This is a genomic window from Acinetobacter sp. YH12156, from assembly GCF_013418235.1.
Taxonomy (GTDB): Bacteria; Pseudomonadota; Gammaproteobacteria; order Pseudomonadales; family Moraxellaceae; genus Acinetobacter; species Acinetobacter pseudolwoffii.
Genome location: NZ_VPCL01000014.1, coordinates 1 through 57,671 on the forward strand (window position 1 = coordinate 1; position 57,671 = coordinate 57,671).

Below are 57,671 nucleotides of genomic sequence, written 5' to 3' on the forward strand. Positions count from 1 at the left end.
TCATGAGAAAGCCCATATAAATGGGTAATGTACAAGTTGCTGTAGAAGCATGTTTAATTCGTCTGATCACAGATACTTTATAAAGTATTTTAATACTTTTTTGAATCCGTCAATGCGTAAGTCCTAAAATTAATACATTACAAAATACTCAGTTTATGCATAATGGAATGGTCTTAAGTTACATAGGTTAAATTTAATGGATCCCTCGCCGTGCGTTGATCTTCCATCTCTATTTCTAGCTTACTCGAACGGGGTAGTTCTCTAATGGAATTTTTATTAGATCCCGGAATTTGGGTAGGTTTAATTACTCTTATTATTCTTGAAATCGTTTTAGGTATTGATAACCTAGTCTTTATTGCCATTCTGGCTGAAAAACTTCCTCCTGAACAACGTGATAAAGCTCGTGTCATCGGTCTTTCACTCGCATTATTGATGCGTCTGGGCCTGTTGTTTGCCATTGCTTGGCTGGTCACTTTGACTCAGCCGCTGATCACCCTGTTTGACTGGACCTTCTCTGGTCGGGACTTGATCTTGTTATTTGGTGGCTTGTTCTTGGTGTATAAAGCCGTCACAGAGTTACATGAAAAGATAGAAGGTAAGCCTGAAGTCAAATTGACCACTAAGGTGGTTTATGCAAGTTTCACTGCTGTTGTTGCCCAAATTGTGGTTTTAGATGCTGTATTTTCTTTAGATTCAGTGATTACTGCAATTGGTATGGTCGACAATATTTACGTCATGATGGCTGCAATGATTGTTGCGATGGGTGTAATGCTACTGGCATCGAAACCATTGACCAGTTTTGTAAACCGTCATCCAACCGTGGTGATTCTGTGTCTAAGCTTCCTGCTTTTGATTGGTATCAGTCTGATTGCAGAAGGTTTTGGTTTCCACATTCCAAAAGGCTATATCTATTCGGGTATTGGTGTCGCGATCTTGATCGAAGCGTTCAACCAGTTCGGCCAGCGTAATGCAGCAAAGCATGAATCTAAGATTCCTTTGCGTCATCGTACGGCTGATTCCATTTTGAAGTTAATGGGCGGCAAGCTGGAAACCACTGATACTGACAAAAATGAAGCTCAAGAAGCCTTTGCAGATGAAGAACGTTACATGATTGGCGGGGTATTGACCCTTGCAGAGCGTTCAGTCGCTTCGATCATGACACCGCGCAGTCAGATTTCATGGGTCGATCTAGAGGATAGCCCGGAACAGATCCGTGAAAGAATTCTATCTGTTCCCCACAGCCTGTTTCCGGTATGTCGTGGCAGCCTGGATAAGGTGATTAGCATCGTACGCGCCAAGGAATTACTGGATGTGCTGGAAGAACCGGAAGAGTTAAAAGCCCTGATCAAACGCCATCGTCCAATTTATATCTTTGAAAAGATGAAAGTTATTGATGCGATCAATACTTTGCGTACCTCTAAAGGCTCTTTGGTCTTGGTGAGCGACGAGTTTGGTAATGTACAGGGTCTGATCTCACCACTAGATGTATTTGAAGCCATTGCCGGTGAGTTCCCGGATGCAGACGAACAACTTGATTTGGTCAGAATTGACGATTCCCACTGGATCGCTTCAGGTATGCTGGATCTGTATCAGCTTGAGCTTGAACTCGGCATGATTGATCTGATTGATGAAGATGCTGGTTATATCAGTGTTGCGGGTCTGATTCTGGATAAAACCAACAGTGTGGTCGAAGTCGGTACTGAATTGGATTATCAAGGTGTACAGTTCAAAGTCACTGAAATTGAAAGCAATCGTATCAAATCAGTCAGTATTCATTACGCGGCTTAAACACTTGCTTTGTTCAAATCTTGAAGGTCAGTTGCTCTAGTGGCAGCTGACTTTTTTTAATGCATCTTTTCTCAATTGTCCTTATTAAAACAAAGTGAGGTCATTGTTCAGACAGATTTTTTATCATTCGATGCAGACTATCCTTCAAGTTGGATATTGAGCTGAATGGCTTGATATTGCACTAGAGTTTTAAGTCTAAAAGCCAGATTCGTAATGTAGCATAAGCAGAATCACATACTGGATATTGATCAATAGAGCCTGTTAATTAAAGCTTAAAAGTAACATTCAAATCCTGCTGGATAATTAAATTATAATTCACATGATTTCAGTTGGATCATGCAAAAACAGATCAAACAAAATTTTGATCTCTTTGGCGGAAATCGGTAGATAAATTACATTAAGTTATATGAAGCCTGTTCAGTTAACCACCGATTATGCTCAAAATAGTTTCAGCGTAGGATTCAGAAACAACCTATCTCTTCAGAAATTAGTAGAAAATGTGAGCGATGTACAGCTAAAAGTGGGGTGTCAGGTCTATGCAAACCTGCAAACATCCCTTAAAGCTGTTAGCAAACTAAACTGCTCCCGGCAAAATTTGAAAGTTGGCGTATTGTCGGATGCTTTCAGTATTAAGTTGATGGACTTCATCCAAAAAAGCCACATTAAAACTGCCAAGCTGTGGCGCACGTTCAAAAGCCCGTTGACCTGCAATTGCAAAATGCACATGTGCAGCGAGTGCTGCGATTGCGGGAGAACTTACAGCACTATAGGCTGCAATCAGTGCACCAAGTGCACAACCGGTGGCCGTGACTCGCGGTTGTAAATATGATCCGCCTGATACCTGTATTACCGGATAATCTCTGGAAATGATGTAATCAGATTCACCGGAAATCGCGACACAGTCACAATGCGCCAATAAGCTTTGTGCCTGTAAATAAACATCGGCACTATTGATGGTGCTGTCCACACCTTTGGATTCGATCCGCTTTCCGGCCAAAGCACCAATTTCAGAGGCATTGCCCCGTAAAATTGTCGGATGGGAATTGAGCAACTGATCTACCGTATTCGAGCGCCAATGCAGTACCGTTCCATAACCAACCGGATCCAGTACCCATGGTTTTTTCAGACGATGTGCCGTTTCTGCAGCAATATGCATGGCCTGTACTTGTTCGGTGGTCGGCGTACCCAGGTTGAGATTGATCGCAGCTGCAATTTTGGCAAAGCTTTCGGCCTCAAAAGGATTATCGATCATGGCGGGGGAAGCATTGGCAGCCAGCACCACATTGGCCACATAATTACTGGCCACGGCATTGGTCATGATATGCACCAATGGCTGATGTTGCTGTAACTTTAACCATGCCTCGCAGATTTGATCCAGAAGCGTGTGCTGTAGTGCTTGCGTAGAAGTATTCATAATGATCATCTGTCAAAAAGGAATCTAAGTCGTATCTTCGCTCAGCGGGTAAAATAATGGTCCTGATGCTTACAGCTACGGCAGAACAGGCTGACATAGTCACTGGCATCATAATCCACCGAAAGTTCCTGTGAACCGCAGTGCATACAACGTTTCTGCGAATAAAATTTCAGGCGCGGTTCAATTTTATGCCATGAGCGCCAGACCGGCTGAAAGAAAATATTCTCATCATAACCCAGGAAGCGATAAAACAGGATTTCACTCATCTTGCTGAAGGCCAGTTGTGGCGGGCGTGGCAGGGTAGAGGTTTCCCATTTTTCCGTGACAGAACGTTCCCGATACTGTTGTAAGGTTTTTTTCAGCAGATTGGTATTAATAAAATTTTCATTGCGTGGCTTAAGCGCTTTTTGCTTATATAGATATTCCAGTGCGGTCTGTACCAGATAATAAATCTGTCCCACTGCCAAGACATCTAAAAGGCGATAGCAAAAGGTCTGAAAGCTCTGATTTCCGGCAATCTGCACATTCCAGCTACGACAGTAAAATTGCGCAAACTGAATGATCTCCTCATATAGCAGACAATACAGGGCATCTTTGACTTCATCTGCACTTTTAAAAGGCACACCTTGACTCAGGTTCTGATAAAACCAGTTGCGTAGTTGCTGGGTAATGCTGAACAGGCTCGGTTCAGAATAGCCATCCAGACGTACATTAATATAATAGTGCTGATTTTCCTGTTGCACATCTTTGGGAATTAAAATCTGTTCTCTGAGCATATTTTTGACCAGACCATGTTGAAACAGATAGTTCGGACTGATGGAAAAATAGCGAATTTGATGCCAGTCGATATATTCGCGGTGCTGGCTATATTCCTGTACTTGTTCATCTAAAATCGAAAGTAGAAACAGTTTATTGATAAAACTGAGCTGATTGAGCTCAGGAACCGGCCGGTCCTGTTTTTTATGATAGAGACGATTTTCCTGTAAACGGACTTCCTTGAGCATGCGTTTACGCTGCGCCAGACATCGTTCACAATAACAATTGTGCTTTTGATCAGAATAAAGCTGATGCTGGCAATGGCTGCATTCATGATAGCTCAGTTCCTGATCATATTGCTCTGCCTCAATCCAATACATCGATGCCTTACACAGCGGGCAGTGGGTACTTTCATCAAGCTGTTTTTGCAGAACACTGAATACCATGGTCGCGGGCAACTCTAGAATGGACGGGCATTTGATTATACACGGCTGATGAGATGCAAACGTAGTGGACGGGTGCAATTTTTCTAAATCAAAAATAGTCATCCAAACAGGAGAAGAGCTACCGAAGTAGCTCTGATTTTAAAACATGAAATGATGCTTTTTAAACCGGGCAGGGTAATGTGTCGTCCTCCTCGCCGCGATGTTTAGCATGAATTAAGGCCTGAACCTTTTTAGAGGGCACTTTTTTGGCACCGAGTGCATCGTAGGTGTTGAGAATGGCAGTTACTTCATGGGCCTGAAGTGGAATTCCTTCACAGCTCATCAACAGTGCAATCACTTTATGGTCAATATTGGCCTGATCCAGGGTCTGCAAAGTTTTGATATTTTCGATCCGTACAACATGCTGTTTTAAATACATGGCTCACCTCATCATCGTTATCATTATTCTTTCATTGGAAGTGTGGAAAAACACAGTTTAACTGTAGCAAGAAGTGTGCTCATTTTTTAATCAGCATTTATGCGGTACTCTGCAAATAAAATTATATATTTTTAAATCAGTAATTTATTAAAATGTAAGAAATTATGATCCTGACTATTTTTATGGCATAGATATTTCTTATGTAGAGCCGGGTGCTGCTCAATTAGGCAGAATGCATTGAAAGTGGTGCACGAAATGCCCATATTAGATCTAACAATACAAATGCACAGACAGCGTTTCAAACTTGGCGTATGATTTTGACATGAACAATGTCGAACACGATAAAAGATTAGGACAGGACATGAATATTGCGGCAAACCCGGTGATCGAAGCGGATCAAACCATTTATTTAAAAGACTATCAAAAACCTTCCTTTGTTGTTGATTCCATCGACCTGAATATTCAAGTCTACAGTGACCACAGTCTGGTCAGCAGCAAGCTGGAGATGCAGCGTCAAACTGCCGGTGATCTGGTCTTGCTCGGACGAGATCTGGAACTGCAATCGATTCAGTTAAATGGTCAAATACTCAATGCCAGTGACTACAGTCTGGATGCTGAGCAACTGCTGATTGCCAATGCACCTGATCAGGTATTGCTTGAAATCGTGGTGAAAATTCATCCGGAAAGCAATACTATGCTGGAAGGTCTGTATCAGGCCAGTTCAGATCTGTTTGTAACCCAAAATGAGCCAGAAGGTTTCCGTAAAATTACCTTCTATCCAGATCGTCCGGATGTGTTGTCGGTCTTTACCACGCGTGTCGAAGCAGACAAGAAATATCCTGTTTTACTTGCCAATGGTAACCTGCTGGAAACCGGGGAAGTCGATGCCAACCGTCATTACGCCATCTGGCAGGACCCGACCAAAAAGCCAAGTTATCTCTTTGCCTGTGTCATTGGTGACTTGGCGGTGATGAAAGATTCCTATGTTACGTCAGAAGGCCGTAATGTGGCACTGGAAATCTATGCAGAAGAAAAAGATATTCCAAAATGCAAGATTGCCATGGAAGCGCTTAAACATTCCATGCGTTGGGATGAAGAGCATTATGGCCTGCCATATGACCTCGACAATTACATGATCGTGGCGACCAGTGCATTTAATATGGGTGCCATGGAAAACAAAGGTCTGAATATCTTCAATACCTCATGTGTGCTCGCCGATGAAGAATTTACCACTGATGCTGCGATCATGCGGGTACAGTCGGTGATTGCCCATGAATATTTTCATAACTGGACTGGTAACCGGATTACCTGTCGTGACTGGTTCCAGTTATGTCTTAAAGAAGGTCTGACGGTATTCCGTGACCAGTCTTTCTCGGAAGATTTACAGTCGGCTGCGGTACAGCGTATTGATGATGTGGCGGTTCTGAAAGCACATCAGTTCCCGGAAGATTCAGGGCCGCTGTCGCATCCACCACGTCCGGATCATTTTGTAGAAATTAACAACTTCTATACTGCCACTGTTTATGAAAAAGGTGCGGAAATTAACCGCATGATGGCGACCTTGCTGGGCAAGGAAAAATTCCGTCAGGGAACTGATGAATATTTCCGCCGTCATGATGGTCAGGCGGTAACAGTTGAGGATTGGGTGGCCGCGCTTACAGCAGGTTCAGGTGTGGATCTCTCTAATTTCCTGATCTGGTATAACCAGCCGGGTACGCCTAAACTTCAAGCAAAAGCTGAATATGATGTAGAGACACAAATCTATCGCCTCAGTTTTAAACAAAGCCTGAAAACCCATGCTAAATATCTAAATCTGAAAGCAGTACCTATTCCAGTGGCTTTGGCATTGTTTGATGCTGAAACCGGTAAGCAGTTAACACTGAACTCTGAGGCACTCTTTGAAAATGGCGTGAAAGATGGAGTGTATCTGTTTGATCAGGATGAAGCCACGATCGAATTTAGCGGTGTGACAGCAAAACCGGTGGTGTCCTTGTTGCGTAATTTCTCTGCACCAGTGAATCTGGACTTTGACTATTCAGAAAAAGAACTGGCTTTCCTGTTGCAATATGAAACGAATGGTTTTAACCAGTGGCAAGCAACTCAGACCTTACTCGAGCGTATCTTGCTGGATGACCAGCCTGCAGAAATTTATATCGCGGCGATGTTGAATACCTTGCCGGGTGTGATTGAAAAAGATCCGCTGTTGGCATCACGTCTGTTTGATGTACCGTCTGAAGGCTATTTGGGTAGCCGTATTGATCAGGATTATAATCCGGTCATGATTCAGGAAAAGCGTGAGGCTTTGCTGCATACACTGGCCCGTGCCTTTGGTGAAACAGCCAAAGAGACGTATCTTGATCTGGATCCTGATCTGCAATCTGAATTCTCGCAAGCGATGGGTGTACGTGCTTTAAGAAACATCATGCTGACGATGATCGCCCGTCAGGGAGATGCATCTGCCTTTGATTTGGCCTATGAACAGTACCATACAGGTAATATGTCTGAACGTTTGGGCGCCCTGAAAGTTCTGGTCTGGAACGATGCACCACAAGCAAAAGAAGCTTTGGCAGACTTTTATCGCCGCTTTGAAGACGAAGCCCTGTCTTTAGATCAGTGGTTTATGGTGCAGGCAGCGCATCCAAAAGCAACCGATGCAACCATTGCCTATCTGACCCAGCATCCTGATTATGATCTGGCTGTACCAAACCGGATCCGTGCTGTGAGCGGCGGTCTGAATGCCAATCCGGTGAATACCTGGAGCTTTGGTGTGCAGCATTTTATTGGTCTGGCGAAATATCTGGACGAGAAAAACCCGATTGTAGGCTCACGTTTGCTACAGGTATTGTCACGCTGGTATACCTTGGCAGAACCGCAACGCAGTGAAGTGAAAGCACAGCTTGAAACCTTAAAACCACTGGTTAAATCTAAAAACGTGTCTGAGACACTCAATAGTATGCTCAGCGTATAACATCAATATTCATAAAAAACCGGATCGACCTGATCCGGTTTTTTATTTCCTGTTTATTTCAAACGCTGGCTTTAAATACAGTTGAATTTCTCTAAAGGCTTAGTAAGTACCAAAGGGTGTTACAGTATGATTATACGGAAAAGAGTATTTATTAAGCTGTAAGCTAGGTAAAGGGATCTACAGATTCGCTTACTAGAGGTTGTCCAAGATATGTTAGTGAAAATTGAAGATGGTTTTTATTTAAATAGCCAGCATATTATTGCCGTGCATGTCAGCAAGAATCCTGAAAATGGCTTACTTGAAATCTCGATTCAATATACGCCTCATTCTGTTCAGCAGGTCGGGGAATACAAGAAAGTATTTCAAAGCCAGCTTGATGCAGAAATCTTCTTGAGTGAGCTGAATCAAAAGCTTCGCTAAAAGCCTGCTCAGCTCAGGCTTTCATCAATACCTGTTATTGTCTGACCACCAGTACTGGAATATCAGAAAGTGCCAGCACATTTTGCGCCACACTACCCAGCATGAGTTTTTGCAAACCTTTACGGCCATGTGAACCCATAATAATGACATCAGTCGGTGATTCATTTGCAGCCTGTAAGATTCCTTCTGAAGGTGCCATACCATGCAGGATTTTTGTCGTGACCTGTATGCCTTCACGAACAAAGCTCTGTTTCAGGTCATTTAAGCGATCAAGCGCATTTTGTTCTGCATGCATAAAGTAATCTGTGACTGCTGGAGCAACTTTATAAAAATCTACGCCCTTAAAAGGGTCAACCGCAATGACACTGAGTAAGGTGACATGGCTATGAAATACTTTGGCCAGTTCGAGGGCATGTTCTGCGGCAGCATAGGAAATCGAGGACTCATCGAGTGCTACGAGAAGATGATCATAATTATTCATGGTGCTTCCTGATATTTATTATTGCAGTAAGGAAAATAGGATTTGGGTGGGTGAATCTCCATAACGTACGGTTTGGTTTGAAATCAAATATAGAAAACCGGGTAATGCGCACCTTGAAGATGCGCAAAGCTTTGATTATTTTTTCACGATCAGAACCGGAATTTCACTGGCACCTAAAACATCCTGTGCAAAGCTGCCCAGAATCATTTTCTGGAAGCCTTTACGGCCATGAGAACCCATAACAATCAGGTCTGCTTTTACTTCATCAGCAGTTTTGGCAATGTGCTCGGCATTGACCAGACCCGTGACGATCCGTGACTGAGCTTCAATACCTTCAGTCGCTGCAATCGCAGTGGCTTCTTTCAGGGCATTTTTGGCATTGGCATGCGCCTGTACAAAATATTCCTTCATGATAGATGAGCTGTAATAGAAATCAGCTTCAGTAAAAGGATCTTCTGCAATCAGGCTGATCAGGGAAAGCTGGCCACCAAATGCTTTGGCAATTTTTGCAGCATGTCGTACTGCGGAAAAAGAAATTTCTGAGCCGTCTACCGGAACTAAAATATGCTGATAGGCCATGATTTTTTTACTCCAAATGTTTATTGTTCGCTTCTGATTCATTGATAGCACAGTGACTCTACAGGTGCAATTGCAAAACCTAAAAAAATGAAAAAACTCATTAAATTACAACTATTATTCACATAAAACTGTAAAGAAATGGGCAAATAAATCCGAGCAAAAAACTGGGGATTTTCACCTCTGCTGCCAGAACGAACTGGATTAAGTTTTTGGTTTTTGAGCATTTCAGTTAAACTGCCTGCGCTTGATTTTTATCAATATAGGGAAATTGAAATTGTGAGATATATCGCGGTAAATCTTGTGCTGGTCAGCTCGATGATGTTAGCGGGCTGTCAGAATACCGTACAAAATAGCAGGCTAATTGCCAGTGCCTTCAATATGACTACGGGCCTACAACAAAAAGTGATGGATCGTTATGCCCCTAAAACTGTTCGGGTACAAAACAATATTGTGTACCAGCCGCTACAAGATTTAAGCTTCGATCTGTATCAACCGCAAAATATTCAGAATCTAGGCCCGAGACCGACTATTGTCTGGATTCATGGCGGTGGCTGGATTTCAGGTTCCAAGGCACATGCCCGCGGCTATTTTAAGCTATTGGCGGCGCAAGGCTATAACGTGATTTCTGTACAATATCAGTTTGCGCCTCAGGTGACTTATCCGAGTCAACTTCAGCAAATCAATCAGGCGTTGGCATTTATCAACACGTATGCCGAGAACTACTACATTGATGCAGCACAACTGTATTTAGCCGGAGATTCTGCCGGTGCCAATCTGGCCAGTCATTATGCCGCATTGTTGACCAATCCAGAGTTTTCACAACAATCCAATTTCAGTCCAAATATTCAACCAATGCAGCTCAAAGGCTTGATTTTGCATTGTGGTATTTATGATCTACAGGCCTTTGTGCAAAAAGCACCGGCTGAAATCAAAATGGTCGAATGGGGCGTTTATAATCTGGTACAGGCCTATACGGGCGACCAGAAAGATGATGTCGAATTTTTAAAGCAGATTTCCCCGATCCAGCATATTTCAAATGCTTATCCGCCGGTGTTCATCAGTGGCGGTAATAAAGACTTTCTGACCGATACTCAATCCTTACCTTTTGTAGAGACACTCAAGGCCCGGAATATTGCAGTGACCGAGGTATTTTATCCGGAATCTAAAGCCTGGCTGATTCATGAATACCAGTTTTTTATGGGCAAAAAAGAGAGTCAGCAAACCTTTATTCGCACCCTTGATTTTCTGCACCAGCATTCACTGTAAAATAAGCATTATTTAAAGTTTAATTTTCTATTTTAATTGGCTTGTTATTCAAAGCATGAACACTGAAATTTTGGAGATGGAAAAATGAATCCTGTATCGTGGGCCTACCTGTTACTGGCACTGGCGATTGTCGCCGAAGTCACAGGCTCTACATTTTTAGTAAAATCTGAAGGCTTTAGCAAATTATGGCCGTCTTTGGCAGTCGTGGTTTTATTCTGTATTGCATTTTATTTATTGTCCAAAGTGATTAAAGTCATTCCATTGGGAATCGCTTATGCCATCTGGGCCGGTGTGGGAATTGTTCTGACTGCAATTGTGGGCTATGTACTTTTCAAGCAGACGCTCGATGTGCCTGCACTTATTGGCATTGCACTGATTATTTCCGGTGTACTCGTCATCAACCTTTTTTCCCAGACCGCAGGACATTCATAAAAGGCAGACATGATCGCTGCCCTTATTTGTCATTTTATTCTAATGATCAGTCATCAATTTTAAGTGACTTGAGGCTTGAGCTTAAATAGAAAATAAACCATTAATCCCAGTAGTAAGCCCCAAAAGGCTGAACCAATCCCGAAAAACTGAATATTGGATGCACTGAATAAAAAGGTCATCAGAGCCGCTTCACGTTCATGGCTTTGCTGAAAAGCCAGCGCGATGTTATGCCCAATGGTGCCGAATAAGGCAATTCCGGCCAGAATGGTAATCAGGATTGCTGGAAATGCCATCAGGACACTGGTCAAGGTCGCTGCAAATAGTCCCATCAAAATATAAAACAGCCCACAACTCATGCCTGCAATATAGCGTTTCTGTGGGTCGGGATGAGCTTGAGTATCCAGACTCACTGCCGCACTGATCGCAGCAAGATTGACACTAAAGCAGCCAAAAGGTGCCAGTATCGCCTGACTTATACCGGTCCAGCCTAAAATACCGTTTACCTTGGGTGGATAGCCATAGCTTTTAATTACTGCCAGTCCGGGTAGATATTGCGAAGCCAGATTGATCACCAACAGTGGTAAAGCCAGCCCTAGAACAGCTTGTAGACTAAATTCAGGTTGGATCCAGACCGGCTGGGCCATACTCCAGTTTAAACTCGGGATTGTAAAATCGATAAAGAAAGGGCAGAGCGCAATTGCGGTAAATACGGTAATCACGATGCTATAGCGTGTGCTGATTTTTTTTGAGATCAGATAAATGGCCAGGACACTGAGTACAAATTTCCAGGACTGTTGCAGGCTACCAAATACTGAAATACCAAATTTTAGCAATACTCCAGCCAGCATGGCACTGGTTAAACTTTGTGGAATAAAATGAAAAATACGCTCAAAAATTCCTAAGAATCCCAGCGCAGCAGTCAACAGTCCACAAATCAGAAACGCACCAATCGCTTCACCGAGGCTGTAATGACCCGCAGACGCAATGATCAAAGCTAGTCCCGCCGTTGACCAGGCAGTAGAAACAGGATACTGATATTTCCAGGACAGCCACACACCAGAGATACCTATGCCGATTCCCAGTGCCCATAACCAGGAACTGATTTGTGCCGCATTGGCGCCTAAGCTTTGTGCAGCTTCAATCACCAGTACAGCAGAAACACTAATGCCAATCAGGCAGGTAATCAGGCCGGCAATGACCGCAGTAAGAGACAGATCTTGTAATAGTTTTGGCATCGTCCATGACACAATTTTAAAAAGCGTTTAAATCATACGCTTTTCACGTATTTAGACAATATCTGTTTCAAGCTTTTATAAGGTAGAGCTGGCTAGCTTCATCCCAAAACCACAGAATAAAATGCCGACTATGGCCACACAACTGGCTGTCAGTTTGTAATGCTGGTTGAAATAGGAGGCCAGTTTTACCCCTGAGAAAATCAGAATGGACAGATAGGTCATGCTAATCAATTGCAAGATCAAAGCCAATAGAATGAAAGTCAATGCCGGATAAGGATAGCGAGGATCAACAAATTGCACAAAAAATGACAGATAAAACAGAATCGCTTTTGGATTTAAAATACTGATGGTCAATGCAGTACGAAATGGCTGAATAGACGAAGCTTTAGCATCAGCCGCATTCATCTGCGGAATCGTCACTTTTTCTGTTGGACGAATGGTTTTATAGGCGGCAATTAATAACTTCATCCCCAGATAACTCAGGTAGATGGCGCCGATAATCTTCAAAGTAATAAACAGGATTGGAAAAGCATGCAATAAAGATGCAGCCCCCAAAGCAGTACATAAAATCAGAATCATGTCACCGGTATACACTCCCAGAGCACCTAAATAACCTGTCTTGATACCAAAACGTGAGGCAATGGACATGACATAAAGGGAATTGGGGCCGGGCAAGAGCACAATTAAGGTGGTACCAATGATAAAGGTACTGAGATCTGTAATACCAAACACGAAGAATTCGCACAAGAAAAAGCCGATGCGGCATTATAGCAACATCGGCTGGTAAAATTTCTAAGATTTTAGCTTAGCTTTCAACGGGATTGAGAAAGGTTTGACCTAATAGCGCAGCCAGTTGCTCACGCGCTTTGATGAAACCCTGAATACCGCCTTGTAATAGTTCACTGGCCATTTGATCCTGCTTCAGCTGTTCCAGAAATGCTGCCTGACTGATCGGACTCAGTTCACCCTGCACAGTAATAGCTGTCGCTGAAAGTTGCGGCTGAACTTTACGTTGATCATGGTTCAGTTCTGCCAGTAGATTTGGTGCAACGGTAAGAAGGTCACAACCGCTCAAGCCCAAGACCTGATCGATACTGCGGAAGCTGGCGCCCATAATTTCGGTTTGAATGCCATGGGCTTTATAAAACTCATAAATACTTTTAACCGATAACACGCCAGGATCTTTTTCGATTGGATAAGCATCCACACCTTCAGCCTTCTTGTACCAGTCCAGAATCCGGCCAACAAAAGGTGAAATTAAAGTAACTTTGGCATCAGCGCAGGCATGGGCCTGATGCTGGCCAAATAACAGGGTCAGGTTGGTATGAATGCCTTCTTCTTCTAAGGTTCTTGCGGCCTGAATGCCTTCCCAGGTTGATGCAATCTTGATCAGGATGCGATCGGAGTCAATCCCATACTGCGCATATAGTGCCAGTAACTCTTTGGCTTTTGCGATGGTGGCAGCAGTATCAAAAGACAGGGACGCATCGACTTCAGTCGAAACACGCCCTTCAATTAATTTCAAGATTTCAACGCCGAATTTGACGGTCAAAATATCAATGGTACGTTCAATTAGGGCATCATCCGCATAGCCTTCCTGCTGCGCCTGCTGATAGGCCGCTTCAATCAGGGCCTTGTTCTCAACTTGACTGGCCGCTGCTGTAATCAGTGATGGATTGGTGGTTGCATCCAGAGGACGAAATTTTTCAATTGCGCTCAAGTCACTGCTATCCGCCACAATTGTGGTCAAGTTTTTTAATTGGTCTAATGCGGTTAATGTCATTACGATCTAGTTCTATGGTTATTGCTTATGCATACTTTTATATCATAAACCCTGTATTTACCAAGTAGACTGAAGTGGTGTTTCTGTGATTATTTGCTACTTTTACGCTGATTTCGCAGATGATTAATCAAAAAATGAGCAGCTGTGCCCAAGTTGCTTTCCCGACTCCAGACCAGATCGATAAAATATTCAAACTTTGGGGTGAAATCGAGCAGATTCAGCACTTGCAGATTTTTCTGTAAATTCGGCTGTTTTTTTAGCATTTCCTGCGGGAGAACACCCCAACCCAAACCCTGTTGAATCATGCTACAGGCAGAATGATGATTGTCAGTGCGCCAGTAATGACGGGAATATAATAATTCAGGTTTAATATTACGGTCACGGCTCGCCACCACAATTTGACGGCTATTTAGAATCTGTTCAAAGCTGACCTGATCGTATTGACTCAGTACATGCTGCTTGGCTGCGACAGGAATCAAGACTTCACGCTTTAATTCCACAAACTGTTCACGTGCATCGAGTTGTTCCCGCTCAAACATTAATGCCAGTTGTGCGCTACCATCCAAGAGCATCTGTTGCGCATCTTCCTGAGGTGCACCAAAGACATTAATCTGAAGCTCGGGAAATTGCTGTTCCACCAGAACGACATAATCAGTCCAGCGCGTATGCAGTAATTCAGAAACGATGACGATATTCAGTTCAGACTCCAGGCCTGAACTTAGGGCAAGCGCATGCTGTTTCCACTGATTCATTTCGATTAACAGCTGTTCTGTTCTTTCATACAGTGTCTGTGCCTGCTCCGTTGGCACAGGTTCACGCCCAATACGCTGGAACAGTTGCAGATTCAGATCAATTTCTAAATTCGCAATTGACATGCTAATGGCAGAGGGAACTTTGCCCAATTTTCGTGCAGCTGCAGAGAATGAACCGGTTTCCATCACAGTTTTAAATACAGTGAGTTGTTCCTGATTAATATTCATGCAATCTTATCTATCAATTTTATTGAAATATTCTAACTCGATTAATCAGTTTAAAGAACATAATATGCGCGATTATTGATAAAAAACCGAGTAATGAAAATGTTGATTTCCAAAAGACGACTTGTGCATGCGCTTAGCTATGAAGTCATCCTGTTGGTGATCATTGCGATAGCTTTGAGTCTTATTTTTAATATGCCGCTAGAAGTCACAGGTGTACTGGGAATTGTGATGGCCGTGACCTCTGTCATCTGGAATATGCTGTTTAATCATTATTTCGAAAAATTTGAAGCGAAACGTCAACTGAAACGAACGATTCGAGTGCGTATTTTACATGCGATTGGCTTTGAAGGTGGTTTAATGCTCGCCACCATTCCAATGGTGGCCTATGCGATGAACATGGGGCTATGGCAGGCGATTGTGCTCGATTTTAGCCTGACCCTGTGTATTCTGGTATATACCTTCATTTTTCAGTGGTGTTATGATTCGATAGAAGAAATGCTTGGATATCAGCCTGAGCATCGAAAAATATAATAAGAAAAGCATAGAAAAAAATAAAGCACAGCTAATGTTACTTGTGCTTTATGTGGGGAATTTAGTAAACAGCAGTATTTCTTTGACACATAGCACACTTATTCGACTTGGTATTCATCTTAAACCCCTTTATAAGAGCAGAAGTTTTTATGCATTTGCATCTAAGGGGAATTATGAAGTTAAAATACAGCTTGTTGAGTTTAAGCATTGCCTTACTCATGACTGCTTGTGGCGGCGGTGGTGGTGAGAATGACAGCCATGCATCTAAGCCTGGGTCAGGTACGGTTGGCTCTAATCCATCAACAGGAAATAATGCTCAATTTACCAAAATTTCAGAATTTAAAGTCTTGGATGTGGGTTCGGAACTTACTGCTCAAGATTTCGGTTTAAGTACATGGAATCCTACAGCCCTGGTACGAACTGGTGATATATTGTATATCGCCAACAGCCAATCAGAATCAAAAATTTTACGTTATGATTTAAAACAAAAACGTGCGCTGAGTGCAATTGATCCATTAAAAATTGAAGGCTTAGCAAAAAAATGGGACAGTCTTGCAGATATCGAAATCCATGCAGAACGCTTATATGTGGCCAGTTATGGTTCTAACCGTGTCGATATTCTAGATATTTCACAGCCTCAACCGAGCTTTGTGATGGCGCTAGGAACTGGCGTTTGGTGGGGCGATACAGTGAACCATGCTTTAGTTCACAGTAATGCTGTTACCGCAGATGACCGCTATATCTATGTCCCCGATATCGAAGGTCGTATTAATGTCTGGCGTCAAAGCGATGCTATTGCACAAAACCATTTAAAAGCGAAAAAGTTTGCTCGGCTCAGTCTTCCTGATTGTGGTCGTAACTGTAATGCACGTATGGAAGTCATGCGAGATCATCTGTATACCAGCCTTCCAAACGGTAAAACTTATGTGCATGACATTAACCAAATTCGTGAAAATGACACTCACATTGCACCTATTTTGACAGAGTCAAATCTTGCGACCCTTTTACACCGTCATGATGACGGTACTGTGTATACCGCAAGGAATGATGGTTCGATAGCAACATATCCTACTCAGGAATTTGGCTTAAAATCAATTCTGCCAAAGCACAATATCGACCAATTCAAAAAATATATCCTGAAAGGGCAAGCTGAAAGCAGTCATATCGAAAGAGCAGGTGATGTTGCGGTGTATGGCCAACAGTTGATTCATTTGTCTAATCAAAGGGTTAAGCTCTTGCCAATGGTCACATTACAGCAAAATAAGACCAAACAGCTGAGTTCTGCATTATTGTTGACTGAATCTAAAGCACAAAATCAAACACTTGTATTGCAAGATGGTGAATCTTGGGAGGCGCTGACCAATAGTGCTGAACGTCATGTGTATATGAATCGGATTTTATCGGCAGAGCTGAGTAGCAACGCTTTAACGCTTAAAAGTTATAGCGCTGTTCCTGTTCGAAATTTACAAATTCGCGCCAAAATCCGTCATTCAGATGATTGGGTTATACTTGCAGATTTAGATGAGCTTACGCCATTTTCCACTGCAAAATTTAATATTAAATTGAATGATCAATCCCGCTTCCCGCTTGCAGATGGCAGTGGTTCAATTCAGTTGGCAGGTTTAAGTCAGACCACGCTGATACCAAGTGATATTTTCGATTTACATGTGACTTCTGAAACAGACGAGCATGTGAAAAAGCTCAATAAAATTCAGGCAAAATGGAAAATCTATTTTGGTAAATATGACGAACCAGGCAAATGGTGTCGAGTAACGCCTGTCTATGCGCGTGAATGGGTCATCATGATGACGAACTTAGCATACATGCTCAGTACCCCTGAATTTGAAAACCTCTGGTTTAATCATAAAGCAGTGATGGGCCATGATTTCTTTGGTAATGCAGGTCAAGTCGATGGGCCAAACGGTATTTATATGCCTGAAGACTATGTTCGTATCTACAAAGAGATTTTAAATCGTAACGAGATTAATCTTGGTATTACCAATATGGGTGGTGGTCTTGGTGGCGGTACCGTGCTGGGTGTCGATACTTGGCTATTCTATGGTCACTATCGTTTATCAGGTTTTCGTATTATTGCGCATGAATTCGGACATCATTGGGGGGGACATAATAGCGCATGGGCGATGTCATCACATGGCTTCGAGCCGATGGTGGATTGGTTGAACTTCTACTTCCAGCGCCGTCCTGGTTCACTGCCTTATATGGATCCAAATGTTAACGCATTCCACCTCACTCCCGATGCAGCGCTGTGCCAGGGGGTTAATCAAAACATTGTGAGGGGTGTAGCATCAACAGCACCTTGGAATAAAGTTGACGAATACTTTAAAAATAATCCAATGCCAATACAGTAGGTAAAAGGTATAAAAAAGCTCCTCAATCGAGGAGCTTTTTTGAATCAAGGTAGCAGCTTATTTTTCGATAATCGCTGTAACACCCTGACCACCGGCAGCACAGATCGATACCAGTACACGACCTGAACCTTTTTGAGCAATCAGTTTGGCTGCCGTCGCAATAATACGACCACCAGTTGCTGCAAAGGGATGACCGGCTGCAAGGGATGAGCCTTTCACGTTCAGTTTTGCACGGTCAATTGAACCGAGTGGCGCATCCAGACCTAAACGCTCTTTACAGAATGCTGGATCTTCCCATGCCTTTAAAGTAGACAGCACTTGAGAAGCAAATGCTTCATGAATTTCATAATAGTCGAAGTCCTGAAGTTTTAGGCCCGCACGTTCCAGCATGCGAGGAACAGCATAAGCAGGTGCCATCAATAAACCTTCTTTCTTCTCGACGAAATCAACTGCTGCAGTTTCCTGAAAAGTCAGATAAGCCAAAACTTCATGACCATTGGCTTTTGCCCATTCTTCAGACGCTAGCAGAACGCAAGAAGCACCATCTGTCAGTGGGGTAGAGTTACCCGCAGTCATGGTACGCGCATCGCCCTTACCAAACGCAGGTTTAAGCTTCGCCAGTTTCTCGACTGAAGAATCAGCACGCAGGTTATTGTCACGCTCTAAACCCAGGAATGGCGTGATCAGATCATCAAAGAAACCTTCTTCATAAGCTGCTGCCATTTTCTGGTGTGAAGATGCAGCAAGTTCATCTTGCGCTTCACGGGAAATACCCCATTCCAGTGTGGTAATCGCCTGATGATCACCCATAGACAAGCCAGTACGTGGCTCACCATTTTTAGGTGCGTCCATCAATTCTTTGACATTAATTTTGGTCAAGGCTTTTAAACGGTCTTTGGCAGTTTTGGCAATGTTCAATTCAAGCAGCGCTTTACGCAAGCCGTCACCCAATGCAATGGGCGCATCAGAGGTGGTATCTACACCACCGGCGATTCCTACTTCAATTTGGCCCAGTGCAATCTTGTTTGCCACTAAAAATGCAGCTTGTAAACCCGTACCACACGCCTGCTGGATATCATAAGCTGGGGTTTCTGGTGCCAGTGCCGTATCCAGAACACATTCACGAGTCAGGTTAAAGTCACGGCTATGCTTCAGGACAGCACCTGCAACCACTTCACCGACACGTTGACCTTGCAGATTAAAGCGCTCTACCAGACCATTTAATGCTGCGGTCAGCATGTCCGAGTTAGAGGCAGTAAAATAGGCACCATTCGAACGTGCAAATGGAATACGGTTGCCACCAAGAATAGCAACGCGGCGAACTGTGTTTTGGCTCATATTATTATCCTGTTGAACAGAAGGCTGTGTTTTTGAAACTGAATCTGTTTGAGTTGATGTCGTCTGACTGCTACTGCTCGCTGTACGACGGGTACGCGGAGTTTTAGCCGGACTTTTAGCTGCAGCAGCGGCTGTATCCGTGTTTTTAGTGCTACGCTTAGCACGCGTTGATGATTTTGACACAGCTGGAGATGCGGGATTCTCGACTGCTGGATTTTCTTGAGTTGTTTTGCTCATAAGGCTTTTCCAAGCAAATTGATCGTCTTCTTGTGGCTTACATTAGCATAGATGAGTATATGCTGTATTGACTACAATGACATTGCAGACTGCGCTCAGGTCAAGTCATCTGCCAGATATCTCAAGTATGATTGGGTAGAATCTGGTAGATCTATTGCAATATAAGTATCTGGCATTATATTGAAGTTAAAGGATAACTTTAGATCGATCAAAAATTAATTTGTATGAGAGATAATAAACATGACTGATCAGTACCAAACTTTCGCAAAATCTCCTATTGGTAAATTTGTCATTAAAAATCTGGGCTTGCCATCCCCAATTTCCCTAGACCGTTTCGAGTCTGCAACGCCAGTGGTAAAAGGCGCTGTGTTATTCGGTGCTGCACCTGCGAGTGTATTGACCGGTTCTATTGCCCAGGTACTGGCCAATATTCATGCCAATAGCTATGCAGGCAATAATGCGGAACTGCAACAGGCAGCGGCGAAATCGGGTCTGAACCTGAATGCATTTAATACTGGCGACAAAGAATCCAGGTTTAAAGTGGTTATTTTTGATGCTTCTGGTATTGAAAATTCAGAGCAACTAAAATCACTTTATGAATTCTTTAATCCGATTGCGCGTCAGATTCAAAGTTCTGGTCGTGTGGTCGTGATCGGCACAACACCTGAATCTGCAAAATCTGTGAGTCAGGCCATTGCACAACGTGCGCTCGAAGGTTTTGTCAAATCTGTGGGCAAAGAATTTAAAAAGGGTATTGCAGCCAACCTGATTTATGTCGATGCAGGTGCCGAAGCCAATCTTGAGTCTGTGCTACGTTTTGCAATTTCTCCACGCTCTGCCTATGTGTCGGGTCAGGTTGTTCGTGTATCGGCAGCAGCACAAGTAGACTTGGACTGGAGTAAGCCACTGGCAGGAAAAACGGCAGTAGTAACTGGAGCAAGCCGTGGTATTGGTGAGGCGATTGCTCATGTGCTGGCACGTGATGGCGCACATGTGATTTGTCTGGATGTCCCACAACAGCAGGCGGATCTGGATCGTGTCGCTGGTGAAATTGGCGGCTCTACACTGGCGATTGACATTACTGCAGCCGATGCGGGTGAGAAAATCAAACAGGCGGCAGCGGCGCAGGGTGGTCTGGATATTATCGTGCATAATGCAGGGATTACCCGCGACAAGACTTTGGCCAATATGAAGCCTGAGCTTTGGGATCTGGTCATTAACATCAACCTGTCAGCAATTGAACGTGTCAATGATTACTTGCTCTGCAACGATGGTCTAAATGCAAATGGTCGCATTATCTGTGTATCTTCTATTTCAGGTATTGCAGGTAATCTGGGTCAAACCAACTATGCAGCCTCTAAAGCAGGTGTAATTGGTGTGGTGAAATTCACAGCACCGACATTAAAAAATGGTATAACCATTAATGCTGTGGCACCGGGTTTTATTGAAACGCAAATGACAGCAGCAATTCCATTTGCCATCCGTGAAGCTGGACGCCGTATGAACTCCATGAGTCAGGGTGGTCATCCTGCTGATGTGGCAGAAGCGATTGCGATGTTTGCCTCGACTGCCTCTTCAGGTTTGAATGGCAATGTGGTGCGTGTGTGTGGTCAGAGCCTGTTAGGGGCTTAATTTAGAATCCCCCTAAATCCCTCTTTGCAAAAGAGGGGACTACTCCTCCCTTTGTTAAAGGGAGGTTGGGAGGGATTTATTTAAAAAGATATTCTTCCTTCTTTTAAAAAGAAGGACGTCATAAAGATAAATATTCCAAAGGTTCAGTATGAATACTCACCATTTTAGTCAACTTCCAAAACCTTATTTAGCCTATCCAAAAGTGATTCAGGGCTTGATTTTTAAAAAGCCAAAAGCTGAAAAAGTTCTACCGCAAGTTGAATATGTGGTGGATTCATTCAAGGTCGATCAAAAGCATCTGAAAGCCTATAATGAAGTTTGTGGTTTTAAAAATAATGGCTATATTCCAGCCATTTATCTAACAGTTCTTTCACAAAGCCTGCAAATGCATATGATGACGGCTGAAGCTTTTCCTTTTCCGGTTCTCGGTCTGGTGCATATCCGCAATCAGGTCAAACAGTATCGTAAAATCGGAGTCAATGAATCTCTCACATTGTCTTGCAAGTTTGGTGAATTGCAGCCGCATGATAAAGGTGTACAGTTTGATTTCATCACCACAGTAAAAGTCGGTGATGAAGTGGTGGTGGAAGCCTTGACCACTTATCTGTCCCGTCAAAAGAGTAAAGGCAAAGCTGCAGCCAAAATCGTCGAAAACAAGACACCCGATTATGAGCTGAATGCTGAATGGGAAATTCTAGAAAATACGGGTCGCCGTTATGCCATGACATCCGGCGACTTTAACCTGATTCATATTCATGCCCTAATGGCTAAGGCATTCGGATTTAAACAGGCGATTGCGCATGGTATGTGGACCAAGGCTAAAGCTTTGTCCAGCCTGGCATTGCCCGATGCCTATGAAGCAGATGTCTGGTTTAAACTGCCCTTATATCTGCCTTCCAAAGTGCAATTCTTAACCGCGAAAGCAGCTAATGATACGGAAATCCTGATTCGTAATAGCAAAAATCAGAAGCCGCATGTCACAGGAACTGTGACCGCAATTTAAAGTACGATAAAAGCCTGAACCTGATTTAGGCTTTTTTGTTTTTAAGAAATCAATATTCTATGGATAGAATGATGCAGCCACTCAAAGATTATTTATTTGCGGATACAGCCCATTACCAAGGAACGGTAAATGAAAATTTCCGTGACCTTGCCCGTCAGTTTAGTCGCCTACAGCATGCTCGCACAGAGCAGGGTGGTGCGGCACTTGTTGTCTATTTTCAGGGACAAAAAGTCGTCGATATTTATACCGGGAAAAAATCGGAATCTGAGGCTTGGCAAACCGATACCATGTCGCTGTGTTATTCGACGGGCAAAGGTGTGCTGGCGACACTGGCACATATTCTGGCCAGTCAGGGCCTGGTTGATTATGACCAGCCTGTTGCAGAATATTGGCCTGAATTTGCGCAAAACGGTAAAGAAAATATTACTCTGGCGCATATGCTGAGTCATCAAAGCGGATTGTTTGATATCCGTAATATCATTGCCGACGCCACTGAAATGGCCGACTGGCCGCAGATGCTAGACCGAATTGCCGCGGCTGAACCACGTTTTCAAGTTGCAACAGATGCGGCCTATCAACCGCTGACCTTTGGCTGGCAGGTCGGTGGTGCATTAGAAAAAGCGACAGCTAAAACTTTAACTGAACTGATGCAGGCATATCTGGTTCAGCCTTTGATGTTGAATGGTGCTTATTTCAGTGTGCCGACCAATGAATTAGCTCGGGTAGCACTGCCGATTTTTAAAGCTAAAGCAGCCAAGTCTCAATCGCAGCCTGCGAAAAAAACAGGATCAAGAAAACCGAATCTGATGGAGCGGGCTTTGATTTGGAGTGGACAAGATCCGCAGGATTTTCAGGATGCGATGATTCCCAAAGGAATGAGGAATTTCAGTTTCTTTAGTGAGCAAGGCCTGCAAGCAATCATTCCATCCGCCAATGGAGTATTTACCGCAGAGAGTCTGGCAAAAATTTATGCCATGCTGGCCAACCGCGGCGAATGGCAAGGACAGCAATTGATCTCGCCTGAAGTTTTTCAGCGTCTCAGTCAGATTCAATGCAAAAAACGCGATCGAGTCATGCCTTTGCCGATGCACTGGCGATTGGGTTATCATCGGGTGCTTACTTTAGGTAAAGCTTCGCAAGGTTTTGGTCATATGGGCTTTAATGGTTCGGGAGCCTGGTGTGACCCTGAGCGTAATTTAAGTTTTGCCTATACCCATAATTTCCCGACAGGTTCATTGACCGGAGATTATCGTCTGTGGGGTTTGACACAGGAAACCTTACGCTGTGCTGATGCCGTCCTGACTGGACGTAAAGGTTGGCGCTAAATATCCCTGATTGGGGAGTTTAGTAAAGTCCTTAAAATATGTTATTTTGGCGTGACTCCCAGTCTGTGGTATGAAGTGATGAAAAAAGTGCTGATGATTCCTCTGGTCGCAAGCAGTGCCTTGTTTGGCTGCCAGGATCAAAACCAATCGACGGCAAATACTGCTATTGAGGCTAAAGCTCAGATTCCTGCCTGGGTCGGGAATTATCAGGGCACCACACCCTGTATGGGATGTTTTTCAAGTTGTGACGATTGTCCGGGTATGGCTGTTGCTTTGAGCTTGCATGATGATCGGACTTTTACGTTATCACGTGAAAGCTTGAGTGGGCATAACCCGATTGAAACCATTACTGGGCCGATTCGTTTTCAGGATGATACGCAACAAAAGATTGAACTGCTGAATGTCGATACCCGCAATCTGGTTTATGTGGATCTGAAAAAGCAGGTTCTGGAAATTCGTGAAGATCAAACAGGCAAACGCTACCAGATGCAAAGTGACTTTATCCTGTTTGAATCGGTCTGATTTTAAGAAAATATATGTTTTATATCCCTTTTTCAATGATTTTGATCAAGGGATTTTTATTGTTTATAAACCGGCATTCATTTCACTATTTACTAAAAAAACAGTATGCTTAGACCTGTAAAAAGGAGCATACATGTATCAAGTACTTGCGCGAAAATACCGTCCTCGTAATTTTAATGAATTGGTGGGGCAAAACCATGTTTCACGTGCTTTAACCAGCGCGCTCGAACGTGGCCGTTTGCACCATGCCTATTTGTTTACAGGAACGCGTGGTGTCGGAAAAACCACGATTGCACGTATTTTGGCGAAGTGCTTGAACTGTGAGACCGGTATCACCTCGACACCGTGTGAAGTCTGTGCGACTTGTAGCGCCGTCAACGAAGGACGCTTTATCGATTTGATCGAAATCGATGCGGCCTCACGCACCAAGGTTGAAGATACTCGCGAGCTGCTCGACAATGTGCCTTATGCACCGACTCAAGGTCGTTTTAAAGTTTACCTGATTGATGAAGTGCACATGCTGTCCACGCATTCTTTCAATGCTTTATTAAAGACTCTGGAAGAGCCACCTGCGCACGTCAAGTTCCTGTTTGCTACGACCGACCCACAAAAGCTGCCAATTACCGTAATTTCACGCTGTTTGCAGTTTACTTTGCGCCCATTGGCTGTTGATGAAATTACCGAGCATCTGGCCCAGATTTTAGGCCAAGAAAGTATTCAGTCGGATCAGGATGCCATCTGGCAAATTGCCGAATCTGCTCAAGGTTCTTTGCGTGATGCCTTGTCTCTGACCGATCAGGCGATTGCCTATGGTCAGGGTGCGATTCAGCATCAGGATGTCAAAGACATGCTGGGCTTGATTGACCGGACCATTATTTATGATCTGATTCTGGCGATTCACCAGAACCAGAAAGCACAGGTCAGTCAGTTGTTGCTGCAATTCCGTCAGCAGGCTTTGGATGTGTCACTGGTTTTAGATCAGTTAATTTCGACTTTGCATGAACTGGCTTTATTACAATATCTGCCTGATTTAAGTCTGAAATATAGTGCTGAAATCAATCAAAAGATCATGCAATTATCCGGTCTGATTTCGGCTCAGGATTTACAACTGTATTATCAAGTTGCTTGTAAGGGACGCGCTGATTTACAGTTGGCTGTGACTCAGGAACAAGGTTTTGAGATGACGGTGCTACGCTTATTGGCATTCCGTCCCTTACAGCCAAGCGAGGTTCCAGTCGTTCATGAAGCCGCAACTCAACCAATAGCAGCTTCTCCTACACGTCTACAACAGCCCATTCAGACACAATTGCAGTCTGAAACAGTCACAGCAAAAACATTTGAAGCGGAACCGACCTTCGATGATTTCTCTCTGGACGATGAGACGGATGAGGAAGCTTATACGCCATCAATGCCTGAACCATCTTCAGATGATTTTCTCCATGAAGAAAAGTCCACTAATGATCATGCACCTGAGCCTGTTCAACAGGGAGTAATTCAGACAGCGATTGAGGAAGTACAGTCTAGTGATCAGATCGTTTTTGATCCAAATGACGACAAAGGCCTGTTTGGTTTTGATGAAATCGAGAGTAGCGTAGAAGCACCGGCGACAAGCAGCAGCTCGGATGATTTCCTGCTTGAAGAGTTTATTCCTGTAGATGCTGTTACTCATGTCGAAGCAGCACAAGAAATATCTGCTGATGAGGAATTTAGTCTTGCCTCACCGGAATTGGAACTTTCACAGGAAACGATTGCTCAGCCTGTGATTGAAGAAGTCGCTCCGATTCAGACTGCGCTACCGGATGACATTTCCCAAGATTTAAATACGCAGAATCTGATGCCACAGGATATTTTAAAAATCCCTGAGCAAATGTTAGAGGGTGAGTGGAGCGTCGAAAAATGGGAATACTGGTTCCGTAACAGCCAGCTTTCTCCAGCAGTGCAGGAACTGGCACAGTATGGTGTCATGAGCGGACAGATTAATGGCCAATCCGTTTTTCATATCCCTGAGCAATACCAGCAACTTTTGACACAACTGCAACATACTCTGGAAGCTGCTTTACAACAGCAGTGGCCGCAAACTCATTTCCAGGTGAAATTTGAAAGTGTGGACCAGCTAACACCCTATACCATGCAGCATCAGCGGAAGGCTCGTGCCTTTAAACGCGCTGAAGAGCTGTTACAGGCTGAACCTGCGGTACGTGACCTGTTGCAGCAGTTCGATGGTGAATTGCAAAATATTCAGCTGAAATAGACTGGATTTTAAGGCACAACAAATCGAGATAAGGCATCCCGCATTGCGGCTGAAATCGGGGTGCTTTTTCGTGTCTCACGATCGACAAATACATGAACAAAATTACCCTGAGCTGCAGCTGTATCCGAATTGCGTTTAAAAATGGCCAGATCGTAGCTCAGTGATGAATTTCCCATGCTTTCAATGGCCACGCCCACTTCAATAATTTCCGGATAAGACAGTTCCTGATTAAACTGGCAGTTGGAGCTGACCACCAGCCCAATCATCGGAGAGTATTTCGGATCAAAGGCCGCTTCCTGAATCAGCAGGGCATTGGCTGCGGTGTCAAAATAACTGTAATAAGTCACATTGTTGACGTGGCCATACAGGTCATTGTCTGCCCAGCGGGTCTGAATGGGCAAGAAAAAGGCATAGTGTTCGCGTTGTTTGATCGTGGCTTTCATCAGGATTCGCTCTCAGCTAGACAAGGCTTAGTGTGGAAATAGATTTAGGCATAAATCGCCTGGTAAATCTGGTAAGCGTCATCCAACTTGAGTTCGCGTGGATTGTTCTGCAACAGCCGGCTTTGTTGCATGGCATCTTCTGCCATAACCATCAACATCTGTTCTGGTACATTTAACTGCTTTAATTTTAAGGTTAAGCCGCTCTGTATCAGATGATTATTAAAATGATCAATAAACAGATCGGTCAGTCCATCATGACAACCTTTACTGTGGGGATCTAACCAGGTCATCAATTCGGCATAGAGCTGTTTGGCTACAGGTGCATTAAATTTTAAGACTTCGGTCAGCACCAAAGCATTGCTATGTCCATGCGACAGATGAAAATGCCCACCGAGTGGATAAGCCAGCGCATGCACGGCGGCAACCGGTGCGTTGGCAAAGGCTTGTCCGGCCAGCATGGAACCGACCAGCATATTTTGACGGGCATCTAGATCATGACCATCTTGCAGAACACGTTGCAAATTGGCATTCAATAATCTTAAAGCCTGTTTGGCCAGCATATCCGAATAAGGATTTTTCTTGTGTTTTGAGGTATAGGCTTCAATGGCATGTACCATGGCATCGATTCCGGTGGCAGCGGTAATCTGTGCCGGCAAATTCCGAGTGAAAGTCGCATCCAGAATAGCAATATCGGCATAGAGAATAGGCGCGACAATGCCGCTTTTGGTGGTTTCACCTGTAGTAACAATCGAAATTGGTGTGACTTCGGAGCCCGTTCCGGCTGTGGTGGGAACCAGAATTAGAGCTAAACGTGGCCCGGTGGCATTATCGACGCCATACAGATCGGAAAGCGTTTGATGCTGCTCAGGATGCGCCAAAATCGCAATCAGCTTGGCCACATCCATAGAGCTGCCACCACCAAAGCCTAGCACCACATCAATCTTTTCCTGCTTTGCAAAAGCTGCTGCTTCAAGCACTACGTTATCGGGCGGGTCAGCCTGAACATCTGAGTAAATCACATAATCCAGACCGGCAGATTCAATAATATCCAGAATCGGCAGATGTAATTGCTGCTTCAGCATACCCGGGTCAGTCACCAGTAGAAGACGTTGATAACGGCCATTTTTTAGAATTTTAAATAATTCCTGAATCGTGCCTAGTCCGGCAATGATATTGGGGACGGTTTGAAACTGAAAACGATTCATGGCGATATCCTTGATTTTTTTATTGCAAATACGAGATTATTCTATGGTTGTGAGATAGGAATCAGTATATAAATAACTTAACATAAGAATCCTTAAAATAAAGTAGCTCTGAGGTTGTTTATGTCATCCAGAACGCCATACAAGGTGTTATGTGTTTGTTTGGGAAATATTTGCCGCTCTCCCACGGCAGAGGTGGTACTCAGACATTATTGTGATGAACAGCAACTGAATATTGTGGTCGATTCTGCTGGAACCAGTAATTATCATCCGGGCAAGGCCCCAGACCTGCGTAGCCAGCAGCATGCACTGAAACGTGGCTATGATCTGTCAACGCTTCGCGCACGTCAGCTGACCACGCATGATTTTATTGATTATGATCTGATTCTGGCAATGGATCTGGAAAACCTATCTAATATCCAGAATATACAGCGTCTGGCCGAAACTGAGTTCGGTCATTTACGTGCACGCGTTGCATTGATGAGTGAGCATGATCAGGATTATCCACAACAGGCCTTGCCCGATCCTTATTATGGCGAAGCGGATGGTTTTGAACGGGTGCTCGATCAGTGTGAGTCCAGCAGTCAGGCATGGGTTGAAATTTTCAAACAGAATGTACACAAGGTTTAAGCAATGCAGATTCAAACTCAGGTTCAACTTAAACCCTTTAATACCCTAAATTTAGAAGCCATTGCTTCACACTATGCCCATATTCAATCGACCGATGATCTGCTGGCGGCTCTGGATTTTGCTGAACAGCAACAGTTAAATGTGCTGATTCTGTCAGGTGGCAGCAATATGTTGTTGCCTGAACAGATTCACGCACTGGTTTTGCATATCGATATTCAGAGCATTGAGATGCTGGATGGCGATGATCAGTCGCAACGTTTACGCGTGGGCGGCGGGCAGGGCTGGCATGACTTCGTGCTCTGGACTACAGCACAAGGTCTGTATGGTTTACAAAATCTGGCCCTGATTCCTGGGCGTGTTGGTGCATCGCCGGTACAGAATATTGGCGCCTATGGCGTCGAAGTTGGCGAGTTTATCGATTCGGTTGCAGTCTATGATCGTCAGCTCAAACAGTTTGGCTCGATTAGCGCAGCAGATTGCCAGTTTGCCTATCGACATAGTATTTTTAAAGATGAGCCAAACCGCTATGTGATTACCCATGTGACTTTTAAATTACTGAAACAGCCAGATTTGAAACTGAATTACGGTGACTTAAAGACAGCCGTCGGTGATACGCTTACAGCAGAAAACCTGCAACAGCAAGTGATTCAGATCCGTCAAAGCAAATTACCTGATCCGCAAGAATTTCCCAATGTGGGGAGTTTTTTTAAAAATCCGCTGGTAGATCAGCCGGTCTTTGACCAGATTGCGGCATCTTTCCCGAATTTACCCCATTACCAGCAAGCCAATACTCAAGTTAAACTGGCGGCAGGCTGGCTGATTGATCAGGCTGGCTGGAAGGGCAAACAGTTGGGGTCTGTCGGCATGTTTCATAAACAGGCGCTGGTCTTGGTGAATTATGGTCAGGCCTCTCTTACCGATGTGCGTAAAACTTATCGTGCAGTACAGCAGTCGGTCTGGGAAAAATTCAAGCTGCTGCTGGAACCAGAACCTGTATTGTTTGACCAAAATGGATTGATCCGTTCTCATCAGGATGAAAAATGATATGAATAAAACCCATTGGATGGTACGTTTGCTACAAGTGGTCACTGGACTGTTTGTACTATTCGGCTGTCTACTGGTGTTGGTTTATACCCCTTTTTACTCGCAAATGATCGTCAAGGGCTTAAACCAGTTTGTATCTTTAGAACTTAATGAAGTAGCAGCGCAAAGCCAGAAAATGGCAGCATTGAGCGAGCATGAAAATCTGGAACCTGGCTCCGATTTATGGATTGCCCGTCAGGCATATTTAAAGGTCATGGAAAAGGATATCCAACAAAACAATTCTGCCAACCTGATTCTGATTCAGGCACGTTATAAAGCGCTGCAACAGGTCATTGAAGAACATCAGCGTGAGCAGCAAAGTCAAAAGGCAGAGCAAAGTCCGCCTGCTCAAGTTCCATTATTATATTCACAAGTACCGACAGAGCCGGTTGATCCGACTGCAAATGTTCGGAAGTTGCTGGACTGGGACAGCAATGAAAACAAAGAACGTATTGAACAATATATTGAGTTCCTGAGTACGCATCCTATAGAACAAGAAGAGGCTAGCTCGGTACAAGAAACCGCTGAAGAGGAAATTCAGCAGGACCTGGCTTTACTACAAGATCAGCAACAAGTGAAACCGGCGAATAGCTCCCAGCCTTATGCCATTGTGGTGTTGGGTGGCGGTTTAACGCTAGATGAAAAGGGTGAAGAGATTGTGGTCAATCACTATACGCGTTTACGTCTGGAAACTACGCTGGCGGTAGAAAAACATTATCAGTTACCGATTGTGCTGAGTGGTGTAGAAGCGCCGTATATGCAGCGCTGGTTGAAAAACCACGATGTTGATGCCAAATTGCTGGAAGATCGCAGCATGAATACCTGTGAAAATACCCGTTTCAGTTCATTATTATTACAAAAGAAAGGTGGAGCACCGACTGTGATTCTGATTACGGATCGTTATCATATGCCACGGACCCGCCGTTTATTTGCTTTAAATGGCATACAAACCATTCCGGTAGAGGCACCGATGCCGAAGCCTTTGACACGATGGCGTCCAAGTGCGCAAAATTATGATCATAGTCGTCGTGCCAATTATGAAATGTTGGCGACCATGCGCGATATGTGGTTTGGATCTAGTGACTGTCGGGAGGTGCCATAATGTCTGATATCCCATTTTTAAATCCCACGATCCTGAAGCAACTTGATTTACCCATCCCAAGCCGGGATATAACGCCACAACTCTTGCCGCCGTTAAACCTGAATCGTAGTGATGAGCCGCCAATTGATCTGCAATCCTATCGCAAGCTGTATGGCTTTGATTTATTGGACTGCAAACACTGGCAAGGCTACGTACAGATGCCATTGTTTAAATTACATGTACAGGTATTTGAACCAAACCTGGAAAATACCCGCTTTGACAAGATTCAGGGCACTGCTTTCTTGCTGCATGGTTATCTGGAACATAGCGGGATTTATCAGCCGATTGTCAAAGAGCTGCTGGAGCAAGGTTTTAGTGTATTGACCTATGACCTGCCCGGACATGGTCTGAGTGATGGTTCACCTGCCAGCATTCAGAATTTTGATCATTATCAGCAGGTTTTGCATGCCGTACATCGCTATGTACAACTTGCCTCGCAATTGCCCAAACCTTGGGTGGGAATTGGACAGAGTACCGGTGGTGCAATCTGGATGCATCACTTACTCGAATTTGCACAGCGCCGCGAAAATCCTTTTGTAGAACGGGTTTTGCTGTTATCGCCGCTGATTCGTCCTGCGAAAACAGCCTGGTGGCATAACTCGGTCGGGCTGGGCATTATTAGCCGGATCAAGCGTGAAGTTCCCCGGCATTTCAGACGCAATAACCATAATCCGGAGTTTCTGCGTTTTATCCGGCTTAAAGATCCGTTACAGCCGCGGATGATGGGTATGGACTGGATTCTGGCGATGTCGCGCTGGATGCTGGAAATGGAAGCGCGTCCGGCCTGTCGTATTCCGGTCTGGCTGGCACAGGGTGCACAGGATCAGACCGTAGACTGGCGCTATAATATCGAATTTATCCGACGTAAATTCCGTCTCCAGACCTTACTGATGCTGGAAGAAGGTTCGCATCAACTGATCAATGAACGCGCGGATATTCGTGCTGCATTGACCGGCTTGATTCCTGCCTTTCTACATGCACAGGGCAGTAAAACCTATTATTGATCTACAATTCAATGTGAAAAAAGGCGTTTGATTAAACGCCTTTTCTAATTTAACTGTATTGAGTTAAAATTTATCCAGTTTAGCCAGGTTCCACATCCGGAAGTAGAAGTTCTCCTCATCCTTATTTTCACAGGATAATAATTCTCCCTCTTTCAACCAAAAATGAATCTGCGCAAAGTTCTTTATTTCGTGATTATTCACACGTTGTGCCAAGTGATGTGCCTTAATCGCCGAAGGGTGTTTCAGGCCTGCAGAAGCAATCAGTTCAGACAAGGCGTGTAAGGTGTTTTTATGATAATGAAATACGCGCTCTGCTTTGGTGGGCACATGTAAGGCCTTTTGACGATCTTTATCCTGTGTGGTGACACCGACAGGACACTGGTTGGTATGACAGCTTTGAGCCTGAATACAGCCGACGGCAAACATAAAACCACGTGCCGAATTCACCCAATCTGCCCCAATCGCGAGCGTGCTGGCAATATCAAATGCACTAATAATTTTACCACTTGCACCAATTTTGATTTTATCTCTTAAACCTGCACCAACAAGGGTATTATGCACAAATAGTAAACCTTCTCTTAGGGGTGCACCGACAAAGTCGATTAACTCAATGGGTGCAGCGCCCGTTCCACCTTCAGAGCCATCGACGACGATGAAATCGGGATAAATCTGGGTGTGCAGCATGGCTTTGACCATACTCATAAACTGCCAGGGCTGCCCCAGACATAGCTTGAATCCGACCGGTTTTCCGTTGGAAAGTTCACGTAATCGTTGGATGAAATTCATCATTTCAATCGGGGTGCTAAAGGCGGGATGACTAGAGGGTGATACGCAATCATGTTCACGGCTGATGCCCCGGATTTGGGCAATTTCTTCCGAGATCTTGCTTTTAGGTAAAATACCGCCATGTCCGGGTTTAGCCCCTTGTGATAACTTGATTTCAATCATTTTTACTTGCGGTAATTTGGCTTGTGCCGCAAAGCGTTCCGGATCAAACTGTCCATCTAAGGTACGGCAGCCAAAATAACCACTGCCAATTTCCCAGACCAGATCGCCCCCATATTCAAGATGATAGGGGCTGATACTGCCTTCACCGGTATCATGGAAAAAATCACCTTTTTGAGCGCCGAGATTCAGCGCACGGATTGCATTGGCACTCATACTGCCAAAGCTCATGGCTGAAATATTTAAAATGGAAGCAGAGAAGGGCTGTGTACATTGCTCATTGCCGATCAGGATACGGAAAGTTTGTGGATCGGCCACCTTACATGGCGTCAAAGAGTGACTGACAAATCTATAATTGTCTTCATAGACATTGAGAATTGAACCGAAAGGTTTATCTGAATTTTCATTTTTCGCCCGCTGATACACCAGACTACGTTGCATACGGGAAAAGGGCAGTGCATCGCGGTCGGCTTCAATAAAATATTGACGAATCTCCGGACGAAATTCTTCGAAGATAAAGCGGAAATGTCCCATGATGGGGTAGTTTTTAAGAATAGAATGCTTGTTTTGCAGTACATCATACAAACCCAACAGGCTCAGGAGTATACTCAGAATCCACAGGGTATTCACCAAAGTTTGCGGCATAAAATAATAGATATAACGCGGCGAATAACCGATATGGAATGTGGTAAAAATCACTGCAATCAGAATGCAGGCAAACCAGACTGAATGGCGAGAAAAGAAAGTATTGAGCAGCTTGTGCCGTACTAATTGAGCAGGGTTAGCCATTGTAAAATTAAGTCCCTATTTCTACTTCTATAGGGCTTTATGATGTGCAGAGCCAGGTATCTTATGCAAGCATAGAATTGTTATTCAATTTTATAAACTTGCCAAAAATCATACCCAGACAGGCAATCAATCAGTAGCAATTGCAGATAAATTTTGCGGAAAAATTCCTATAGAAAAAATATGCAAAGCACATATATTCTATTTATTTCACAGGCAGAGTGAATGCTTTTATAGTCGATTTATCACCCATACAGGAGTTATAAACCATGACAAAAAAATCCATTCGCTTTAATAATGCCGAACTGGCTTGCTCATGTCTCAGTTCTTTTTAAATATTGAGGTTTCATCCAATCTGCATTTCGGGGTATTAGAGAAAAGCAGGTTGGTACAGCGGTAGACCACCAGAACAATCATAAAAATACAAGCATAATTCTCCAATCCCCAATCTGGGGATTTTTTTATTCTGGAATTATTAAAGCTGAATGAAATCCATTTGGTTAAGGGTTTTCCTCATCCATCTGGCTAACTGCATTGGACACCATACTGGGTTCAATATGTTTAATCTTTTTACCAAAGCTGCGCAGCCACCACACCAGTTGTGAAGTAAAAGGAACCGTTGCACTAATCAGCGACATACCATTGTCCAGTTTTTCAATCTTCTGATCTTTACTGAGCTGACTTTCCTCAAAATAATGTGCATCCGATTCCGACATGCTCAGTTTTAGCATGACATTTTCAGTAGGGTGATTGAAATCCACCCGGAAGCCCAATGCACCAGAATCAATATATTCATCAATATCAAAATTCACCGGATGCAGGGCACGTGAATTGAGAACTACTGCCGATTTAAAACGGTGCAGGGCAAAGGTCTGAATATCAGATTTGTCATGACGGGTACAGACCAGATAAATGATGGAGCCTTTTTGCACCAAAGCCAGTGGATTGAGGATATAAGTCTTTTCTTCGCTGTTGTGACCGCGGCCCTGATAGACACATTCCAGCTGTTTGTCCTGCAACAAGCCTTCATATACCGCCTGCTGTGCAGTCTTATCCACGAAAGGTGGAATGAGCGGTTGGGTGGCTGGCACAATCCGTACCCGATTAATCCATTGGCGGACATTGTTTTGCGAGGACAGACTGCGGCGTGCCAGATCAAACCAGGGATTCATTTCTTCGATCAGGCTCGGTGGCAGCAAATGTTTTAAATGTTCTTCGACCATCATAAAGGTGACCGCCTGTGAGCTGGTCATATGCGGCAAGCTTTGCAGCGGTGCATCTGAGCGCCAACGCCAGCCTTGTGGTGTGGTCTTGCTGCTTTCGATTGGAAAGCGCTGCGCAATCTGGTTCAGGTCACGCTGAATGGTACGCAGGCTGATATCAATTCCTTCGCGATTCAAGATTTCCTGTAATTCACGTGTTCCCATCCATTTGCCGGTAGAAAGACGCGACAAGATTTGCCATTGGCGATACAGGCTATTCGAGGTTTCTTTTTCTTGTGCTGACATAATTTATTTTGCTGGCGATAAAGAGGATGGGATTTAGGCTTAGACTAACACAATAAAAAAACTCTCATTTTTTCGCAAGTCTTTCTGCGCAACAATTGTCCTACAAACTAAAAACAACTTGGTAAGAAATGGCATTGAGTTCAGGGCGCATTTATTAGATTAATGGTAGTCGCAATATAGGTTCAATGGCATGGATATTGCTTTGATTTAATTATAATAGATGATAAGACGAGGTTTGTATGCTTAAAGGAAATCGGGATACAAATGTAATTGAAAAAATTGATAATTTTAGTTCCCAAAATCTTGGGAAAAATTTTATAGAGGCTAAAACAGCAACGGTATCGACTACAGCAAATCCACAACTTTTATTTCAACAGTTGTCTTCAAAATTCTTTAATGAAATGCAGGATGAGCAAGTCATGTCCAGTCAGGCAAGTCAAAGACTGGAAGAATGGTTATCCCAACACACGCTGGATGAATTGAATGCTCTGAATCAGGTGGCAAAAGAACATTTTTTACATCATGGCATTGCTTTACGGTTTACGAAGATAAAGAGGGGGTAGAGCGAAGCATTCCTTTCGATATCATTCCACGAGTGATTGACCGCAAACAGTGGAATATGGTGGCTCTGGGGTCGGCACAACGCGTGCGCGCACTGAATCAGTTTTTACATGACATTTATCATCAACAGGATATTTTAAAAGCCAATATCATTCCTGAACTCCAGATTTTGACGCATGAGGCTTATCAGCCGCATATGTATCAACATAGCCTGAAAGGCAGGATTTATAGCCAGATTAGTGGCATTGATGTAATACGTGATTCCAAGGGCAAATTTTATGTCTTGGAGGACAATCTTAGAACGCCATCGGGTGTCTCTTATATGCTGGAATGCCGTAAGATTAGCCAAAAGCTGATGCCGAAAATATTTGAACAGTCCAAGATTGCTGGAATTGAGCAATACCCCCAGCTTTTAAAAGAAATCCTGATCGAAAATGCCCATGTCGACAAACCCTTTGTCGTAGTGCTGACGCCAGGGCGTTTTAATAGTGCTTACTATGAGCACGCCTTTCTCGCAAGAGAAATGAATGTACCGTTGGTAACATCACGTGATCTTTTTGTTGATGACTCGAAGGTTTATGTAAAAACTATACGTGGTCGCCAAAGAGTCGATGTTATTTATAGACGGGTCGATGATGCTTATCTCGATCCATTATGCTTTAAACCGGAGAGTACCCTGGGTGTACCTGGCTTAATGTCAGCTTATTTACAAAATAATGTCCTGATTGCCAACGCACCGGGTACAGGTGTCGCAGATGACAAATCGATTTATCCATATGTCGATAAAATGATTCATTTTTATTTGGGTGAACAGCCAATACTAAAAAATGTTCCGACGTATCAATGTCGTAATCAGCAAGATTTAAGCTATGTTTTGGCCCATCTGGACCAGCTGGTGGTAAAAGAAGCTCAGGGTTCGGGTGGTTATGGCATGCTGATTGGGCCACAGGCTTCGAAACAGCAAATTGAATTTTTCAGGGAGAAAATTTTAGCTGCGCCGCATTTGTATATTGCGCAGCCAACTTTGGACTTATCGGTTAGTCCGACTTTGACCAATTTTGGTATTGCTGAACGTCATATTGACTTGCGCCCATTTGTCTTAAGCTCGCCTTACCGTACTGAAATTGTGCAGGGTGGCTTGACACGTGTAGCGATGCAGCCCGGTTCACTGGTGGTGAATTCATCACAGGGTGGCGGTATTAAAGATACCTGGGTAGTCGACAATTTACATTCATAATATTCCAAAGAAGGAAAATGTCATGGTTTTGCTGAATAGCAATGCACAACATATTTTTTGGTTAGGGCGTTATTTATCTCGCACTCATTTTTTATGTGCGCGCTTTCCATTTTTAGAAGACGAAGCAGCTGTGGCCTATGCCCATGCTTTTTGTTTACCCGCTTTTGATGCCAGTTCCTTAAATGAATTGGTACTAGATTCAACTCAGACCGCATCTTTTAGCCAGCAGTTTAAAGTGGCTAAAGATAATATTCAGGAACTACGCGGAGTATTGTCTGCATCAGGCTATGCAGAACTAATGAAACTGATCAAAACTGCAGACAAAAATGCTGGTTATATTTGTGAAGTGGTGACTGAATGTGAAGATATTCTGGAAGCTGAATCTGCCGATATTTTTCTGTTCTTTAGCCTGGGACAATGTGTCGAACAGCTCGATCATCAGTTACGACTCGGTGAAGAAACCAGTACGACACTGTGCAAGATCGATGATGTAGTCAGAATTCTAGTGAAAATGGGCTGGGGTGACCTGGAGCAATACTGGGAACAGTTGCGTACAGAACCGAACCGGATTCAGTTCTATCAGTTTAGCGACCATATCCATCAACTGTTTGAGGCAGATGTATGAAATTGATGGTGAATCACCAAACGCATTATATGTATACAGCTGAGGTGAGGAACAGTATTCAGTACATCAAAATGATGCCTTCGAGCAATGCGCATCAACGGGTGCATTCCTGGGATATTAGTGTACCGGGGAATAAAGAAATCCGAAAAGATGCCTTTCATAATCTGTGGATGACCTGTAACCAGCGTGAACCTTATTATTCCTTAACGATCATGGCGCAAGGGATTGTCGAGCTGAATCCCGCGCATCAGACTGGACTGAATGATTCAATCAATCCCAATATTTTTTTACAGCCAACCGAATCAACGCAATGTAATGCAGCAATGAAAGATTTTGCACAAGCTCATGTCCCTGCATTAAGCCGTCAACGTCTGATTGAACTGGCACAGGCCTTGCTGGAACATGTCCCTTATATTTCCAATAGCACCTCAGTGCAAGGCTCTGCCATAGATGCCTTTGAAGCACGTCAGGGGGTCTGTCAGGATCATAGTCATATTTTCATTGCCATGTGTAAATATCTGGGCTTAGCTGCCCGTTATGTTTCTGGCTATTTATATGCACAAAATGCTTCACATCTGGCCAGTCATGCCTGGGCAGAGGTGTTTGTAGAGCAGACATGGTATTGTTTTGATGTGAGTAATCTGCTGTTTAGTCCAAGCTCGCATATTTATGTAGCCATTGGGCGGGATTATTGGGATGTAGCACCGGTACGCGGTGTGAGGGAGAAGGGCGGAGTGGAATCCATGCATTCCATTGTTCAGGTACTAGGATGTTAATAAGGACAAAAGAATGACGTATTGTTGTGCGCTACGTTTAGAGCAAGGTATGCTTTTTATTAGTGATACACGGACCAATGCCGGAGTAGATCATATTTCTGTCTTTCGCAAACTGTATACCTTTGGTATTCCTGGGGAGCGTATGATCGTCATACAGGCCTCCGGAAATCTGGCCACAACACAAGCCGTAATTGGGCGTATCAAAAATCAGCTGGAGTTGAAGCAGGAACCCAATATACTCAGTCTGCATACCATGTTTGATGTGGCTGAACTGATCGGGAGCACGCTTAAGAGAGTCATCGCCAATGTCACCAGCGACATTTTGGAACAGAGTAATTATTATTGTAATTTACTGGTGGGTGGTCAGCTCAAAGATCAAGAAATGCAGCTCTATCATGTGTATCCGCAAGGAAATTTTATCTGTGCCACGCGGGATACGCCGTATTTCCAGATTGGCGAGAGTAAATATGGCAAGCCGATCCTGGATCGCGCCTTGACTTATGATATGCCGCTGGATGAAGCTCTGCGTTGTTCGCTCATTTCATTTGCATCGACCTTACGTTCCAATGTATCGGTCGGTATGCCACTCGATGTGCTGGTGTATAAAAAAGACAGTTTAATGATGCCGAGGGGTAAACGTATTGCCGAAGATGATGAATATTTCACGTCGATCAGCCGGCAATGGTCAGACACCTTGAAAAAAGGACTGGCAGCGCTACCTGTTCCATCGAATGAATATTTTCTGTAAAAGGTATTCTGGTTCAGTTTTTTCGCGTACAGTATGAACTTCTGTGCACCAGCATAATAAAAATAGATAAGTTAGCGCATGTACCAATTTTGTTACGCCAGTAAAAGTACGTCTTCTAAAGTTGATTTGCTTGAAGATCTGACCAATATCCTGAAAGAAGCACGTGATTTTAATCATCGCTATCAAGTCACAGGCGTGCTGTATTTTGCCGATGGTTATTTTTTTCAATGTCTGGAAGGTGAGTGTTTAACCTTAAAAAGTCTGCTGCTCGAGAGACTCAATAAAGATCCTCGCCATCATGATATTAAATTGTTCGAGACCAAGGAAATCGAATATCCGAGTTTCCCCGACTGGTCGATGAAGTATATTTCTAAACGCAGTCAAATCCAGCAATTCTGTCAGGACATGGGATTTAATGACTTTAATCCTTTTGCCTTTCAGCAACATCATGTCGATGCTTTATTAGAGAAATTGAGTTTAGAGCAGGCTGAAGAACAAAAATCAGCTTAAATAAAAAGCCCAACTTCTGTTGGACTTTTTTGGCTCTGAGGATCAACTCAAATAACTTTACGTAGCGGACGATGACTGAGTCTGCATAACAGTTCATAACCAATGGTGCCATTGGCTTCAGCAACCTCATCGACCAAACGGGTATTCCCCCAAAGTTCGACTTGAGTGCCAGGTTTTACCTGCATCGCAGTTACATCAATCGCGATCATATCCATTGCTACACGACCAATGACACGCGTTTGCTGGCCATTAATCGCCACATAGTTCTGTTTCGGGAAAGCACGAGGGTAGCCATCACCATAGCCAATTGAAACAATCGCAAGTGTCATGTCTTGTTCAGCTGTAAATGTTGAACCATAACCGACATGCTCACCTGCCTTGATATGGTTGAGCGCAATCACTTCGGCAGTAAAGGTCATGACTGGTTTTAAATCTAGATCATGCACATCACGATCTGCAAATGGAGTCGCGCCATAAAGCATGATCCCGGGACGGACAAAATCAAAATGCAATTCTGGATATTTATAAATGGCTGCTGAGTTACAACATGAACCCATCAATGGTGCACAGTCATTTTTAATTTCTAAGAATTGACGGATTTGTTCATCATTCAGCGGGTGATCAGCATCGGCATTGGCAAAATGCATCGCCAAAACACAAGTAAAACCTTCAGCTTTGAGTTGATTGATCACGTCTTTAATTACATCAATTTTAAAGCCAAGACGGTTCATCCCGCTATTCAGCTTGACCCAGACTTTCAGGTCTTTGGCGATATAAGCATCTTTATGTGCCAAGAGCCAATCGACCTGTGCCTGCTGATGCACAATCACTTCAATATTCTGATCAATCACGATTGGCATTTCGTCTGCAACAAAAACACCTTCGATGAGCGTGATCGGCTGTTGATAACCCAATTCACGAATTTCCAGGGCTTCTTGTAAGCATGCGACACCAAAAGCATCGCTTGCACTTAAGGCTGCTAGGCAGTCTTTAACTCCATGTCCGTAAGCATTGGCTTTGACCATACTGACGATTTTAGCGGTTGGGGCAAGTTGTTTGACACGGTTTAAATTATATTGCAGTGCTGCACTGTCAATATAAACTGTAGCTTGGCGCACCCTAAATTACTCCTGGAGGGACGATGGAAATCTGATGATTGAGCTTGTTTACTCTTCATCATCATACTGAGCATAAAACTCAGGTGAGAGATTACTAAAACGGGTATATTGACCTTCGAAAGCCAGACGTACCGTACCAATCGGGCCGTTACGCTGCTTACCAATAATAATTTCAGCAGTGCCGGCTTCCTTTGATTCCTTGTTATAAACCTCGTCGCGGTAAATGAACATGATCAAATCGGCATCCTGCTCGATTGCACCGGATTCACGTAAATCGGACATCACCGGGCGTTTATTGGGGCGGTTTTCCAGGGCGCGGTTTAACTGGGAAAGTGCAATCACAGGGCACTGCATTTCTTTGGCTAAGGCTTTTAAACTTCGTGAAATTTCCGAGATCTCGCCGACACGGTTGTCGCCCATACCGGGTACTTTCATCAACTGAAGATAATCGACCATGATACAGCCGAGTTTGCCACCATGCATTTTGGCAATACGACGGGCACGGGAACGTAATTCAGTTGGTGGCAGGGCAGAGGAATCATCGATATACAGGTTTTTTTCCTGTAAATGCACAATGGTACTGGTCACTTTTGACCACTCATCGCTGTCCATTTTGCCTGAACGCAAATGCCCCTGATGCACACGGCCAAACGACGAAATCAAACGCATGGCAATCGAATCCGCTGGCATCTCCATAGAATAGACCAGCGCCGGCAGGTTGTTATTAAATAAAACGCTTTCGACCAGATTCATGGCAAAAGTGGTTTTACCCATGGACGGACGCGCTGCGACAATAATCAGGTCGCCGGATTGCATGCCTGAGGTTTTATTATCCAGTTCCACAAAACCTGTGGTTAAACCGGTAATGCTACCTTCCATTTGTGATAATTCATTCAATTTATCAAAAACATCGGCAACGACAGAGTTAATCGGTTTAGGCCCTTGCGCCTTGGCATTGTTATTATGTTGTTCTGCAATCGAGAAAATATTGGTTTCAGCCAAGTCCAGAATTTCACTGACGGTACGGCCTTTGGTGTCATAGGCATTTTGTAAAATTTCAGAGCTGACTTTAATCATGCTGCGCAGGGTGGAGAATTCTTTAATTTTGCCTGCATAGGTTTCCAGGTTGTAGAAACTCGATGGCGAGTCTGCCATGAGCTGCATCAGATATTCTTCACCACCAATGGCATCCAGCAAGTTCTGCTTGATCAGCCAGTCATGCACCAGTACCGCATCATAAGGTGAGTTTTCTTTAGAGAGTTGATCAATGGCGCGGAAAATATATTTATGTCGGGTCGCATAAAAATCATTTTCAGTCAGCACATCACCGACCTGTTCAAAAGATTCGGCAACGGTCATTAATGCAGCAAGTACGGCTTGTTCAATCGCTAAATTGTGCGGTGGAGTACGAAATTCCTTGAGATTGCTGTTCTCAGTACTGATTTCGATATTAGCGCTGGTCGGCTTTTTGCTGGCATTCGCCTGTGACATATAAATCCCTGATTTTAAATACAATGGTTAAACATTATCGGAGATGAATAGCTTTTATTCACTACGACATGAAATCATACGCGTTCTGAAATCAAATGCGAAGGATAAATTTTCATTTGTATGGGTAATAAAATAATTTTTAAGCAGGAGATACCTGTCATTTTTTTATAGATAAAAAAAGAGCATGCTTTCGCATGCTCTTTTTGAGGCGAGAAATTACTCAGCTACGATAGTAACCAGAACTTCTGCAGTAACATCATGGTGCAATTGGATTGCGATGTTAAATTCGCCAGTGTGACGAAGTGCGCCATTTGGAAGACGTACTTCTGCACGGTCTACTTCTAGACCAGCATTTGTCAACGCGTCAGCGATGTCACGAGTACCGATAGAACCGAATAGTTTACCTTCGTCACCAGCTTTCGCAGTGATTACGATATTTACTTCGTTCAATTGGTCAGCACGTGCTTGAGCAGCAGCTAAAACATCAGCTTCAGCTTTCTCAAGTTCAGCACGACGAGCTTCAAAAGCAGCAGTGTTTGATTCTGTTGCAGCAACTGCCATACCTTGTGGGATAAGGAAGTTACGGCCATAACCAGCTTTAACTGATACTTTATCGCCTAGTTTACCTAGGTTTTTAATGCGTTGTAATAAGATAATATCCACAGCTCAACCTCACTTATGATTGTCAGTGTAAGGGATCAAAGACAAGAAGCGAGCTTGTTTAATAGCTAGCGCCAATTGACGTTGGTAACGAGCTTTAGTACCTGTAATACGGCTAGGAACAATCTTACCGTTTTCAGTGATGTACTGTTTTAAAGTGTCGATATCTTTGTAGTCGATGTACGTAACGTTCTCAGCTGTAAAGCGGCAGAACTTGCGACGACGGTAAAAACGTGCCATGTTATGTTCTCCTTAAGCTTCAGCAGAGTCTTGAGCGTGTTGTGCTTCTTCACGTTGAGCTTTACGCGCACGTTTTTCTTCAGCACTTTTCGCCAATAGTGACTCTTCAGTGATTGCGTTTTCACGACGGATGATAAGGCTACGAATGATTGCATCGTTATAACGGAACAATTCTTCAAGCTCATCAAGAGTAGTCTGACCACACTCAACATTCATAAGAATGTAGTGAGCTTTGTGGATCTTGTTGATTGGGTAAGCCAATTGACGACGGCCCCAGTCTTCAAGACGGTGGATTTGACCTTCAGCTTCTTTGATGTGAGTTAGGTAGCGTTCTACCATACCAACGACTTGATCGCTTTGATCAGGGTGTACTAAAAGTACGATTTCGTAATGACGCATTGTCAGCTCCTTACGGTTTGGACAGCCCCAATTTAAGTAAATTGAAGCAAGGAGTCACAACCAAGGTTGTGTCGCAGTGTTTGCGAAGGGTGAATTGTAGAGATTTTCGAGGATAATTTCAACCAGATAAGCCATTTTTGTGAAATTATATCTATTGCCAGATTCTCTTATCAAAAAATCGTTATATTTTTAATCAGGCTTAAACTGCTTAAATTTATTAAATATACTGTTGATCATATCAACCGACTCTTTCTAGGCAGGAATTGGCCTAAACCTATGAATGTGACTCTAAAACAAAAATGAGTGAATTTCACAGAAGATAAGAAAGGAGGGGACGAGCGCTTAAAGCTGAAATTTTGATTCTGCAAACAGATGCTCGGAGTGGGGGGATAAAATCAAAATAAAAAAAGATAGAGACGAACTCTCTATCTTTTTAAAAAAATACTATCTGTGTAGATGGCGCAGTTGAAGTAAAACTAAATACAATACTGATCACGGTAATCAGGATGACAGAGAACAGAAAATATTTCTTTGCCCAAAGCTGATCATTTTCAGCTTTAAATCCAATGACACCGATATACAACCAGTAAATGCACAATAGATTTAAAATGACTGCATACAACCAATTGGCATAGCCATATACAAATAATGCATTCATGGTCAGGGTGAATAACACCACATACAAAAGTGATTCGATCTTGGTACGATGAATCGAGCGCGCCACAGGCAAAATGGGAATGCCTGCATTTTTGTAATCATCAAAGCGGTAAACCGCAATTGCCCATGAGTGAGGCATTTGCCACAACGCATAACCTAAAAAGATCAGTAATGCACCCAGGTCAAATTGATTGGCCACAGCGGTATAGCCAATGACAGGCGGAGCTGCACCAGAAATACTGCCGACTACAGTTTGATGAATTGTGGTTCGTTTTGTCCATAGGCTGTAGAAACCAACATATACAACAAAACCAATCACCGCGAAAAGAAAAGCGTACGCATTTACCCAGAACCATAAAATGCTAAAACCAATGAGGCCTAAGACCAGAGCAAAAGCCAGGGCAACAGGTTCAGAGATGGTTTTGATGACCAGAGCACGATTTTGTGTGCGCTGCATTTTTTGGTCGATGTCCTGGTCAATCACGTTGTTGACCACACATCCTGATGCTACGACAAGCGTAGTACCGAGAAGGGTAATAAGCAGGAGAAGGAAATCTACAGAACCTTGAGTGGCTACGAAGTAGCCACCCAAAGTGGTAACAAAGTTACCGAAGAGAATTCCTGGCTTAGTCAGGAATAAATACTTTTTCAACATGACGACCAGTTTAGATCATCATGTTGTAGTGTAGGTAATTCATGATCCATACAGAACCTACTAAAAGAATAGCGATGGTTAAGATGGTATACACGAACGCAATCACGTTCCAGCGTTGCTCTGAAGAAGAGTTCATATGCAGGAAGTAAATTAACTGCACAAGAATCTGAGCAACCGCAGTAATCGCAATTACTGCAATCAAGATACCGCGTTCAAAACCGCCTGCCATCACCATACCGAATGGAATTACGGTAAGGATGACAGAAAGTACGAAGCCAATTGTATATTGCTTAACGTTACCGTGTGATGCACCAGCTGAGTTGTGATCGTGACTCATTACAGAACTCCCATCAAGTAAACTACGCTGAATACACAGATCCAAACGATGTCAAGGAAGTGCCAGAACAAGCTTAGGCAAGCTAGACGACGCGTGTTTGCAAGAGTCAAACCATATTTCTTGATTTGAACCATTAACACGATCATCCAGACCAGACCAGAAGTTACGTGAATACCGTGCGTACCTACCAAGGTAAAGAACGCAGATAAGAACGCACTTGTGCTTGGACCGTGACCCGCATGAACTAAGTGATTGAACTCATATAGTTCCATGCCGATGAAGATAGCACCGAATACCCAAGTAATCGCTAACCAAGTCAGTACTTTTGCAACGTCTTTTTTGTATGCAGCAAGAACTGCAAAACCAAAGGTTACAGAAGAGATCAAGAGAGCGAAGGTTTCAGTCAGAACGAAACCTAAAGAGTCGCCAAACAGGTCTCTCGCACTTGGAGTACCCACAGGAATGTGGCTACTTAAAACAGCGAACGCAATGAAGAGTGTACCGAACAGGACAAGGTCACTCATCAAGTAAGTCCAGAAACCAAAGACGGTGATGTCAGTATCATCGTGATGATGCTCATCGTGTCCGTGGTTATCGTGATGAAGTACTTCAGCCATTGTCTTAGTCCTTCTTCAAGTGTTTTTCAAGAATCGCATAGCGTTCGTTTTCAATACGCTCAACTTCAGCAGCAGGAACATAGTAATCCACTTTCTTGGTGAAAGAAGACACGATGAAGCTAATGATAGAAGCAATGAACGTAACAACTACTAACCACCAGATGTGCCAGATTAAACCGAAGCCCATTACAGTGATGAACATCGCGATAACGAAACCAGCAGCACGATTCGTTGGCATATGGATATCTTCATACTTCGTTGGTTTTGCATATGCAACACCATTTTCTTTCTCAACCCAGAAAGTATCAATACCATTGATCTTTGGAAGATGAGCAAAGTTATAGAACGGAGCAGGAGAAGATGTCGACCATTCAAGCGTACGGCCATCCCATGGGTCGCCAGTCAAATCTAGACGTTGGTCACGTTGTAAGAAACCAACCACGATTTGCATAACGAAACATACGATACCAAGTGCAACAAGAACTGAACCGAACATCGCGATATTTACATATGGGTCCCAATCTGGGTTGTCAAATGTATTCAGACGACGAGTCATACCCATGAAACCAAGGATATAAAGTGGCATGAATGCAAAGTAGAAACCGAAGAACCAGAACCAGAATGCTGCTTTACCCCAAGTTTCATTCAGTCTCCAACCGAACATTTTCGGCCAGTAGAAGATGATACCTGCGAACATCGCAAATACTACACCACCAATAATTACGTTATGGAAGTGAGCGATCAGGAATAAAGAGTTGTGTACCAGGAAGTCCGCTGGTGGAACCGCCATCAATACACCTGTTAAACCACCGATACCGAAAGTCACAAGGAAGCCAAGTGTCCATAGCATTGGGGTAGTGTAAACAATACGACCCTTGTACATGGTGAACAACCAAGAGAAGATCTTCACACCTGTAGGAATCGCAATAATCATGGTCATGATACCGAAGAACGCGTTAACGTTGGCACCTGCACCCATGGTAAAGAAGTGGTGAACCCATACAACGAATGACAATACTGTGATTGCTACTGTTGCATACACCATTGATTTGTAACCGAACAATGCTTTGCGTGAGTAAGTCGCAACAACTTCTGAGTAAATACCAAAGGCTGGTAATACCAAGATATACACTTCTGGGTGACCCCAAGTCCAAATCAGGTTTACATACAACATTGGGCTACCACCCAGGTCATTTGTAAAGAAGTGGAAATCGAAGTAACGGTCAAGCGTTAGCATTGCAATTGTTGCAGTCAACACCGGGAAAGCCGCAATAATCAATACTGCTGTACATAAAGATGTCCAGGTAAAGATTGGCATTTCCATGAGTTTCATGCCAGGCGCACGCATTTTGATGATGGTAACAAAGAAGTTAACACCCGTTAATAGCGTACCTAGACCTGAAATTTGCAGTGCCCAGATGTAGTAGTCCATACCTACGCCTGGAGAATATTCGATACCTGACAGTGGAGGGTATGCCATCCAGCCTGTTGCAGCGAATTCACCTAACGCAAGTGAAACCATCATCAGACCCGCAGCGCCGGCAAATAACCAGAAGCTGAGTGAGTTCAATAATGGGAATGCAACGTCACGTGCACCGATTTGAAGCGGCACAGAGATGTTCATTAAACCAACTACAAGACCCATTGCCACGAAGAAGATCATGATCACGCCATGCGCGGTAAAGATCTGGTCGTAATGCTCAGGGTGTAAATAACCTTCGCCGCCACCTTTTGCAAGGAACTGCTGAAGACGCATCATGATCGCATCGGCGAAACCACGCACCAGCATGATCACAGATACGAAGATATACATGATACCAATTTTTTTATGGTCTACAGATGTGAACCATTCGTTCCACAAGTAGCCCCATTTTTTGAAGTAGGTAATACCAGCAACAACTGCGATAGCACCCAAGATCATCATTGCAACAGTTGCCAATACGATTGGATCGTAAGGAATTGCATCTGGACCTAACTTACCTAAGAAGCTCATGTCTTATTCTCCTTGAGAAGCAGTCGCATGTTCACCTGCTACATGAGCTTCAGAAGCAGATGCTTCCTGAGCAACAGCATCAGTCGCTGCAGCTTCTACAGGAGCTGTATGATCAGCACCGTGGTAGTTACTCATATAGTTGTGAATCACAGATTCAAACAAACCAGACTCGACAGAAGAATAATAAGTCACAGGATGTGGCTGAGTCTTATATGGGCCTTCTGCTTGTGCAGTTTCAGCAAGTCGTTTCTCTAAATCTGTTCTTGCATTACGAACCATTGCATCAATTTGTTTTTGTGAACGGTTGCCGTCACGTAAGGTCGCAAATTCAGCTTGGTCTAAAACAGTTTTTTGAACTGCAACAGGATTTACTGAAGTACCATTACCTGATTGAACTGCAGCAACCCATTCAGCGAATTGAGCATCAGTCACAGAATGTGCACGGAAGCGCATTTGTGAGAAGCCATAGCCTGAATAGTTTGAAGAGAAACCACGATAACCTTCAGCTGGACTCGTTTCATCAGCTAAGAAGTTAAGGTGAGTTTGCATGCCTGCCATTGCATAAATCTGACCACTTAACGCCGGGATGAAGAAAGAGTTCATCGTGAAGTTAGACGTGATACGAAGGCTTACCGGAGTTTTCTCTGGGAAACGCAATTCGTTAATTGTTGCAATGTTTTGCTCAGGATAGATGAAGATCCATTTAAATTGTTCAGCAATAACTTGAACAGTTAATGGCGCTTTATCTGCTTCAATTGGACGGTATGGGTCATACTTGTGGGAACCCCACCAAGTTAACCAAGCTAAAATACCAATAATAATGACAGGAATACCCCATACCACAATTTCAATCGCAGTAGAGTGTGTCCATGTAGGTTTATAGTCTGCGTCTTTATTCGATGCACGATATTTCCAACCGAACCATAATGCCATGATGATTGATGGAATAACCACCAACAGCATTAAGTAAATCGCAGTCATCATCAGGTTACTTTGACCTGCTGCAACTGGACCTTTAGAGTTCAGAAGTACCATATCACCACCACACCCGGTCAAGAGTGCAGTCATCGCAGATAAAGACAATACAGCTAAAATCGTTTGTCTCATTTTACAACCTCGGTGAAGAGTCCCATTCCCTAATTTAATATGGGATAGCGATTAAAGTGCACATGACGAAAAAGGCTGATTTTTACAAAACATCCTATTAATCATAATACACCGCTACGTTGTAGGGCATTATGCCTGAGATTGACGAACTAAGCTATATCTAAAGCCGCTTTAAATGCCTGTAATAAAAACCGATTTTGTTGCTCGGGATTTAGGGATATTTATAGGAATTTTATTTCAATTTCAAAGTTATGTAAGAAAGAATGGGATGAATATCATCCCATTTTAAGTGATTCAAAATTATTGTTTTACCACTTGAGTTTTTGCCAGTTTATCGTGCAGGGTCTGACGTTTTTTACCCAATCCGAAGGCCCAGTCAATCATTAAACTCAAGGGCATGAAGATGATATTCAGAAATATAAAGAATACGCTACGAATGGTGAAGGCACGTAATAAGCTAACTTTCTCACCAGATTCAGCATCTACAATTTTGATTTTCGTCATTTTTTTGCCAATACTTTGCCCAGATTTGGCAATAAGGTAGGCTTGAATCACCAGCATGATCAGTAAATAGACCGCAGTTGCAATCCAGGCTTGTTGAGAAAACATCTCAAACATCTGGGTTTGCAGTTGCTGCGCCATGGTAGGATCAGCATCACTGTTGAGTATCACATTCATGAACTCTTGGTTCAATTCTGCAAAGCGGACTTCCTGTTCAGGGGTGAAGAATCCAGTCAGAATAAAAGTCGCTGGTAACCAGAGTAACACGTCTACAATTTTGGCCAGAATACGGCTGGGAATACTGGCAAGTGTATTTTTTTGCGTAGTTGCTTGGGTGCGTGGTTGCGTACCAGACACTGTTATAGGCGGGTTGTTCTGGAAAGGCGTGTCAGGTGTTGCGGTTGGTACGACATAACCCTCAGGTTGATATACCGATTTTCCCTGGGTAAGCTCACCTAAAGCTTTCCACTCTGCCATGCCTTGATGCCATGCCAAATCAGTTAGCATGACTTGCTGATTGGCAAGCATTTGATTTAATTGCTCGAGCGTATATGGACCAGCTTGTTGATTGTTTCGTGCCAAGTAAATCTGCATATAGACTGAATCTCAATATATAAATTTGAACTGATAATAGGTTGAATTAAGATTGTATTGAATTCTATTTTGAAAACAAACACCATCTTATCGTTAAGATTATAGATAAATTGAGTATTTTCAATCCTATTTATGAAGAAAATGCTTCAAATCAAAAACAGTGTAACAAGGATCGGGTGGTTTGAGTGCATCATTCAACATATCCGATTCGCTTTAATTATTGCCCTTTAAAAATGATTTTACTGTTGGTATTTGTTTGTCATTACAATTTGAATGTGGAGAAACAAAATACAAAAACTTATATTTTTAAAACTTTCAGAAGAGCGTTTTGAAATATAAAAGAATATTCATCCCATAAAAAAAAGACCCTGCGAAAGGGTCTTTTTTTATTTAAAATCTATTATGCAGTTGCCACTTTTTCTTTAGCCAGGAAGAACCAGGTATCCAGGACTGAATCCGGGTTTAAAGATACAGACTCAATGCCTTGTTCCATGAGCCATTTCGCAAGATCAGGATGGTCTGAAGGACCTTGACCACAAATACCCACGTATTTGCCTGCACGGTGACATGCCTGGATTGCAAGAGCAAGAAGCGCTTTTACAGCAGGGTCACGTTCGTCGAACAAGTGCGATACGATACCAGAGTCACGGTCTAGACCAAGCGTTAGCTGGGTCAGGTCGTTTGAACCGATAGAGAAACCATCGAAGTGTTCAAGGAATTGATCGGCCAACAATGCGTTGGTTGGTAATTCACACATCATGATCACTTTAAGACCATTTTCACCACGTTTAAGACCGTTCAATTCCAATAACTCGATCACACGTTTTGCTTCAGCCACAGTACGCACAAATGGAATCATGATCTGTACATTGGTTAAGCCCATTTCATCACGAACTTTTTTCAATGCACGGCATTCAAGCTCGAAGCAGTCACGGAAGTTGTCAGACACGTAGCGGCTTGCACCACGGAAGCCCAGCATCGGGTTCTCTTCTTCTGGCTCGTACAACTTACCGCCGATCAAGTTTGCGTATTCATTTGACTTAAAGTCAGACATACGCACGATCACTGGTTTATCTGCAAATGCAGCAGCAAGAGTAGAGATACCTTCAACCAGTTTTTCTACATAGAACTCGATTGGAGAAGCATAACCAGCAGTACGCGCCATCACAGCAGCACGTGTTTCACGTGGCAAGCTGTCAATATTCAACAATGCTTTAGGATGCACACCGATCATACGGTTGATGATGAATTCTAAACGTGCAAGACCAATCCCTTCGTTTGGAATTTGCGCGAAGTCGAATGCACGATCCGGATTACCGACGTTCATCATGACTTTGAACGGAAGAGCAGGCATTGATTCGATCGAGTTGGTTTGGATTTCGAAATCCAGCGCACCTTCATAGATGAAGCCCGTATCACCTTCAGCGCAAGACACAGTCACTTCCTGACCGTCAACCAGTACTTCAGTGGCATTACCACAGCCTACAATCGCAGGAACACCAAGTTCACGTGCAATGATTGCAGCATGACAGGTACGACCACCACGGTTGGTAATAATCGCAGCAGCACGTTTCATCACTGGTTCCCAATCCGGGTCAGTCATGTCAGATACCAGCACGTCACCGTCTTGTACTTTGTCCATTTCTTTGATTGAAGTCACGATACGGACTTTACCAGAACCGATACGTTGACCGATTGAGCGACCTTCACAGATCACAGTACCACGTTGTTTGAGGAGATAGCGCTCCATGGTGCCGACATTTTCACGGCTTTTTACTGTTTCAGGGCGTGCCTGAACGATGTAGATTTTTCCATCATCGCCATCTTTTGCCCACTCGATGTCCATTGGAGAACCGTAGTGGTTTTCAATGATCAGCGCTTGTTTGGCAAGTTCTTGGAGTTCTTGGTCGTTTAGAGCGAACTGTTGACGCTCAGCTTTTTCTACATCTACGACAACCACTGATTTACCTGCAGAAGCTTCTTCACCATAAATCATCTTCTGGTGTTTAGAACCCAAGTTGCGGCGTAAAATCGCGTGTCGGCCTGCATTTAACAGCGGTTTAGAAATATAGAATTCGTCAGGGTTGACTGCACCTTGAACGACCATTTCACCCAAACCATAAGACGCGGTAATAAACACTGCATCACGGAAGCCTGATTCAGTGTCCAGGGTAAACATCACACCTGCAGCACCCGTTTCAGAGCGAACCATACGTTGGATCCCTGCTGAAAGGGCAACCACGTCATGCGCGAAGTTTTGATGGACACGATAAGAAATTGCGCGGTCATTATATAAAGATGCAAAAACTTCTTTGATCGCGATAAGCACGTTATCAATACCGCGAATATTCAAGAAAGTTTCTTGCTGTCCAGCAAAAGAAGCATCTGGTAAATCTTCTGCTGTCGCTGATGAACGAACGGCAACCGCGATATCAGGGTTGCCGTTAGAAAGTTCTGCAAATGCTGTACGAACTTCTTGTTCTAATTCAGAGGTAAGTGGAGTATCCACAATCCATTGGCGGATTTTTGCACCGGTTTCAGCAAGAGCATTCACATCATCCACATTTAGTGCTGCAAGCTCTGCATTAATTTTAGCGTTTAGGCCACTTTGCTCGAGAAATTCACGATATGCTTCAGCTGTAGTTGCAAAGCCACCTGGCACCGATACACCAGCATTGGATAAGTGGCTGATCATTTCGCCCAAGGATGAGTTTTTCCCACCCACGAGTTCAACGTCGTGCTTCCCTAATTTTTCCAGACCAATTACGCGCGCTTCCAAAGTTGTTACTCCACTTTTGCAGTATTAATCACTATCTTGGCATGAGAGTATAGCAAATCATCTAGGTTTTTGATTTTACTAAGCGACAGTCATGTAAGATCGGTTTACTATAAAGATTATATAGCACTAAGACAAATGGTGGAGGAGAATTTTAATGTCAGAAGGTAAACAAATTCAGCGTAGTGTTTTCTTTATCTCGGATGGCACGGCAATTACCGCTGAAACGCTTGGACACTCACTATTAGCGCAGTTTCCAAATGTAAAGTTTGACATTCATATTATCCCTTATATTAGCTCTGAAGAAGCCGCAACCAGTGTGGTTGCAGAGATCAATGCGCGTGCTCTGCAAGACGGTGAAAAACCACTGGTTTTTGATACTTTAGTCGACCCTTATGTGCGGGAGATTATTAATACCGCAAATGCCGTAAATCTTGATGTATTTGAAGGACTTATCAGTAAGTTGTCGGATGAGTTGCAGGTGTTGCCTACAACTTTAGTCGGTCAAACCCATGCGGTGACTGATACTGCCTCCTATAAAGCCCGTATCGATGCGGTACATTTTGCCTTGGACAATGATGATGGCGCGCGTACGCGTCATTATGATAAAGCCGATCTGATTCTGATTGGGGTGTCGCGTTCGGGTAAAACACCTACCTCTATTTATTTGTCTTTGCAATTTGGTATTCGGGTGGCCAACTATCCACTAACAGAAGAAGATCTGGACGATAATCGCTTGCCAGCGGTACTGCGTCCGCATAAAAACAAGCTGTTTGGTCTGATGATTGATGCAGACCGTCTCGTCGCGATTCGCACTGAACGTAAGGCCAATAGTCGTTATGCCAGCTTTAGCCAGTGCCAGATGGAGCTGCGTGCCATTGAAGGAATCTACATTTCGGAAGGAATCAAGTACCTAAATGTCTCTGAAATGTCGATTGAAGAAATCTCGACACGTGTCTTGCAAATGACGGGTTTAAAACGTCGAATTGGCTAAAAAGCCAAACAGAGCCAAACTTTGATTTGGCTCTGTTTTATAGCTAAAAAATACCAATAAGTGCTTATTTATAGAAATAATATATGATTTTTATAAATTTAAAAAATATCAAGTATCATAATTAAAAATACAAAAGAGCGTTATTTAATCAATTTGTTGAATAAGTACACTATTAATCCTGGGTGTAGAGTTCTAGATTTCATCAATTTTTCATGTTGAGTTGCCAACGTAGCTTATTCTTCTGCTAAATAAGTATGAATAATAATATCGACCTGATGCTGATCTCCATTGATACAGCAAATACTGTTTTCAGTAATTTTTAGGATTGGCCAGGTAATCAGCTGACAATTTTCCCGCTGTAGCGCGGCATAATAATGATCTGACTTGAGATAGGTGTTAGGAGAAGATGCAAGATTTGGCATTAACTGGCGTCTTAGCCACAGGTTTTGTACCTGATTTTCCAGAAATCTGAGGGAAAGCAGACTCTTAATCCGGTTGTTAAATAGACGACGATTTTTACCAATTAAAGGATGATTAATAATGCGTTGCAGAATGCGGTCTGAACCTGGCAGCACAAAAGCAGGATTAATCTGAAAAACTTTCACCGAACCGGCATGTTGACTAATTTTATCCAGCTGGGTAACGGTAAACTGGTCTGTACCAATAATTGCAATATCTTTGTTTGAATAATCCAGTTTCATAAGCTCGGAAGAAGCGATATTTATTCCGGTAAACAGCTGGAAATGTTCGGGATGATTTTCAAAAATGCCAGCGTGTAGATCTTGCTTGGTGGCCATTAGACTTCCTTGAATTTATTTAATAATTGATTTTCTTTGTCTTAGATATAAACAAAAACCAGAAGCAGGGTAAAGGAGAAAATTTAACTTAGACAGTCATCTATTTGACAGAAATACAGCGGCTTATTTTTTCTAAGTCAGGAGAGATAAATATGATTAAAAAGCGGTGGTGTTAAGTAAGAGAGAAGAATGAATAGAAAAAGTTTGGATGACGGTGTTGAACAGATTGTTGCTATTTTATTTGAAAGTTATACAACATCTACCCATTGCTGAGAATAGGTAGATGTCGCTTTCATTTATTGCCCGTTTTTAAGCTGCATCAACAGCTCAAAGTTATGCAGACGCTTGTCAGTGTCATAGATGTCACAAGTGAAGATAAACTCATCGACATCATATCTGGCCAAAAGCGATTCCAGCCCAGCTTTCACAGTTTCTTTGGAGCCGACCTGTGCCATGGCAAAGAAATTATCAACCGACATTTTCTCGGCAGGTGACCATAGACCGTCCATTGAATCTATCGGCGCTTTCAGTTTTAAGGTCTGACCACGAATCAATGACAAAACCCGCTGATAGGCACTGGTCGCGAGGTATTCTGCTTCTTCATCGCTATCTGCCACACAGGTTGGGACACCCATTGAGACATAAGGACGTTCCAGATATTCGGAAGGCTCAAAGTTTTCACGATACAGCTGAATCGCCTGACCGAGCATACGCGGGGCAAAATGTGAAGCAAAAGAATAAGGCAGGCCCAGTTTTGCTGCAAGTTGTGCACTGAACAGACTCGATCCGAGTAGCCAGACCGGAACATGCGTGCTTTGACCGGGAGTCGCAACAATACGCTGATTTGGCTCTGGATCTTTAAAATATTGCAAAATTTCCAGAATATCTTGCGGGAACTGATCTTCAGTTTCCTGACGGCCACGGCGCAGGGCATGCATGGTCATCTGGTCAGTTCCAGGAGCACGGCCCAGACCGAGTTCAACACGATCTGGATATAAGGTCGCTAAAGTTCCGAATTGCTCAGCCACCACCAGCGGCGCATGATTCGGGAGCATAATCCCGCCTGAGCCTAAAGTTAAGCTTTTGGTGTTCGCCAGTAAATAGCCTAAAAGAACGGCTGTGGCTGAACTGGCAATGCCATCCATATTGTGATGTTCTGCCAGCCACATTCGGCTATAACCCAGTTGTTCTGCTGCCTGGGCAAGCTCCAGCGCGTGGTTCAGCGCGAATTGAATAGTCTTATCGTCACGAACAGGAACCAGTTCGAGGATAGAGAACCGGGTATCGTTAAGTGTACGCATCGTATTACTCTTAAATAGACATGACTAAAAGCATACGACTTTGCATTGTATTTGTATATCGAAAAAAATCGATATAAGTGTAAACGAAAATAACAGGCAAAAAAATAAGCATCCAAAGATGCTTATTTAAGGAGGGAAGCTTAGAGAGTGCAGCCTTAACGACGACGGTTGTTATAGCGATAGTCATTCGTGCGGTAGTTTTTTGAACTGTAGCGACGGTCATAGCGGTCATCATAACGGCGATCCTCACTGACTTTTTTACCCAGTGCTGAACCACCCGCAGAACCTAGTGCTGCACCGATATAACCGCCATTGGTACCCGCCATATTTCGGCCGACTGCATAACCTGCACCACCACCCAGGGCACCACCGATAATTGCACCATTACGGTCACGCTTGTTTGCTGCAACTGCTGCACCAGCACCACCACCAATTGCCGAACCGATGGTTGCACCGGTTGTACCACCCATTTTATTACCTACTGCCGCACCAACAACACCACCAAGTGCTGAAGCTAAGGCGGTATTGGTGGTATTACCCGCATTGGCTGCTGTCATACCCATGGCTGAGGTTGCTACGACAGCGATCATTAGAGATTTATAGTTCATGAGTACACCTTTTATATATCTAGCTGTATTTGTTGATAAGATCAATTTAATCTAGCAAGCGTCAAACAGCATGAAGGCAATGTTGGCGAATTGTGATTTTTATCTCCTTAATTTATTCATGATTTTGAGTAAATAAATTTATGTATTACATGAATTTGAATCTTATAAGCAGGTCATAAAAAAAGCACCCGAAGGTGCCTTTAATATTAAATCTAATGTCTGGTCTAAAGTGAGCCCAGAAAATTAACGGTGACGTTTTTTCCAGTGTTTAGAACGTTTTTCCGCTGCTTTATCTTTGGCAATCTTGTTACCCAGTGCCGCACCACCAGCAGCACCCAAGGCTGAACCGATATAGCCACCGTTGCTACCACCCATATTTTTACCTACGGTATAACCTGCACCGCCACCCAAAGCACCACCGATTGCAGATTCAGTACGGTTCTTTTTGCTACTTGCGACTGCTGCACCGCCTGCACCACCCAAGGCTGCGCCAAGTGTAGCGCCAGTATTGCCGCCCATGTTTTTACCTAGGGCTGTACCTGCAACACTACCTAAGGCACTTGCTGCTGCAACACGTGCTGTACTGTCTGCATGTGCATTTACCGCCATCATTGAACCAGCAGCTAAAACTGTACTCATTAAAAGTGCGTTGAGTTTCATGTCATCACTCCGTGTCCATTAACAGGACTGTATTTATTTCGATGTGGAAAATGTAACAAATCATGCCCAGAATAATATGAAGATGTTTCTCCATAATTTACTGCTTTATTTGATGAATTGTAAAATCTGCAAGAAATAAGCATAAGATCGATTATAAAAAAGGCAATTCCACTATTTTTAATCTTATTTGTTAACAAATGCTGCCGAGAGAGAATGATAGCGGCGTGGACTTACTCAATAATGATGTTCATTAGAAGCCAGAATCGTTAAACTAGGCGCAATTTTTTGATTTCGCTGTGCTAAATCGGTTTTTAGTTGCAGCCTATGTTTTGAGATTTTTTAAAAAATGAAAGAATCGTTACGTTTACGATTAGACCAACTCTCTGACCGCCACGAAGAGCTGACAGCATTATTGGCTGATATAGAAGTAATTTCAGACAATAAACGTTTTCGTCAGCTGTCGCGTGAGCATAATGACCTGACAGAAATCACCAGCGTTTGGAGCAAGTACAGACAGGCTGAAGAAGATATTGGAACAGCTCAGGCCATGTTGTCGGACCCGGACTTTAAGGAAATGGCACAAGAGGAAATCAAAGAAAATAAAGCTTTGATTGAAGCGCTTGAATCAGACCTGAATATTCTGATGATTCCAAAAGATCCAAATGATGCCAACTCTGCTTATCTGGAAATTCGTGCCGGAACCGGCGGCGATGAAGCAGCGATTTTCTCGGGTGATCTGTATCGCATGTATAGTAAATATGCAGAAAATCAAGGCTGGCGTATTGAAATCCTG

General features: G+C 43.5%; 52 protein-coding genes and 1 pseudogene (1 of these 53 running past the window's edge). 23 read left to right on the top strand and 30 right to left on the bottom strand.

Features of this window, described 5'->3' with window-relative positions:
• Window positions 1-264 precede the first annotated feature (264 nt).
• Window positions 265-1,788, top strand: a complete 1,524-nt coding sequence (locus FTU87_RS12345) for a TerC family protein (RefSeq protein WP_005097293.1) — start codon at window positions 265-267, stop codon at window positions 1,786-1,788.
• A 574-nt stretch (window positions 1,789-2,362) separates the two neighbouring features.
• Here FTU87_RS12345 and thiM read toward each other — a convergent pair.
• The 3 genes from thiM to FTU87_RS12360 form a co-directional block, all read right to left on the bottom strand.
• Window positions 2,363-3,211, bottom strand: a complete 849-nt coding sequence (gene thiM / locus FTU87_RS12350) for a hydroxyethylthiazole kinase (protein ID WP_179999379.1) — start codon at window positions 3,209-3,211, stop codon at window positions 2,363-2,365.
• A 32-nt stretch (window positions 3,212-3,243) separates the two neighbouring features.
• Complete coding sequence (locus FTU87_RS12355; protein WP_180097526.1) at window positions 3,244-4,404, bottom strand: hypothetical protein; 1,161 nt, start codon at window positions 4,402-4,404, stop codon at window positions 3,244-3,246.
• A gap of 160 nt (window positions 4,405-4,564) precedes the next feature.
• The gene (locus tag FTU87_RS12360) at window positions 4,565-4,822 is read right to left on the bottom strand and encodes a hypothetical protein (RefSeq protein ID WP_004278839.1); all 258 of its coding nucleotides are present in this window, start codon (window positions 4,820-4,822) and stop codon (window positions 4,565-4,567) included.
• A gap of 361 nt (window positions 4,823-5,183) precedes the next feature.
• Between FTU87_RS12360 and pepN the strand changes: the two genes are divergently transcribed.
• Both pepN and FTU87_RS12370 read left to right on the top strand, forming a co-directional pair.
• Window positions 5,184-7,790, top strand: a complete 2,607-nt coding sequence (gene pepN / locus FTU87_RS12365; protein ID WP_180097591.1) for an aminopeptidase N — start codon at window positions 5,184-5,186, stop codon at window positions 7,788-7,790.
• Window positions 7,791-8,000: 210 nt separating this feature from the next.
• On the top strand, window positions 8,001-8,210 hold the full coding sequence (locus FTU87_RS12370) for a hypothetical protein (protein ID WP_005097285.1): 210 nt from the start codon (window positions 8,001-8,003) through the stop codon (window positions 8,208-8,210).
• A gap of 34 nt (window positions 8,211-8,244) precedes the next feature.
• Here FTU87_RS12370 and FTU87_RS12375 read toward each other — a convergent pair whose 3' ends face one another.
• A complete protein-coding gene (locus tag FTU87_RS12375; protein WP_005097283.1) occupies window positions 8,245-8,691 on the bottom strand; it encodes a universal stress protein in 447 nt (148 codons plus the stop codon).
• 135 nt (window positions 8,692-8,826) lie between these two features.
• A complete protein-coding gene (locus tag FTU87_RS12380; protein WP_005170452.1) occupies window positions 8,827-9,270 on the bottom strand; it encodes a universal stress protein in 444 nt (147 codons plus the stop codon).
• Window positions 9,271-9,585: 315 nt separating this feature from the next.
• Between FTU87_RS12380 and FTU87_RS12385 the strand changes: the two genes are divergently transcribed.
• Window positions 9,586-10,536, top strand: coding sequence for an alpha/beta hydrolase (locus FTU87_RS12385; RefSeq protein WP_218944874.1), 951 nt, complete (start codon window positions 9,586-9,588; stop codon window positions 10,534-10,536).
• Window positions 10,537-10,620: 84 nt separating this feature from the next.
• Window positions 10,621-10,968 (top strand): SMR family transporter, encoded by a 348-nt coding sequence (locus FTU87_RS12390; protein ID WP_180097530.1) that lies wholly within the window; start codon window positions 10,621-10,623, stop codon window positions 10,966-10,968.
• A 59-nt stretch (window positions 10,969-11,027) separates the two neighbouring features.
• On the opposite strand, the gene FTU87_RS12395 is transcribed toward FTU87_RS12390, so the two are convergent.
• The 4 genes from FTU87_RS12395 to FTU87_RS12410 all read right to left on the bottom strand — a co-directional run bounded on the left by FTU87_RS12395 (window position 11,028) and on the right by FTU87_RS12410 (window position 14,966).
• On the bottom strand, window positions 11,028-12,203 hold the full coding sequence (locus FTU87_RS12395) for a benzoate/H(+) symporter BenE family transporter (protein ID WP_074383234.1): 1,176 nt from the start codon (window positions 12,201-12,203) through the stop codon (window positions 11,028-11,030).
• Between the two features lie 75 nt (window positions 12,204-12,278).
• Complete coding sequence (gene leuE, locus FTU87_RS12400) at window positions 12,279-12,935, bottom strand: leucine efflux protein LeuE (RefSeq protein ID WP_005097277.1); 657 nt, start codon at window positions 12,933-12,935, stop codon at window positions 12,279-12,281.
• A 73-nt stretch (window positions 12,936-13,008) separates the two neighbouring features.
• Window positions 13,009-13,986, bottom strand: coding sequence for a transaldolase (gene tal / locus FTU87_RS12405; protein WP_005170457.1), 978 nt, complete (start codon window positions 13,984-13,986; stop codon window positions 13,009-13,011).
• Window positions 13,987-14,075: 89 nt separating this feature from the next.
• A complete protein-coding gene (locus FTU87_RS12410; protein WP_180097532.1) occupies window positions 14,076-14,966 on the bottom strand; it encodes a LysR family transcriptional regulator in 891 nt (296 codons plus the stop codon).
• Between the two features lie 99 nt (window positions 14,967-15,065).
• Between FTU87_RS12410 and aceI the strand changes: the two genes are divergently transcribed.
• Window positions 15,066-15,497: a chlorhexidine efflux PACE transporter AceI gene (gene aceI, locus FTU87_RS12415; RefSeq protein WP_005097273.1), complete on the top strand. Its 432-nt coding sequence runs from the start codon at window positions 15,066-15,068 to the stop codon at window positions 15,495-15,497.
• Window positions 15,498-15,670: 173 nt separating this feature from the next.
• A complete protein-coding gene (locus FTU87_RS12420; protein ID WP_180097534.1) occupies window positions 15,671-17,866 on the top strand; it encodes a beta-propeller fold lactonase family protein in 2,196 nt (731 codons plus the stop codon).
• A 57-nt stretch (window positions 17,867-17,923) separates the two neighbouring features.
• Here the strand turns inward: FTU87_RS12420 and FTU87_RS12425 are convergent, their stop codons facing one another.
• Window positions 17,924-19,441, bottom strand: coding sequence for an acetyl-CoA C-acetyltransferase (locus FTU87_RS12425; RefSeq protein ID WP_180097536.1), 1,518 nt, complete (start codon window positions 19,439-19,441; stop codon window positions 17,924-17,926).
• A 240-nt stretch (window positions 19,442-19,681) separates the two neighbouring features.
• Here FTU87_RS12425 and FTU87_RS12430 point away from each other — a divergent pair, with 240 nt between their 5' ends.
• The 5 genes from FTU87_RS12430 (at window position 19,682) to dnaX (ending at window position 26,174) form a co-directional block, all read left to right on the top strand.
• Window positions 19,682-21,073, top strand: coding sequence for a 3-oxoacyl-ACP reductase (locus tag FTU87_RS12430; protein WP_180097538.1), 1,392 nt, complete (start codon window positions 19,682-19,684; stop codon window positions 21,071-21,073).
• Window positions 21,074-21,221: 148 nt separating this feature from the next.
• The gene (locus FTU87_RS12435; RefSeq protein WP_180097540.1) at window positions 21,222-22,076 is read left to right on the top strand and encodes a MaoC/PaaZ C-terminal domain-containing protein; all 855 of its coding nucleotides are present in this window, start codon (window positions 21,222-21,224) and stop codon (window positions 22,074-22,076) included.
• A 71-nt stretch (window positions 22,077-22,147) separates the two neighbouring features.
• Window positions 22,148-23,401, top strand: a complete 1,254-nt coding sequence (locus tag FTU87_RS12440) for a serine hydrolase (protein ID WP_005097266.1) — start codon at window positions 22,148-22,150, stop codon at window positions 23,399-23,401.
• A gap of 78 nt (window positions 23,402-23,479) precedes the next feature.
• Window positions 23,480-23,923 carry a copper resistance protein NlpE N-terminal domain-containing protein gene (locus FTU87_RS12445; protein WP_034608473.1) on the top strand — a complete coding sequence of 148 codons (444 nt, stop codon included), beginning with the start codon at window positions 23,480-23,482 and terminating at the stop codon, window positions 23,921-23,923.
• Between the two features lie 133 nt (window positions 23,924-24,056).
• Window positions 24,057-26,174 carry a DNA polymerase III subunit gamma/tau gene (gene dnaX / locus FTU87_RS12450; RefSeq protein ID WP_005097263.1) on the top strand — a complete coding sequence of 706 codons (2,118 nt, stop codon included), beginning with the start codon at window positions 24,057-24,059 and terminating at the stop codon, window positions 26,172-26,174.
• An 8-nt stretch (window positions 26,175-26,182) separates the two neighbouring features.
• On the opposite strand, the gene FTU87_RS12455 is transcribed toward dnaX, so the two are convergent.
• On the bottom strand, window positions 26,183-26,617 hold the full coding sequence (locus FTU87_RS12455; RefSeq protein WP_100329603.1) for a thioesterase family protein: 435 nt from the start codon (window positions 26,615-26,617) through the stop codon (window positions 26,183-26,185).
• Between the two features lie 44 nt (window positions 26,618-26,661).
• The gene (locus FTU87_RS12460; protein ID WP_005170476.1) at window positions 26,662-27,822 is read right to left on the bottom strand and encodes an iron-containing alcohol dehydrogenase; all 1,161 of its coding nucleotides are present in this window, start codon (window positions 27,820-27,822) and stop codon (window positions 26,662-26,664) included.
• 120 nt (window positions 27,823-27,942) lie between these two features.
• Here FTU87_RS12460 and FTU87_RS12465 point away from each other — a divergent pair, with 120 nt between their 5' ends.
• Genes FTU87_RS12465 through FTU87_RS12480 form a run of 4 tightly spaced genes read left to right on the top strand, consistent with a single transcriptional unit; the run spans window position 27,943 to window position 31,677 of the window.
• Window positions 27,943-28,449, top strand: a complete 507-nt coding sequence (locus FTU87_RS12465) for a low molecular weight protein-tyrosine-phosphatase (protein ID WP_005170478.1) — start codon at window positions 27,943-27,945, stop codon at window positions 28,447-28,449.
• Window positions 28,450-28,452: 3 nt separating this feature from the next.
• Window positions 28,453-29,493 (top strand): UDP-N-acetylmuramate dehydrogenase, encoded by a 1,041-nt coding sequence (gene murB / locus FTU87_RS12470; RefSeq protein ID WP_180097542.1) that lies wholly within the window; start codon window positions 28,453-28,455, stop codon window positions 29,491-29,493.
• Between the two features lies 1 nt (window position 29,494).
• Window positions 29,495-30,634 carry a YdcF family protein gene (locus tag FTU87_RS12475; protein WP_100535329.1) on the top strand — a complete coding sequence of 380 codons (1,140 nt, stop codon included), beginning with the start codon at window positions 29,495-29,497 and terminating at the stop codon, window positions 30,632-30,634.
• Window positions 30,634-31,677 carry an alpha/beta hydrolase gene (locus FTU87_RS12480; protein WP_005170484.1) on the top strand — a complete coding sequence of 348 codons (1,044 nt, stop codon included), beginning with the start codon at window positions 30,634-30,636 and terminating at the stop codon, window positions 31,675-31,677. The genes FTU87_RS12475 and FTU87_RS12480 overlap by 1 nt, the downstream gene beginning before the upstream one ends.
• 63 nt (window positions 31,678-31,740) lie before the next feature.
• On the opposite strand, the gene FTU87_RS12485 is transcribed toward FTU87_RS12480, so the two are convergent.
• Together FTU87_RS12485 and FTU87_RS12490 are read right to left on the bottom strand one after the other, a co-directional pair.
• Window positions 31,741-33,411 (bottom strand): FMN-binding glutamate synthase family protein, encoded by a 1,671-nt coding sequence (locus tag FTU87_RS12485; protein ID WP_005097253.1) that lies wholly within the window; start codon window positions 33,409-33,411, stop codon window positions 31,741-31,743.
• A gap of 497 nt (window positions 33,412-33,908) precedes the next feature.
• Window positions 33,909-34,916, bottom strand: a complete 1,008-nt coding sequence (locus tag FTU87_RS12490) for a YafY family protein (RefSeq protein ID WP_180097544.1) — start codon at window positions 34,914-34,916, stop codon at window positions 33,909-33,911.
• A 239-nt stretch (window positions 34,917-35,155) separates the two neighbouring features.
• On the opposite strand from FTU87_RS12490, the pseudogene FTU87_RS12495 reads away from it, so the two are divergent.
• From FTU87_RS12495 to FTU87_RS12515, 5 genes and pseudogenes are all read left to right on the top strand, one after another.
• Window positions 35,156-36,714 (top strand): annotated as a pseudogene (locus FTU87_RS12495) (circularly permuted type 2 ATP-grasp protein).
• A 22-nt stretch (window positions 36,715-36,736) separates the two neighbouring features.
• On the top strand, window positions 36,737-37,339 hold the full coding sequence (locus FTU87_RS12500; RefSeq protein ID WP_180097546.1) for an alpha-E domain-containing protein: 603 nt from the start codon (window positions 36,737-36,739) through the stop codon (window positions 37,337-37,339).
• On the top strand, window positions 37,336-38,115 hold the full coding sequence (locus FTU87_RS12505; RefSeq protein ID WP_074383227.1) for a transglutaminase family protein: 780 nt from the start codon (window positions 37,336-37,338) through the stop codon (window positions 38,113-38,115). The genes FTU87_RS12500 and FTU87_RS12505 overlap by 4 nt, the downstream gene beginning before the upstream one ends.
• A 13-nt stretch (window positions 38,116-38,128) precedes the next feature.
• On the top strand, window positions 38,129-38,863 hold the full coding sequence (locus FTU87_RS12510; RefSeq protein ID WP_005097248.1) for a proteasome-type protease: 735 nt from the start codon (window positions 38,129-38,131) through the stop codon (window positions 38,861-38,863).
• 78 nt (window positions 38,864-38,941) lie between these two features.
• Complete coding sequence (locus FTU87_RS12515) at window positions 38,942-39,373, top strand: BLUF domain-containing protein (RefSeq protein WP_005097246.1); 432 nt, start codon at window positions 38,942-38,944, stop codon at window positions 39,371-39,373.
• Window positions 39,374-39,420: 47 nt separating this feature from the next.
• Here FTU87_RS12515 and alr read toward each other — a convergent pair whose 3' ends face one another.
• The 12 genes from alr to ppsA all read right to left on the bottom strand — a co-directional run bounded on the left by alr (window position 39,421) and on the right by ppsA (window position 52,521).
• Window positions 39,421-40,491: an alanine racemase gene (gene alr, locus FTU87_RS12520; RefSeq protein WP_100535297.1), complete on the bottom strand. Its 1,071-nt coding sequence runs from the start codon at window positions 40,489-40,491 to the stop codon at window positions 39,421-39,423.
• Window positions 40,492-40,539: 48 nt separating this feature from the next.
• On the bottom strand, window positions 40,540-41,982 hold the full coding sequence (dnaB, locus tag FTU87_RS12525) for a replicative DNA helicase (protein WP_005097243.1): 1,443 nt from the start codon (window positions 41,980-41,982) through the stop codon (window positions 40,540-40,542).
• 216 nt (window positions 41,983-42,198) lie between these two features.
• Window positions 42,199-42,645, bottom strand: coding sequence for a 50S ribosomal protein L9 (gene rplI / locus FTU87_RS12530; protein ID WP_004645413.1), 447 nt, complete (start codon window positions 42,643-42,645; stop codon window positions 42,199-42,201).
• Window positions 42,646-42,654: 9 nt separating this feature from the next.
• A complete protein-coding gene (gene rpsR / locus FTU87_RS12535) occupies window positions 42,655-42,882 on the bottom strand; it encodes a 30S ribosomal protein S18 (RefSeq protein ID WP_005097242.1) in 228 nt (75 codons plus the stop codon).
• Window positions 42,883-42,894: 12 nt separating this feature from the next.
• The gene (gene rpsF, locus FTU87_RS12540; RefSeq protein ID WP_004278789.1) at window positions 42,895-43,281 is read right to left on the bottom strand and encodes a 30S ribosomal protein S6; all 387 of its coding nucleotides are present in this window, start codon (window positions 43,279-43,281) and stop codon (window positions 42,895-42,897) included.
• 433 nt (window positions 43,282-43,714) lie between these two features.
• Window positions 43,715-44,593, bottom strand: coding sequence for a heme o synthase (cyoE, locus tag FTU87_RS12545; protein WP_005097240.1), 879 nt, complete (start codon window positions 44,591-44,593; stop codon window positions 43,715-43,717).
• 10 nt (window positions 44,594-44,603) lie between these two features.
• Window positions 44,604-44,930 carry a cytochrome o ubiquinol oxidase subunit IV gene (locus FTU87_RS12550; protein ID WP_005097239.1) on the bottom strand — a complete coding sequence of 109 codons (327 nt, stop codon included), beginning with the start codon at window positions 44,928-44,930 and terminating at the stop codon, window positions 44,604-44,606.
• Window positions 44,930-45,547: a cytochrome o ubiquinol oxidase subunit III gene (gene cyoC, locus FTU87_RS12555; protein ID WP_005097238.1), complete on the bottom strand. Its 618-nt coding sequence runs from the start codon at window positions 45,545-45,547 to the stop codon at window positions 44,930-44,932. The genes FTU87_RS12550 and cyoC overlap by 1 nt, the downstream gene beginning before the upstream one ends.
• Before the next feature lie 4 nt (window positions 45,548-45,551).
• On the bottom strand, window positions 45,552-47,540 hold the full coding sequence (gene cyoB, locus FTU87_RS12560) for a cytochrome o ubiquinol oxidase subunit I (protein ID WP_074383225.1): 1,989 nt from the start codon (window positions 47,538-47,540) through the stop codon (window positions 45,552-45,554).
• Between the two features lie 3 nt (window positions 47,541-47,543).
• On the bottom strand, window positions 47,544-48,647 hold the full coding sequence (cyoA, locus tag FTU87_RS12565) for a ubiquinol oxidase subunit II (RefSeq protein WP_005097235.1): 1,104 nt from the start codon (window positions 48,645-48,647) through the stop codon (window positions 47,544-47,546).
• A gap of 300 nt (window positions 48,648-48,947) precedes the next feature.
• Complete coding sequence (locus FTU87_RS12570; protein ID WP_180085873.1) at window positions 48,948-49,742, bottom strand: RDD family protein; 795 nt, start codon at window positions 49,740-49,742, stop codon at window positions 48,948-48,950.
• A 400-nt stretch (window positions 49,743-50,142) separates the two neighbouring features.
• The gene (gene ppsA / locus FTU87_RS12575; protein WP_005097232.1) at window positions 50,143-52,521 is read right to left on the bottom strand and encodes a phosphoenolpyruvate synthase; all 2,379 of its coding nucleotides are present in this window, start codon (window positions 52,519-52,521) and stop codon (window positions 50,143-50,145) included.
• Between the two features lie 154 nt (window positions 52,522-52,675).
• Between ppsA and FTU87_RS12580 the strand changes: the two genes are divergently transcribed.
• Complete coding sequence (locus tag FTU87_RS12580; RefSeq protein WP_005097231.1) at window positions 52,676-53,512, top strand: pyruvate, water dikinase regulatory protein; 837 nt, start codon at window positions 52,676-52,678, stop codon at window positions 53,510-53,512.
• A gap of 233 nt (window positions 53,513-53,745) precedes the next feature.
• Here FTU87_RS12580 and FTU87_RS12585 read toward each other — a convergent pair whose 3' ends face one another.
• The 4 genes from FTU87_RS12585 to FTU87_RS12600 form a co-directional block, all read right to left on the bottom strand.
• Window positions 53,746-54,309, bottom strand: a complete 564-nt coding sequence (locus FTU87_RS12585; RefSeq protein ID WP_005097230.1) for a hypothetical protein — start codon at window positions 54,307-54,309, stop codon at window positions 53,746-53,748.
• A gap of 296 nt (window positions 54,310-54,605) precedes the next feature.
• Window positions 54,606-55,610 carry an LLM class flavin-dependent oxidoreductase gene (locus FTU87_RS12590; protein WP_180097549.1) on the bottom strand — a complete coding sequence of 335 codons (1,005 nt, stop codon included), beginning with the start codon at window positions 55,608-55,610 and terminating at the stop codon, window positions 54,606-54,608.
• Window positions 55,611-55,765: 155 nt separating this feature from the next.
• Complete coding sequence (locus FTU87_RS12595; protein ID WP_005097226.1) at window positions 55,766-56,218, bottom strand: hypothetical protein; 453 nt, start codon at window positions 56,216-56,218, stop codon at window positions 55,766-55,768.
• Window positions 56,219-56,461: 243 nt separating this feature from the next.
• Complete coding sequence (locus FTU87_RS12600) at window positions 56,462-56,878, bottom strand: glycine zipper 2TM domain-containing protein (protein WP_100355347.1); 417 nt, start codon at window positions 56,876-56,878, stop codon at window positions 56,462-56,464.
• Window positions 56,879-57,224: 346 nt separating this feature from the next.
• Between FTU87_RS12600 and prfA the strand changes: the two genes are divergently transcribed.
• Window positions 57,225-57,671, top strand: partial view of a peptide chain release factor 1 gene (gene prfA / locus FTU87_RS12605; protein ID WP_180097551.1) — the 5' portion only. It continues 642 nt past the right edge of the window; 447 of the gene's 1,089 nt are visible here — the first part of the coding sequence; it begins with the start codon at window positions 57,225-57,227; its stop codon lies beyond the right edge, outside the window.

Coding starts and splice junctions, on each gene's coding strand:
- FTU87_RS12345 (WP_005097293.1), top strand. CDS start 265: ATGGAATTTTTATTAGATCCCGGAATTTGGGTAGGTTTAATTACTCTT.
- thiM (WP_179999379.1), bottom strand. CDS start 3,211: ATGATCATTATGAATACTTCTACGCAAGCACTACAGCACACGCTTCTG.
- FTU87_RS12355 (WP_180097526.1), bottom strand. CDS start 4,404: ATGGTATTCAGTGTTCTGCAAAAACAGCTTGATGAAAGTACCCACTGC.
- FTU87_RS12360 (WP_004278839.1), bottom strand. CDS start 4,822: ATGTATTTAAAACAGCATGTTGTACGGATCGAAAATATCAAAACTTTG.
- pepN (WP_180097591.1), top strand. CDS start 5,184: ATGAATATTGCGGCAAACCCGGTGATCGAAGCGGATCAAACCATTTAT.
- FTU87_RS12370 (WP_005097285.1), top strand. CDS start 8,001: ATGTTAGTGAAAATTGAAGATGGTTTTTATTTAAATAGCCAGCATATT.
- FTU87_RS12375 (WP_005097283.1), bottom strand. CDS start 8,691: ATGAATAATTATGATCATCTTCTCGTAGCACTCGATGAGTCCTCGATT.
- FTU87_RS12380 (WP_005170452.1), bottom strand. CDS start 9,270: ATGGCCTATCAGCATATTTTAGTTCCGGTAGACGGCTCAGAAATTTCT.
- FTU87_RS12385 (WP_218944874.1), top strand. CDS start 9,586: ATGATGTTAGCGGGCTGTCAGAATACCGTACAAAATAGCAGGCTAATT.
- FTU87_RS12390 (WP_180097530.1), top strand. CDS start 10,621: ATGAATCCTGTATCGTGGGCCTACCTGTTACTGGCACTGGCGATTGTC.
- FTU87_RS12395 (WP_074383234.1), bottom strand. CDS start 12,203: ATGCCAAAACTATTACAAGATCTGTCTCTTACTGCGGTCATTGCCGGC.
- tal (WP_005170457.1), bottom strand. CDS start 13,986: ATGACATTAACCGCATTAGACCAATTAAAAAACTTGACCACAATTGTG.
- FTU87_RS12410 (WP_180097532.1), bottom strand. CDS start 14,966: ATGAATATTAATCAGGAACAACTCACTGTATTTAAAACTGTGATGGAA.
- aceI (WP_005097273.1), top strand. CDS start 15,066: ATGTTGATTTCCAAAAGACGACTTGTGCATGCGCTTAGCTATGAAGTC.
- FTU87_RS12420 (WP_180097534.1), top strand. CDS start 15,671: ATGAAGTTAAAATACAGCTTGTTGAGTTTAAGCATTGCCTTACTCATG.
- FTU87_RS12425 (WP_180097536.1), bottom strand. CDS start 19,441: ATGAGCAAAACAACTCAAGAAAATCCAGCAGTCGAGAATCCCGCATCT.
- FTU87_RS12430 (WP_180097538.1), top strand. CDS start 19,682: ATGACTGATCAGTACCAAACTTTCGCAAAATCTCCTATTGGTAAATTT.
- FTU87_RS12435 (WP_180097540.1), top strand. CDS start 21,222: ATGAATACTCACCATTTTAGTCAACTTCCAAAACCTTATTTAGCCTAT.
- FTU87_RS12440 (WP_005097266.1), top strand. CDS start 22,148: ATGCAGCCACTCAAAGATTATTTATTTGCGGATACAGCCCATTACCAA.
- FTU87_RS12445 (WP_034608473.1), top strand. CDS start 23,480: ATGAAAAAAGTGCTGATGATTCCTCTGGTCGCAAGCAGTGCCTTGTTT.
- dnaX (WP_005097263.1), top strand. CDS start 24,057: ATGTATCAAGTACTTGCGCGAAAATACCGTCCTCGTAATTTTAATGAA.
- FTU87_RS12455 (WP_100329603.1), bottom strand. CDS start 26,617: ATGAAAGCCACGATCAAACAACGCGAACACTATGCCTTTTTCTTGCCC.
- FTU87_RS12460 (WP_005170476.1), bottom strand. CDS start 27,822: ATGAATCGTTTTCAGTTTCAAACCGTCCCCAATATCATTGCCGGACTA.
- FTU87_RS12465 (WP_005170478.1), top strand. CDS start 27,943: ATGTCATCCAGAACGCCATACAAGGTGTTATGTGTTTGTTTGGGAAAT.
- murB (WP_180097542.1), top strand. CDS start 28,453: ATGCAGATTCAAACTCAGGTTCAACTTAAACCCTTTAATACCCTAAAT.
- FTU87_RS12475 (WP_100535329.1), top strand. CDS start 29,495: ATGAATAAAACCCATTGGATGGTACGTTTGCTACAAGTGGTCACTGGA.
- FTU87_RS12480 (WP_005170484.1), top strand. CDS start 30,634: ATGTCTGATATCCCATTTTTAAATCCCACGATCCTGAAGCAACTTGAT.
- FTU87_RS12485 (WP_005097253.1), bottom strand. CDS start 33,411: ATGGCTAACCCTGCTCAATTAGTACGGCACAAGCTGCTCAATACTTTC.
- FTU87_RS12490 (WP_180097544.1), bottom strand. CDS start 34,916: ATGTCAGCACAAGAAAAAGAAACCTCGAATAGCCTGTATCGCCAATGG.
- FTU87_RS12500 (WP_180097546.1), top strand. CDS start 36,737: ATGGTTTTGCTGAATAGCAATGCACAACATATTTTTTGGTTAGGGCGT.
- FTU87_RS12505 (WP_074383227.1), top strand. CDS start 37,336: ATGAAATTGATGGTGAATCACCAAACGCATTATATGTATACAGCTGAG.
- FTU87_RS12510 (WP_005097248.1), top strand. CDS start 38,129: ATGACGTATTGTTGTGCGCTACGTTTAGAGCAAGGTATGCTTTTTATT.
- FTU87_RS12515 (WP_005097246.1), top strand. CDS start 38,942: ATGTACCAATTTTGTTACGCCAGTAAAAGTACGTCTTCTAAAGTTGAT.
- dnaB (WP_005097243.1), bottom strand. CDS start 41,982: ATGTCACAGGCGAATGCCAGCAAAAAGCCGACCAGCGCTAATATCGAA.
- rpsR (WP_005097242.1), bottom strand. CDS start 42,882: ATGGCACGTTTTTACCGTCGTCGCAAGTTCTGCCGCTTTACAGCTGAG.
- rpsF (WP_004278789.1), bottom strand. CDS start 43,281: ATGCGTCATTACGAAATCGTACTTTTAGTACACCCTGATCAAAGCGAT.
- cyoE (WP_005097240.1), bottom strand. CDS start 44,593: ATGTTGAAAAAGTATTTATTCCTGACTAAGCCAGGAATTCTCTTCGGT.
- FTU87_RS12550 (WP_005097239.1), bottom strand. CDS start 44,930: ATGAGTCACGATCACAACTCAGCTGGTGCATCACACGGTAACGTTAAG.
- cyoC (WP_005097238.1), bottom strand. CDS start 45,547: ATGGCTGAAGTACTTCATCACGATAACCACGGACACGATGAGCATCAT.
- cyoB (WP_074383225.1), bottom strand. CDS start 47,540: ATGAGCTTCTTAGGTAAGTTAGGTCCAGATGCAATTCCTTACGATCCA.
- cyoA (WP_005097235.1), bottom strand. CDS start 48,647: ATGAGACAAACGATTTTAGCTGTATTGTCTTTATCTGCGATGACTGCA.
- FTU87_RS12570 (WP_180085873.1), bottom strand. CDS start 49,742: ATGCAGATTTACTTGGCACGAAACAATCAACAAGCTGGTCCATATACG.
- FTU87_RS12580 (WP_005097231.1), top strand. CDS start 52,676: ATGTCAGAAGGTAAACAAATTCAGCGTAGTGTTTTCTTTATCTCGGAT.
- FTU87_RS12585 (WP_005097230.1), bottom strand. CDS start 54,309: ATGGCCACCAAGCAAGATCTACACGCTGGCATTTTTGAAAATCATCCC.
- FTU87_RS12590 (WP_180097549.1), bottom strand. CDS start 55,610: ATGCGTACACTTAACGATACCCGGTTCTCTATCCTCGAACTGGTTCCT.
- FTU87_RS12595 (WP_005097226.1), bottom strand. CDS start 56,218: ATGAACTATAAATCTCTAATGATCGCTGTCGTAGCAACCTCAGCCATG.
- FTU87_RS12600 (WP_100355347.1), bottom strand. CDS start 56,878: ATGAAACTCAACGCACTTTTAATGAGTACAGTTTTAGCTGCTGGTTCA.